Below are 55633 nucleotides of genomic sequence, written 5' to 3'. Positions count from 1 at the left end.
GCTGCGCCTGGACCCGCTGTTCGCGGCACTGGCCCCTGGCCTGGGTTCGATTCCACGGACCAAGGACCGCGTTTCTGATGACGACCGTGCCGAGCGTGGCTATATCCATGCCGGTCCTGCCGGTGCCGGGCATTTCGTCAAGATGATCCACAACGGCATCGAGTACGGGATGATGCAGGCCTTCGCCGAGGGCTTTGACATTCTCAAGACCAAGTCTTCGGACATCCTGCCGGAGGATCAGCGCTTCGACCTCAATGTGGCGGACATCGCCGAAGTCTGGCGGCGCGGCAGCGTGGTGTCCTCCTGGCTGCTGGACCTGACCGCCGATGCCCTGGCCGGCGATCCGAAGCTCGACGGTTTTTCCGGTGCCGTGGCCGACAGTGGTGAAGGGCGCTGGACCATCGAAGCGGCCATGGAGCAGGCGGTTCCGGTTCCGGTGCTGTCCAACTCGTTGTTCTCCCGCTACCGCTCCCGCGGCCAGGGCACCTACGGCGACAAGCTACTGTCGGCCATGCGCTTCGGCTTTGGCGGCCATGTGGAGACCGGTAAGAAATGACCTCTACGCGAAAGAAGTCCAAGGCGTTGCCCGCGCCGCCGACCACGCTGTTCCTGTTCGGCGCCCGCGGTGATCTGGTCAAGCGCCTGTTGACGCCGGCGCTGTACAACCTGAGCCGCGACGGTCTGCTGGATGAGGGGCTGCGGATTGTCGGCGTCGACCACAACGCGGTGAGCGACGCTGAGTTCGCCACCTTGCTGGAAGACTTCCTTCGCGATGAAGTGCTGAGCAAACAAGGCCAGGGGGCGTCCGTGGACGCCGCCGTCTGGGCCCGCCTGACCCGTGGCATCAGTTACGTCCAGGGCGACTTCCTCGACGACTCCACCTATGCCGAACTGGCGGCGCGAATTGCCGCCAGCAGCACCGGCAACGCGGTGTTCTACCTGGCCACCGCGCCGCGCTTTTTCAGTGAAGTGGTGCAGCGCCTGGGGGCTTCGGGGTTGCTGGAAGAGGGGCCGGAGGCCTTTCGCCGGGTGGTCATCGAGAAGCCCTTCGGCTCCGATCTGCAGAGCGCCGAGGCCCTCAACGCCTGCTTGCTCAAGGTCATGAGCGAAAAGCAGATCTATCGCATCGACCATTACCTGGGCAAGGAAACGGTGCAGAACATTCTGGTCAGCCGTTTTTCCAACAGCCTGTTCGAGGCGTTCTGGAACAACCATTACATCGACCACGTGCAGATCACCGCGGCGGAAACCGTCGGGGTCCAAACCCGTGGCAGCTTTTATGAACACACCGGCGCCCTGCGAGACATGGTGCCCAACCACCTGTTCCAACTCCTGGCGATGGTGGCCATGGAGCCCCCTGCGGCCTTTGGCGCCGATGCAGTGCGCGGCGAGAAGGCCAAGGTGGTGGGGGCGATCCGTCCCTGGTCCCTGGAGGAGGCGCGGGCCAACTCGGTGCGCGGCCAGTACCGCGGCGCCGAAGTGGCGGGCAAGGCCCTGGCGGGTTACCGCGAAGAGGCTAATGTCGCGCCGGACAGCAATACCGAAACCTATGTCGCGCTGAAGGTGATGATCGACAACTGGCGCTGGGTCGGGGTGCCGTTCTACCTGCGCACCGGCAAGCGCATGAGCGTGCGCGACACCGAAATCGTCATCTGCTTCAAGCCGGCACCCTACGCGCAATTTCGCGATACCGAAGTCGATCAGCTGTCGCCGACTTACCTGCGGATTCAGATCCAGCCCAACGAAGGCATGTGGTTCGACCTGCTGGCGAAAAAGCCCGGGCCGAGCCTGGACATGGCCAATATCGAACTGGGCTTCGCCTATCGGGATTTCTTCGAAATGCAGCCGTCCACCGGCTACGAGACGCTGATCTACGACTGCCTGGTCGGTGACCAGACGCTGTTTCAGCGGGCAGACAATATCGAGAACGGTTGGCGCGCCGTGCAGCCTTTCCTCGATGCCTGGAAGCAGGACGCGAGCGTGCAGACTTACCCTGCGGGTGAGGATGGTCCGGATGCCGCTGATGAGTTGCTGGCCCGGGATGGTCGCGTCTGGCACGCCCTCGGGTGAAGGGGGGCAAGGTGCGGTCCATCGCGTTCCTGCTTAGCGATATGGACGGCACCCCGTTGCACCCGGATCAGCGCCTCAATCCTTCAAACATCCTCCAGCGCTACAACCAGTAACTCACCGCATACCAGCCCAGCAGGCCCATCACCACGGTGTAGGGCAGGGCCATCCACACCATCCGTCCGTAGGACAGGCGCACCAGCGGCGCAATCGCCGAGGTCAGCAGAAACAGGAAGGCGGCCTGGCCATTGGGCGTGGCGACGCTGGGCAGGTTGGTGCCGGTGTTGATGGCGATCGCCAGGGTCTCGAAGTGTTCGCGACTCATCTGCCCGGAGACAAAGGCCTGTTTCACCTCGGTGATGTAGATGGTGGCGACGAACACGTTGTCGCTGATGGCCGACAGCAGGCCATTGGCAATGAACAGCATGCCTGGCTGCTGGTCCGCCGGTAGCGCCAGCACCCACTGGATCAGTGGCACGAACAGCTGTTGCTGGTGAATCACCGCCACCACGGCAAAAAACACCACCAGCAGGGCGGTGAAGGGCATGGCGTCCTTGAAGGCGTTGCCCAGGCGGTGCTCGTCGGTAATCCCGGTGAAGGCGGTGATCAGCACAATCACCAGCAGGCCGATCAGCCCGACTTCCGCGACGTGCAGGGCCAGGCCGACAATCAGGATCAGCGCCGCCAGCCCCTGGACCAGCAACGCCGCCCGCTGCCGCGCGGTGCGCTGGGCGTCGTCTTCGGCCGCGTAGTTGGCCAGCACCTTGCGCACGTTATCCGGCAGCAGCGTGCCGTAGCCGAACCAGCGCAGTTTTTCCAGGAGTACGCAGGTCACCAGTCCGGCGGCCAGCACCGGCAGTGAAACCGGCGCCACCTTGAGGAAGAACTCGGCGAAGTGCCAGCCCATCTCATGGCCGATCAACAGGTTCTGTGGTTCGCCCACCAGGGTGCATACGCCTCCCAGCGCCGTGCCCACGGCGCCGTGCATCAACAGGCTGCGCAGAAAGGCGCGGAACTGCTCCAGGTCGTCGTGGTGCAGGGTTGGCAGATGCTGATCGTCGCCATAGCCGCTGTCCTGGCGCGGGTCATTGCCGGAGGCCACCCGGTGGTACACCGAGTAGAAGCCCACCGCGGCGCTGATGATCACCGCGGTCACGGTCAGGGCGTCGAGAAAGGCCGAGAGGAAGGCCGACAGAAAGCAGAACAGCAGCCCCAAAAGCGCCTTGGAGCGCACCCCCAGCAGCAGCCGGGAGAACAGGAACAGCAGCAGTTCTTTCATGAAGTAGATGCCGGCCACCATGAACATCAGCAGCAGGATCACCGGGAAATTGTGCACCAGTTCGTCGTACAGCGCCTGGGGCGTGGCCATGCCCAGCAATAGCGCTTGCACCAACAGCAGACCACCGGGCATCAAGGGGTAGCACTTGAGGGCCATGGCCAGGGTGAAGATGAACTCGATCACCAGGCACCAGCCCGCTGCGGCCGGGCTGACCGCGAAGAACAGCAGCGGATTGAGCAGCAGGAACGCGACAATGCTTGCCTTGTACCAGCGGGGTGAGTGGCCGAGAAAATTGTGCGCGAACGCCTGGGCCATTGAGCCGGACATGGGCTGCTCCTAATAGTGAGAAGCGCGCAACTTGCCGCAAGCCGGATTGAGAATCAAGAACCCATGAAATCTTTTGCCACAATCTGCCCGAGCCAAGCATCCGCACAAGCGTCGGCACACTCTTGCAGGAGCCAGCTGGCTGGCGAAGGCGTTCTCAAGTGCAACAGCGTCGTGAGGGCCATTCGTCGGCAAGCCGGCTCCTACAGTGGGTAGCGTTGCGGCCAATTCTTGTAGGAGCCAACTGGCTGGCGAAGGCGGCTTCAGGGGCAATGCCATCGTGAGGGCCATTCGTCGGCAAGCCGGCTCCTACGCTCAGGAGGTGCGTTTGGCAACCAGGGTCAGGATGTCGTAGCTGGCCACCAGCTCACCCAGTTGATTGGTCACTTCCACGTCCCAGGCCACCACCCCCTGCGGCGTGCCCTGAGTGCTCTGTTTACCCTGGTCGATCTTGCGCTTGCAGGTCAGCCGCGCTTGCAGGGTGTCGCCAATGCCCACCGGGCTGATGAAGCGCAGGCTGTCCAGGCCATAGTTGGCCAGCACCGGGCCCGGTGCCGGGGACACGAACAGCCCGGCCGCCGCCGAGAGCACGAAGTAGCCGTGGGCAATACGCTTGCCGAATTGGGAGTCCTTGGCGGCAATCTCGTCGAAGTGCATATAGAAGTGGTCCCCGGACAGGCAGCCGAAGTTCACCAGATCGGTCTCGGTCACGGTGCGGCGGTGGGTCAGCAGGGACTCGCCGATCTGCAGGTCCTGGAAGTGCCGGCGGAACGGGTGGACCTCGGTTTCGATGACCTTGGCGCCGCGCACGTATTCACCGGTCACTGCCGCCAGCATGCTCGGCGAGCCCTGCACAGCGGCTCGCTGCAGGTAGTGCTTGACCGCCCGCAGGCCGCCCAGCTCTTCACCGCCACCGGCGCGACCGGGGCCACCGTGCTTGAGTTGCGGCAATGGCGAGCCGTGGCCGGTGGATTCGCCGGCGCACTCGCGGTCCAGCACCAGCAGGCGGCCGTGCCAGGCCGCGGCCCGGGGAATGACCTGGGCGGCGATGCCTGGGTCCTTGGTCACCAGGCTGGCCACCAGGCTGCCCTTGCCGCGCGCGGCCAGGTCCAGGGCCTGGTCCAGATCGTCGTAGGCCATCAAGGTACTGACCGGGCCAAAGGCCTCGATATCGTGAGCACCACCCTGGGCCAGGGGATCACGGGACAGCAGCAGGGTCGGGGCAAAGAACGCGCCCTGGCTGACGTTGTCGCCCCGGGGCTCGAAGCCGTCCCGTGCGCCGAACAACAGGTCGCTGCTGTGCAGCAGGCTTTCCAGGCGCTCGGCCACGTCCCGCTGTTGCGCGTGGGAGGCCAGGGCGCCCATGCGCACGCCTTCCAGCGACGGATCGCCGACCACCACCTTCGACAGGCGCTGGCGCAAGCCCGTGGCCACGGCATCCAGCTGTTTGGCCGGAACGATGGCGCGGCGGATGGCGGTGCATTTCTGTCCGGCCTTGACCGTCATTTCCCGCACCACTTCCTTGATGAACAGCTCGAATTCCGGGTCGTCCGGGGTCACGTCCGGGGCCAGGATCGCGCAGTTCAGCGAATCGGCCTCGGCGTTGAAGGGCACCGAGTGGCGGATCAGGTTGGGGTTGGCCCGCAGCGTGGCGGCGGTGACCGCCGAGCCGGTGAAGGTCACCAGGTCCTGGCCTTGCAGGCGATCGAGCAGATCGCCGGTGCCGCCGATCACCAGTTGCAGGCTGCCTTCGGGCAACAGGCCGGACTCGTGCATCAGGCGCACTGCCGCCTCGGTCAGGTAGCTGGTGGCACTGGCCGGTTTGACGATGCAGGGCATGCCGGCGAGGAAGCAGGGGGCGAACTTTTCCAGCATGCCCCAGATGGGAAAGTTGAAGGCGTTGATGTGCACCGCCACGCCGCCACGGGGCACCAGGATATGGGTGCCGGCAAAACTGCCAAGCTTGCTCAGGGTCTGTGCCGGGCCTTCGTGCAGCAGGTTGCCCGAAGGCAGCTCGCGGGCGCCGAGCCCGGCATAGCTGAACAGGGTGCTGTTGCCGCCCTCGATGTCGATCCAGCTGTCGGCCCGGGTCGCGCCGCTGTGGTGGGACAGGGCGTACAGCTGTTCCTTGCGCTCGCCAAGGTACAGCGCCAGGGCCTTGAGGCGCCGGGCGCGCTCCTGGAAATCCAGGGCGAGCAGGGCCCGGGCACCGTTCACGCGCCCATGTTGCAGCGCTTCGGCGAAGTCCAGGGGCTCTTCATGGGTGCGCGCCACTTCATGGCCATCGATGGCGCTGCGCAAGGCCTGGGCCGGGTGCTGGCCGATCCAGCGGCCGCCGATAAAGCTTTGCAGGGTAGGAGACTGTGGCATGGGAGAAAGGCTCCGAAGGGTCAAGTGGGGGTCGGCGCACCGTACCGGGCGCCGGGAGACAACTCAGTGATGGCTGGCGCCGCCAGCGCCGATGCCGGTCATGGACCGGATGAACTGCGCCAGGTAGCGGCCGCGCTCCAGCTCGGCCCGGGGCGAGCGGTCGCTGACGGACAAGGCCCAAGCGGCAAAGAACGCCAGGCTCATGGAGAACAGCGCCGGGTTGGCGTAGGGAAACAGCGCCTGGGGGTGGTGCAGCACATTGACCCAGACCGCCGGGCTGAGGATCAGCAGGACGATTGCCGAGATCAGCCCGGCCAGGCTGCCGCCCACCGCGCCCCGGGTGGTCAGGCCTTTCCAGAACATGGAAAGAAACAGCACCGGGAAATTCACCGACGCGGCAATCGCCAGCACCAGCCCCGAGAGAAAGGCGATGTTCTGCGACTCGAACAGCAGCCCCAGCAGCACCGCCAGGACACCGATGCACAGGGTGGCGATCTTCGAGACGCGCATTTCCTGCTGGGTGCTGGTCTGGCCTTGGCGCATCACGCAGGCATACAGGTCATGGGACACCGCCGAGGCGCCCGACAGCGCCAGCCCGGCCACCACCGCAAGGATGGTGGCGAAGGCCACGGCCGAGATGAAACCCAGGAACAGGTTGCCGCCCACCGCCTGGGCCAGGTGCACCGCGATCATGTTGGCGCCGCCGATGATCGCGCCGCTGGCGTCGCGATACTCGGGCTCGGTGCCGACCATGACGATCGCGCCGAAGCCGACCACGATCAGCAACAGATAGAAGTAGCCGATGAAGCCTGTGGCATAGAGCACGCTCTTGCGCGCTTCCCGGGCGTCGCTGACGGTGAAGAAGCGCATGAGGATATGGGGCAGCCCGGCGGTGCCGAACATCATTCCCAGGCCCAGGGAAATGGCGTCGATGGGGTTCGACAGCAGCCCGCCGGGAGCCATGATCGCGCTGCCCTTGGCGTGCACCTCGCTGGCGCGGGCGAACAGCGCCTCGCTGCTGAAACCGAAGTGCTTGAGCACCATGAAGGCCATGAAACTGGTGCCCGAGAGCAGCATCACCGCCTTGATGATCTGCACCCAGGTGGTGGCCAACATGCCGCCGAAGGTCACGTAGCAGACCATCAGCAGGCCCACCAGCATCACCGCGTGGAGGTAGCTGAGGCCGAACAGCAGTTCGATCAGCTTGCCGGCGCCGACCATCTGCGCCACCAGGTACATCAGGGCCACGGTCAGGGTGCCGAACGCCGAGGTCAGGCGCACCGGCGTCTGGGCCAGGCGATAGGAAACCACGTCGGCGAAGGTGTAGGTGCCCAGGTTGCGCAGGCGTTCGGCGATCAGGAACAGGATGATCGGCCAGCCGGCCAGCACCCCGAGGGCGTACAGCAGGCCGTCGTAGCCGTTGAGGAACATCATGGCCGAGATGCCCAGGAAGGACGCGGCGGAGATCATGTCACCGGCAATCGCCAGGCCGTTCTGCAGGCCGCTCATGCCGCCGCCGGCGGTGTAGAAGTCCTTGGCCGAGCGGGTGCGCAGGGCGGCCCAGCGGGTGATGCCCAGGGTCAGCAGGACGAACACCAGGAACATGCCGATGGCGTTCCAGTTCAGCGGGCGGGCGCTGTCGTCGGCGGCCAGGGCCAGGTCCCAGGCCAGCAGGCAGGGCAGCAGGATGACTCCTGCACCGCGCTTCATGACCGGTACTCGCGCTTGAGTTTGTCGTTCAGCGGGTCCAGCAGCCGGTTGCTGCGATACACATAAAGACCGGTGAGGGCAAAGGCCAGGAGAATCATCGCCACGCCCACCGGCATGCCGACGCTGGTGGCCCCGCCGGACAGCGAGCGGCCCAGCAGGCCGGGATTGAAGGCCACCAGCAAAACGAAGCCGTAGTAGGCCAGGAGCATGACCAGGGTCAGGGACCAGTAGAGTCGCTGCTTGCGCCGGACCAGCTGGATAAAGTCCGGGTGGCGGGTGATGCGGTCTATTTCTTGCGGGCTCATGGGCGGGTTCTCTCTTGTTGTTGTTCTGGGGCACGCATACCGACGCTGGGTTCAGGGCTGGTCGAAGTCCAGGACCACCTTGTCGCTGAGGGGATAGGACTGGCAGGACAACACATAACCGGCCGCCACTTCGTAGTCTTCCAGGGCGTGGTTGCTGTCCATTTCCACCTCGCCTTCGATGACCTTGCACTTGCAGGTGGAGCAGACCCCGGCCTTGCACGAATAGGGCAGTTCGGCGCCCTGGGCGTTGCCGGCATCCAGCAGGCTCTGGCTGTTGCGCGGCAGGTCAAAGGCCAGGGCCCGACCGTCGCTGATCACGGTGATCCGGCTGACCTGCGGGTCCCGGGCGCGGGCGGCTTCCCGGGCCTGGCGCTTCTGCCCGTCGCCGGCGGCATGGAACAGCTCGAAGTGGATGCGCTCGGCCTTCATGCCGGCGGCCTTGAGGCTGTCGCGCACGGTTTCGGTCATGGCCTGGGGGCCGCAGATGAAGGCCGCGTCCAGTTGCCTGACATCGAGCCAGCGGGAAAACAATTGCCGGCATTTGTCCTGGTTGATGCGGCCGTTGTAGAGGTCGATGTCCTGCTGTTCGCGACTGAACACGAACACCAGGTTCAGGCGCTGCAGATAGCGGTTCTTCAAGTCCTCCAGCTGTTCGCGAAACAGCGCCGAGGCGCTGGAGCGGTTGCCGTAGAGCAGGGTGATGCGACTCAGCGGCTCGCCTTCCAGGGTGCTCTTGATGATCGACAGGATCGGCGTGATGCCGCTGCCCGCGGCCACCGCCAGGTAGTGGCCGTGACGCGCCGGATCAAGCTCGACATGGAAGCGGCCCGCCGGAGGCATGACCTCCAGCGACTGCCCGGGCTTGAGCCGTTCGTTGGCGAAGGCCGAAAAGCGCCCGCCGCTGACGCGTTTCACCGCGATGCGCAGCTCGTCGTCATTCACCCCGCTGCAGATGGAGTAGGAGCGCCGGACTTCCTCGCCCTCCAGTTCGGTGCGCAGTACCAGATGCTGGCCCTGGGTGAAGTGGAACTGCCCTTGCAGGTGCCGGGGAATCTCGAAGGCGATGGACACCGCGTCGCGGGTTTCGCTGCGTACATCCTTGATGGTCAAGCGGTGGAACTGGCTCATGGTGATTCTCCTCTGAGGCGCGGGCGGCTCAGATGCACTTGAAATAGTCGAAGGGTTCCAGGCAGTCGCGGCAGCGGTACAGGGCCTTGCAGGCGGTGGAGCCGAACTCGCTGAGGCGCTCGCTGTGGGCACTGCCGCATTGCGGGCAGTGCACCTGGGGCGCGTCCCCCAGCAGGCTGCGCTTGCTGCTGCCCGAGGGTGGCGCGATGCCGTAGGCCCGCAGGCGCTGGCGACCGCGCTCGGTGATCCAGTCGGTGGTCCAGGCCGGAGTCAGTTGGCGCACCAGGCGCGGAGCCTTGAAGCCGGCCTGTTCCAGGGCCTGGCGAATGTCGTTCTCGATCACCTCGGTGGCCGGGCAGCCGGAGTAGGTGGGGGTCAGCGCCACCTGCAGATGGCCGGCCTGCCAGTCCAGGTCGCGGACGATGCCCAGGTCGAGCACGCTGACCACCGGCACTTCCGGGTCCATGACCTGATCCAGGGTGCTCCAGGCCAAGTCCAGGTCGCCCCGTTGCAGGCTCCGCGCGCCCTGGTCGCTGCCGATCAGTTCACCAGACCGCATCGGGGTAGGCCCTCGGCAGGAATTGCATCTCGGCCAGCAGTGGGCCCAGGTGCTCGGTGTGCAGGCCCCGGCGTGCATCCAGGTAGAAATGGCTCGGCGCCTCGGGCACGGGCAGGGTGGCCCGGGCGAAGTGGGTTTCGACGGTGGCGCGCCAGGCCTCGGCCACCTGGACCGGATCGGCCCACAGGCCGGCCCGGTGCAGCTCGATTTCCGTGGCGTGGTGCTCGACCAGCTCGCCGGTGAAGCGCCACAGCCGGGGGATCGCCTGCAGCATGCGCTGGTGGCTTTCTTCGGTGCCGTCGCCCAGGCGCTCGACCCATTCGCTGGAACGCCGCAGGTGATAGGTGACTTCCTTGAGGGCCTTGGCGGCGATGCCGGCCATCCGCTCGTCCGCCGACTGGCTCAGGCCCTTGAGGGTTTCCAGGTGCCAGGCGTCGTAGAAGAACTGCTTGAGCAGGGTCACCGCGAAATCGCCATTGGGCTGCTCCACCAGCAACAGGTTGCGGTAGGCCCGCTCGTCACGACGGAAGGCCAGGTGATCGGCGTCGCGGCCATCGGCCAGCCGTTCGGCGGCATAGTCCAGCCAGTTGCGGGCCTGGCCCACCAGATCGAGGCCGACGTTCATCAGCGCCAGTTCTTCTTCCAGGGCCGGCGCCCGGCCGCACCATTCGCACAGGCGCTGGCCCTGGATCAGGGCGCTGTCGCCCAGGCGCAGCAGGTGGTTGATCAGATGGTTTGCAGGGTTCATGGCCGGCCTCACATGTGTCCGACTTCAGGGGGCAGCTGGTAGAAGCTGGCGTGACGGTAGACCTTGTCGTCGGCCGGATCGAACAGCGGGTCCTTGTCATCCGGGGAGGAGGCAACGATCTGCGCCGAGGGCACCACCCACAGACTCACGCCTTCGCTGCGCCGGGTGTACAGGTCCCGGGCGTTGGTCATGGCCATGGCGGCGTCGGCGGCGTGCACGCTGCCCACATGTTTGTGATTGAGGCCGTGCTTGCTGCGCACGAAGACTTCGTAAAGGGTCCATTCAGACATGGGATTGACTCCGTATCAGGCAGGCGCGCTCAGGCGGCGTTCTTGTTGGCTTTCTTCTGGGCGTGGGCCACGGCGGCGGCCCGCACCCAGGCGCCGTCGTCGATGGCCCGGCGGCGGGTTTCCAGGCGCTCCTGGTTGCATGGGCCATTGCCCTTGAGCACCTCGTAGAATTCCTGCCACTGGATTTCGCCGAAGTCGTAGTGGCCGCGTTCGGCGTTCCACTTCAGCTCCGGGTCGGGGCAGGTGCAGCCCAGCAATTCCAGTTGCGGGATGGTCTGGTCGATGAAGCGCTGGCGCAGTTCGTCGTTGCTCTGGCGCTTGATTTTCCAGGCCATGGACTGGGCGCTGTTGGGGGAGTGTTCGTCGCTGGGGCCGAACATCATCAGTGCCGGCCACCACAGGCGGTTGATGGCGTCCTGGACCATCTCCCTCTGCGCCTGGTTGCCCTCGCGCATCATGGTCAGGAGGATTTCGTAGCCCTGGCGCTGGTGGAAGCTCTCTTCCTTGCAGATGCGCACCATGGCCCGGGCGTAGGGGCCGTAGGAGGTGCGCTGCAGCACCACCTGGTTGACGATGGCGGCACCGTCCACCAGCCAGCCCACCGCGCCCATGTCGGCCCAGTTCAGGGTCGGGTAGTTGAAGATGCTCGAATACTTGGCCCGGCCGCTGTGGAGCTTGGCGATTTCCTCGTCGCGGTCGGCGCCCAGGGTTTCCATGGCGCTGTACAGGTACAGGCCGTGACCGGCTTCGTCCTGGATCTTGGCCATCAGTTGCAGCTTGCGCTTGAAGGTCGGGGCGCGGGTGACCCAGTTGCCTTCGGGCAACATGCCGACGATTTCCGAGTGGGCGTGCTGGGAGATCTGCCGGATCAGCGTCTGGCGGTAGGCATCGGGCATCCAGTTCTTGGCCTCGATCTTGATTTCCCCGTCGATTTTTTCCTGGAAGGTGCGCTCCTGCTCGGACATTTCTGCCAGCGGCTTGATGCGCTTGATCCCCGTCTCTACCAGCTGTGCGTACATGAGTGTCTCCCGGGTTGCAGGTGTGGGTGAGGCTGTGAATGTTTATATGTGATACATAAATAAATATCAAACACAAAATAACGTGTCATGTTTGTTTCTGTATCGCTTTGCCTCACAACTTGAATGGCAGGCGAAAAAAAGCCCCGTCATGACGGGGCTCCAATGCTTGCGGCAACGCTATTTGCGGCGATCGACCACGCGGCAGGCCTTGCCTTCCGAACGCTTGATGCTGAAGGGGGGCTGTAAAACGATACGCGAGCTGATGCCGATATGAGTCTTTATGTGGCGACTGAGCTCGCTGCAGATGGCCCTTTGCTGTTCATCCCCCAGTTGCTGATGCTCGCTCTTGAGCTCGACGTGAATATCGACGCTGTCGAGGTTGCCGTGGCGATACAGATGGATCTCGTAACAGGGGGCCAGGTGCACGGCTTTGAGCACTTGCTCCTCCACCTGGGTGGGAAACACATTGACCCCGCGAATGATCAGCATGTCGTCGCTGCGCCCGGTGATCTTGTCGATGCGCCGCATGGGCCGCGCCGTTCCCGGCAGCAGGCGGGTCAGATCGCGGGTGCGGTAACGGATCATCGGCAGTGCCTCCTTGCTCAGGGAGGTGAGCACCAGCTCGCCCATTTCGCCATCGGGCAGCACCTGAGCGGTCAGCGGGTCGATGATTTCGGGGTAGAAATGATCCTCCCAGAGGGTCGGGCCGTCGCGGGTCTCGGCGCATTCCATGGCCACTCCCGGACCGATGATCTCCGACAGCCCGTAGATATCCAGGGCGCGGATGCCCAGGCGCTGCTCGATGGCGCTGCGCAGTTCGTCGGTCCAGGGTTCGGCGCCGAAGATTCCCAGGCGCAGGGCCAGTTTGTGGGGATCGAGGCCCTGGCGTTCGATCTCGTCGGCGATATTGAGCATGTAGGACGGCGTGACCATGATGATGTCCGGCTGGAAATCCTTGATCAGTTGCACCTGCTTCTCGGTCTGGCCGCCGGACATGGGAATCACGGTGCACCCCAGGCGTTCGGCACCGTAGTGCGCCCCCAGGCCGCCGGTGAACAGGCCGTAGCCATAGGAGACATGCACCTTGTCGCCGGGCCGGCCGCCGGCCGCGCGGATCGACCGGGCCACCACCTGGGCCCAGGTGTCGATGTCGTTGCGGGTATAGCCCACTACCGTGGGCTTGCCGGTGGTGCCGCTGGAGGCATGCAGGCGCACCACCTCCTGCATGGGCACCGCGAACATGCCGTAGGGGTAGTTGTCCCGCAGGTCGGACTTGGTGGTGAAGGGCAGTTGGGCAAGGTCCTCCAGGCGCTGGATGTCCTGGGGGTGCACGCCCAGGGCGTCGAAGCGCTGGCGATACAGGGGGACGTTGGCGTAGGCGTGGTTCAGGCTCCAGCGCAGGCGCTCCAGCTGATGCTGGCGCAAGTGGTCGATGCTGGCGGTTTCCATCGGGTCCAGCGGCGCTTCGGGCACGGTTCTGGCTATCGGCATTTTCATGGTGTCACTCGTATTGTTGTTGTCGTTCAACCCGTCACTGCGGGTTCTGAGTGCATGACCCGCAAGAGGCACGAAGGGCTTGCGGGGAGTTCTGCAGGCGCGGGCTGGCGCCTCTGGAGGATCAGGGTGGTGCCCATGCCCCGGCACCCACTGCGGCAGTTTCTGCGGTACGACGCAGCGGGGCCATGTCAGCGCCCCTTGAACACAGGAGGGCGCTTGTCCATGAAGGCACTGACACCTTCTCGATAGTCTTCGCTGCGTCCCGCCAGGCGTTGCAGGTCGCGCTCCAGCTCCAGTTGCTGGTCGAAGCTGTTGTGCAGGCTGGCATTCAGGCTGCGCTTGATCAGCGCCAGGCCATAGGTGGGTTGAGTCGCCAGGTGTCGGGCCAGGCTCAGGGCTTCATCGCGCAGCAAGGCGTCGTCCACGCACTGGTAGATCAGTCCCCATTGCTCGGCCTGTTCGGCGCTCAGACGGTTGCCGAGCAGGGCCAGGGCCTTGGCCCGGGCCATGCCCACCAGCCGTGGCAGCAGCCAGGTGCCGCCGGAATCGGGAATCAGCCCGAGTTTGCAGAAGGCCTGGATAAAGCTCGCGGAGCGCGCCGCCAGCACCAGGTCGCAGGCCAGGGGCAGGTTGGCGCCAGCGCCGGCGGCCACGCCATTGACCGCGCAGATCACCGGCAATGGCAGGTCGCGCAGCTCACGCACCAGCGGGTTGTAGAACTGTTCGATGGATTCCCCCAGGTCAGGCGCTGCATCGCCGGGGGCGACGTCGCGCTCGCCAAGGTCCTGCCCCGCGCAGAAGCCGCGGCCTTCGCCGGTCAGGAGCAGGACCCGCACCTCGGGGTTGTTGCGCACGTGCTTGAGGGCCGCCTGCACCTCGCCATGCATCTGTGGGTTGAAACTGTTGAGCTGTTCGGGACGGTTGAGGCTGAGGAGGGCGACGCCCTCGCTGATGGAGAACAGGATGGTGGCAAAGTTCATGGTCGGGTGTTGAGGCATGGTGGATGTCCTCGGAGTGATGCGGCCGGTTGCCGGCTCGATTGTCGGGTCGGCCCGGGAGCCGGTTTTCGCCGAGTATATCGCCAATGTGATACATAAAATCAAGATTAATGGATTGTTAATGTGTCCTATCTTTCGGCTTCAGCTGTGTTCTATTCGGGGCGGCAGGTCGACGGAATGCTGACTTGGGCCGGCAATTGAGGCCGTATCCTTTATGCTTTGCGGGTTGTGGCGCCTGTGGCGAGCCAGGCCTGTGTCTTGGAGAACGGTTGTGTACCGAGAATAACCTGATACAAAATGCCGTCCGCGTTGTATCGGTATCCTGGATTGGGTGGCGTCGTGCATTCTCGGCGTTGTATTCGCGGGCAAGTGCAGCGCCCCCCAGCCGCTCCAACAACAGCAGTTTCTGCTGATCAGAGAGGGAAGCAGCATGACGTGCTACAGCCTTGATGGCTTGATTCCGGTGGTCGATCCCAGTGCCTATGTGCACCCTTCGGCGGTGCTGATCGGCGATGTGATAGTCGGCCCCCGTTGCTATGTCGGCCCCCTGGCCAGCCTGCGGGGGGATTTTGGCCGGATTGTCCTCGAAGAGGGGGCCAATCTGCAGGACACCTGCGTGATGCATGGTTTCCCCGATAGCGACACGGTGGTGGAGCGCAATGGCCATGTCGGCCATGGCGCAGTGTTGCACGGTTGCCGAATTGGCGCCGACGCGCTGGTGGGCATGAATGCGGTGGTGATGGACAACGCCTTCATTGCACCGCGTTCCTTCGTTTCGGCGGCGGCGCTGGTCAAGGCCGGTTTCGAATGCGCGCCGCAATCGCTGGTGATGGGCGCGCCGGCGCGGGTCACGCGTCAGTTGAGCGACGAGGAAGTGGCCTGGAAGCTGGCCGGCACTCGGGAGTACCAGCACTTGACCCGTCGCTGCCTGGAGCAGATGCAAGTCTGTGAGCCGCTGTCTCGGGTCGAGGTTGATCGGCCGCGAATCGCCGACGGCGGCTTTCGTCCCAAGGCCGGCCAATGAACACCCCGGGCCGCTGCGACGGCCTGAAACCGGCTATATTCCTTCCTTTTTTTCCGGTACGCCCATGTCGTCCCTAGCGCCACTGAACCACCTGATCAAACGCTTTCAGGAGCAGACCCCGATCCGCGCCAGTTCGCTGATCATCACCCTGTACGGCGATGCCATCGAACCCCATGGCGGCACCGTCTGGCTGGGCAGCCTGATTCAACTGCTGGAGCCCATGGGGATCAACGAGCGGCTGATCCGCACTTCGATCTTTCGCCTGAGCAAGGAGGGTTGGCTGACTGCCGAAAAGGTCGGGCGCCGCAGTTACTACAGCCTGACCCTGGCCGGTCGCCGGCGATTCGACAAGGCGTTCAAGCGGGTCTATAGCGCCGGTGTGCCGGCCTGGGATGGTTCCTGGAGCCTGGTAATGCTCGGACAATTGCAACCGGAGTTGCGCAAGCAAGTGCGTGAAGAGTTGGAGTGGCAAGGGTTTGCCGCGATGTCGCCGCTGATGCTGGCGTGCCCGCGCAGCGATCGCGCCGATATCAATGCCACCTTGCTGGAGCTTGGTGCCCAGGACGACACCATTGTCTTTGCCACTGCACCCGAGGACGTGCTCGGCTCCAGAGCCCTGCGCCAGCAGGTGCGCGAGAGCTGGAACATTGACGAACTGGCAGCCCATTACAGTGAATTCATCCAACTGTTTCGCCCCCTCTGGCAGGCCCTGCGCGAGCAGGAGCAGTTGCAACCATCCGACTGTTTCCTGGCTCGCCTGCTGCTGATTCATGAGTACCGCAAGCTGTTGCTGCGCGACCCGCAGTTGCCGGACGAACTGCTTCCCGGCGATTGGGAGGGTCGTGCAGCGCGCCAGCTGTGTCGCAACATCTATCGCTTGATCCAGGCCAAGGCTGAGGAGTGGCTGGCCACGGCTCTGGAGAGCGCTGATGGACCGCTACCGGATGTGGGGGAAAGCTTCTATCGGCGCTTCGGTGGGCTGCTCTAGCTTGAATAAGGATTGACCTTGGAATTTGTCTTGTTCTAGGGTCGCCAGAGTCCGCTGGGCAACTAAGGCTGAGTGTTTCAGGCTTGTTGCAGTGAGATGAAGTTCAGGTGATTGGCAGTAGTGAGTGCACGGCCAGAGGGAGTATCCGGTCTTGCAGGGAAAGCAGGCAGATAAAGGAACTATCAATGAGATCGATACGCAAGGTGGCAGTGCAACTATGTTTGGCTGGAGTCTTAGTTGCTTTTGGGAGTCTGGCCGGTGCCTCGCAACTTGTTCCGGCACTGGGGCTGGCCAATGATCAATATGCCAAGTCTCCAGGGCCGTACAAGGTCACTACCAATGCGGTCTTGAGTGACTGTCGCGGTCTGTTGGGTGTATTGGCGAGGATCATGCTGCTGGACAACAGCGTTCAATGTAATTCGTCCTTTCCCTATGGATTTGCCAGTCCGGTCTCCACCAGTGTTTATTACCCGAGCAATATAAGGAATCTGGACAAGTTGCCGGTGGTCAACTTTGTTGGCGGCATCCTTTCCAATCAGGGGCAATACACCGATTTGATGAGGCTGTGGGCGAGTTACGGCTTTATCGTGATCATCTCCTCCGACTTCATCAATACCGCGCCCACCATGCATGTCCTGGGTGCCCTTGAGCTGAGCAAGCTCAACCAGGACCCAACCTCAGCGTTGTTCGGCAAGGTCGATCTGTCTCGCACCATAGTGGCGGGGCACTCCGCTGGCGGCGGGGCGTCGATCCTCTCGTCGAGCCTGCTGCCTGGCACCTTGCAGGACATCGATCCACAGCTGCGCTACATCGGCTCGCTGCCCATCGAACCTGGGCCCATAGGCCTGGGCTCCACCGTCAAGACCCCAACCCTGGTGCTTACCGGGGCCGCGGATGTGGTGGTGCCGGCCTGGGCCTGGCCGCGGCTCTGGCAGGGCGGGTTGATCAAGGCGGTGCCGGGATGGAGTGCCACGGCCCATAACGCCACCCATTTCAGTCCGGTGCGCAGTGTCCGGGAAAACGAGTTCGCCGGTATTACAACCGCCTGGATTCTATATCTCGGCAAGAATGATCCGGGGGCCAAGGAGTACTTTGTCGGTCCGGACTACAAACTCGCGCGGGACCCGCAGTTTATCCGGCTGGCGTTCAATCCGTTGCGGGTTCAACGCAATGAAGTGGCGGACAATCTTCAGTAAGGCAACGGGTCGATATTGTTTCTGGACCTGGCCATTGATGACAAGTTTGCAGGCTCGGGTGTTTTCTTCATGAAACATTCTTTTGCAACTTTGAAAAAATGGTCTATTTGCGAAGTCTCAGGTCTGGGCAATACCGGCTTGATGTAATTGCAATGGCAATGTCACTGCCTTGTTATTTGAAATGAATACTTTTGCTTGCAGCGTCATATATCGCGCTGCAACCACAAGGATTCAAAGACCCATGCCCAGTCTTTCACGCAGGAAGCTATTGCAAGCGGCCGCTATCGGTTCATTTTTTTCATCCTTGCCCCTGGCTATTCGCCAAGCCCTGGCCATACCGGCGAATAACCGTACGGGGACGATCAAGGATGTCGAACACGTAGTGATCCTGATGCAGGAAAATCGCTCTTTCGATCATTACTTCGGTACTTTTCCCGGGGTACGGGGCTTCAGCGACCGCTTTACCATTCCACTGCCCGGTCAGCGCACGGTCTGGGAGCAACAGGGTAAGGGCCGGCTGGTGATGCCCTATCACCTGGACAGCAGCAAAGGCAACGCCCAGCGCGTCAGTGGCACGCCTCATTCATGGGTGGATGCCCATTCGGCCTGGGACAACGGCCGCATGAGTGCCTGGCCGACCCACAAGACAGCGACGTCCATGGGTTATTACCGTGAGCAGGAGCTGCCATTCCAGTTCGCCCTGGCCAACACCTTCACCCTGTGCGACGCCTATCACTGTTCGGTACACGCCGGGACCAACCCCAACCGGTTGTTTCTCTGGACCGGCAGCAACGGCCCGAGCGCGGCAAAGGTCGCCGCGGTGGTCAACGAATGGGATGGCCCGGGTGCGGTAAACGTCGGCTACAGCTGGAAGACCTATCCCGAACGCCTGGAAGAGCAGGGTGTCAGTTGGAAGGTTTACCAGCACCTGCCGGACAATTTCGGCGACAACCCCCTGGCCGGCTTCCGTCAGTACCGCGCCGCCAGCGTACAGGTGGGCAATCCGGCCCAACCGCCCAAGGACTTCAATGCCTTTGTGCCTTACAGCGATGCCTTGAACGCCGTCGCTGCGCTGTACAAGGGCAATGGCAATACCTTGCCGGCCAGCAGCGGCAGCAATCTGGAGGCGATCATTGGTGGATTTCGCAATGACGTGCAGGCCGGCAAGTTGCCCCAGGTCAGCTGGATTGTGGCGCCGGCCGCCTATTCCGAGCATCCCGGCCCATCGAGTCCGGTCCAGGGCGGCTGGTTCACCCAGGAGATTCTCCTGGCGTTGACTGGCAATCCCGAGGTCTGGAGCAAGACCGTGCTGTTACTGACCTACGATGAAAACGATGGCTTCTTCGATCATATGCCGTCGCCGTCGGCACCTTCCCAGCGTCAGGATGGCAGCTTTGCCGGCAAGTCCACGCTGGGTTTCGACAGCGAACTGTTCAAGCATCCGGCGCCACCCGGTTCGACCCAGCAACCGCTGCCCGATGGCGGTGTGTATGGCCCCGGGCCGCGGGTACCGATGCTGGTGCTGTCTCCCTGGAGCCGGGGAGGCTGGGTCAATTCCCAGGTGTTCGATCACACCTCGGTGCTGCAATTTCTCGAAAAACGCTTTGGCGTGCGCGAGCCCAACATCAGTGCATGGCGGCGGGCGGTATGTGGCGACCTGACGTCGGCGTTGAATTTCGTCGACCCCAACCATGAGCCATTGCCGGCGCTGCAGACCACCACCCGGCAGGCCGCCGACGGTTTGCGCCAGCGCCAGGAGAAGCTGCTCCAGGTGCCGCTACCCTTGGCCAGCCAGCAGTTGCCACCGCACCAGCCGCGGCTGGCCCGACCTTCACGGGCACTGCCTTATCGTCTGCATGTCGACAGCCAGGTGGACCTCAAGGCCAAGACCCTGTCCCTGAGCCTGCAGAACACTGGCGAGCAGGGCGCGGTGTTGCATGTCTACGACGGCCTGCACCTGAGCGATATCCCGCGGCGCTACACGGTGGAGGCCGGCAAGGCGCTGCAGGACAGCTGGCCTGTGGTGGAGCGCTACCAGCTGTGGGTATTGGGACCCAATGGCTTCCACCGCAGCTTCAGCGGCCAGCTGCAACAGCTCCAGCCTGAGCTGTTGGTGACGTCCAGCAATAACCAACTGCAATTCACCCTGAGCAACCCGGGTGCGCATGGGGTATCGGTCACTATCGATCGCTGCCCTTATACCCAACAGGGGCCATGGACCCTGGTCGTGCCTGGGGGAGCAGAGGTGCGCCAGGTTTTCGCCTGTGAGTCCAGTGGTGGCTGGTATGACTTGACCCTGCGCAGTGACGCAGGCTGGTTGCGCAGGGTAGCCGGACGACTGGAAACCGGGGCACACAGTATCAGTGACCCGCTGATGGGGCGGCCCTGAGAGGGCATCGATGAAGCACAAGGGACACTAGTTGGAAATAGCGAGGAGGTGCAGCTTCTGCACTAGCGAAAACAACCACTACGCTACAGATAAAAGTTGCAGCGAGGGAAAAATAGATAGCGTGCTTAGTTGTTTTGCCTAAATAGCGGATCACCTGTTCGGGTGATCCGCTAACAGCATCACTTACTTGGGCATGGCCCAGGACTGCAAGATATAACCTTCCTGGCTCAGTTCAGCGCGGGCTTGTTTGAGCAGGTCTTCCAGTTGGGCTGGATCGGAGTAGGCACTGCTGGGAATCTGGGTGTGACCGATACGGGTACTGGTACGGTCGATGACGCTCAGGCTGAGCTCGCCGTTCCCGTCCTGTGGGGCCCAGGCCACGCATTGAAAAGGCTTGAATGCGCGGTCGGCGATCAAAAGTGCTTCGTTTCTACGGAGCGGGGCGTTCATGGGGTCTTCTCTCTATGTGCCCAATCAGATGATGTGCCGTCGGTTGGGCTTACCGTTCGGCTGGTCACTTGTACTGATGCACTGAGGTAGTGATCGGGTCACACTGAAAAACAAGTTTTTACAACTCTCGTACGTGGGCCCTGTGACAACGCCATTAGTTACGGGGTTCTTAAAAAATGACTGCGACAATCAGTCGCTCGGGACGAAGTTCTGGTAGCGCCTTAGTTCCTTTGGTAAGCAGCGCTATAAGCAATTGATACATTCAAGCGTCAAGTTCTTGCTAACGTTACAGCCAGGTTTGCCAAACCACTGTTTCTAATAACTTTTCCCTCTTTTGGCGCCAAGGACCAGTCATGCTCGAAGCTCCCGTGCAGCGCCGCTTGCTGGTGGTCGACCCCTGTGATGACTGCCATCGTCTTCTGCCCGGGCTGCGTGCTATCGGCTGGGATGTGGACAGCTGTGACCTGGAGTCTGCCCGCGAGCGCTCCTGCGATGTCGGCTTGCTGCGCCTGCAACCCTTTCACCTGGAGCGTCCGGAAGCGGTCAAGGACCTGATCAGCCACAGCGGCACCGAGTGGATCGCGGTGCTGAGTCCGGAGGTCCTGCGCCTGCAAAAGGTCGGTGACTTTGTCTGCGAATGGTTTTTCGACTTCCATACCCTGCCGTTCGACGTCTCCCGGGTCCAGGTGACCCTGGGACGGGCCTTCGGCATGGCCCGCCTCAGGGGCCAGGGCGCGGTCCATGTGGACCAGCCCGAGCACGAGTTGTTGGGGAGCAGCCGGCCCATCCGCGACCTGCGCAAGCTGCTGAGCAAGCTGGCGCCCACCGAGTCGCCGGTATTGATCCGCGGCGAGAGCGGCACCGGCAAGGAGCTGGTGGCGCGTACCCTGCATCGCCAGTCCCAGCGTCACGACAAGCCATTTGTGGCGATCAACTGCGGGGCGATTCCCGAACACCTGATCCAGTCCGAACTCTTCGGCCATGAAAAGGGCGCTTTTACCGGGGCGCACCAACGCAAGGTCGGGCGCATCGAGGCGGCCCATGGCGGCACCTTGTTCCTCGATGAGATCGGCGATCTGCCGCTGGAGCTGCAAGCCAATCTGCTGCGCTTCCTGCAGGAAAAGCACATCGAGCGTGTAGGCGGCAGCCAGCCGATACCGGTGGATGTCAGGGTCCTGGCTGCGACCCACGTGGACCTTGAGGCGGCCATCACCAGCGGTCGTTTCCGTGAGGACCTGTATTACCGGTTGAACGTGCTGCAGGTGATTACCGCGCCACTGCGTGAGCGTCATGGCGATTTGGGGATGCTGGCCAGCCACTTTGCCCACTTCTACAGCCAGGAAACTGGACGCCGGCCACGCAGTTTCAGTGAGGACGCCCTGGTGGCCATGGGCAAGCACGACTGGCCGGGCAATGTCCGCGAACTGGCCAACCGGGTGCGCCGGGGCCTGGTACTGGCCGAAGGCCGACAGATTCAGGCCAGTGATCTGGGCTTGCAAGGCCTGCAAGCCCAGGAACTGCCCATGGGCACCCTGGAGGACTACAAGCACCGCGCCGAGCGTCAGGCCCTGTGCGACGTGCTCAACCGGCACAGTGACAACCTCAGCGTTGCCGCCCGGGTACTGGGCATCTCGCGTCCGACTTTTTACCGTTTGCTGCACAAACACCAGATCCGCTAGGGCGGCAAAAACGCCAGGGCCCGCTGCGATTGGGGAATCGCCGCGGGCCTTGGCGTTTCTGCCGGTGGATCAGAAGTAGTAAGGGAATTTCAGGCTGAAGGTGAAGGCCGGGGCGTCCTCGGTCATGCCGATGGACAGGTTGGGCACAATGGTCAGGTTGTCGGTAGCCGCAATGGTCATGCCGACGTTGAAGTAACCGGCGTTGGCGTCGCTGGAAACCACCGATTGCCAATCGCCGCCATCCTGCTTGAGTTTGCTCTTGCGCTGTATCAGGTCGGACACCGAGAAGGACATGCTCATCTTCTCGTTGAGGGCGAAAGCCACACCGGCGCCGATCTGGAAGCTGTCGCCCAGGCGAACTTTGCCAGGGGTCTTGCTGCCAACCGTGGAACTGATGTCGTCAAACGACTCTTCCAGGTTGTGGGTGTAGGCCAGGGTGCCGAACAGCACCGCCGGATCGAAAGTCTTGACCAGGGAGATCCCGGGGGTGATCGACCAGACACCGTTACCGGTCGGCAGGCTTTCAGGCACGTACAGGTTGTTGTTGCCCGCGGATTGCACCAGCTTGATCCCGAACGGTTCCTTGCCGGTGGGGGCCTTGACTCGCAAGGTGGCCACGGCGTCGGGCCAGAACTCCGATTCGTCGAGGAATTTGTAAGCCACGCCGAAGTTCACGTCCCCCAATGTCGGGTCACGGGTCACCGATTCTTCGGTGGTCTGGGTGCCGGCACCGCCGCCACCACCGGACTGGAAGGTGGACTCGCGATACAGCACGGGGGCGTTGATGTCGAATTGCCAGCGGTTGTTGAGGTTATAGCGAGCGGTCAGGTCCAGGGTCCAGGTATCGGATTTGATCCGGTCCAGGTTGATGTTGCCGAGAAAGATCGAGTCCAGCGCAAGGAAGCCGTTGACCGTGAGTTGCCGAGCGTCGTAGCGGGCGTAGGTCAAGCCGGTCTCGACGCTGAACTTGCCGCCACCGAAGAAGCCACTGGCCTCGTCGTACAGGTTGCTGACGCTTTGGGCCGGAGCCGAATCATCCTTGAGCGACTGACCGTAGGAAGCGCCCCCGGCTGCTCCTCCGGACGCCGCTGCGGCGCCAGTGCCGGCAACCTGTTGATTGCCTCTGAGATCGGCTGGCGATTTGGCCAGGCGCTTGGGCGGTGGTGCCGCGGGTTGATCTTCTACCTGCCGGACCCGCTGCTCCAGTACCGCCAGGGCCTTCTGCTGCACTTCGTAACGTTGCTTGAGCTCCAGAAGTTCGCGTTTCAGGGTCTCTACATCGGCATCCGGCGCGGCTTGAACCAGCGCCGCTGGAAATAGAGTGCTTAAACAGATGACTGCGCGCAGTGAAACCGATCGATACATGAAATAAACCGTCCCTTTTGAACCCCAATGGTCGAGAATCAGCGTAGTTCAAGATCAGAATTTGCGTAGAGCGTCGAGCGTTGTCAGGTTGCAGTCCAAAACACCGTTGCTCGGCCCGTTGTTTCTGAGCACCACATTGAGTTGAGTCAGGTTGTTGACCAGGTTGCTGTTACCCATCAACTGGGTGTTCTGCAACAGATTGCCCTGGGCCACTTGCTGCAGGGCGCTGCCCTGATTGCCGTTGGCCTGTATCGCCATCTGGATACCGCCATTGAGGGCCGATACCGCCACGCTACCGGCGGCGTTGCTGCCGGTGATGGTCTGGCCGCTCATCAAGGCCTGGCCGGCCCCAGCGGCCAAGGCGGGCGCCTGGTTGGCCTCTGTGACATTGATGCTGATGTTGTTGTAGGCAGAATTGCCATCCCCGGCGGCTCTCACGCTCTGGGTCACGCCCTGGCCACTGGCCAGGCCTGCACCACCGATCACATTGCCGGTGCCTGGGGGCGGCGTGGTGCCGTCACCGGTCTGGGTGATGGTGGAGACGTAGAACTCCGGTTTGATGGTGGCTTGCTGGATCTGCAGCGAGGTGGTCGCGCCGATCAGGTCACCGCTGGCGTTGCGCCAGGTACTGCTCATGACGATGCCGAAGCTGATAATCCGCCCCGGCATCACGTAACGGCCCCGTAACTGCGATAATTCCTGATCCTGGATAAGTTCGGGCTTGAAACCAGCATGGGCTGGAAGAGCTGCTGCCAGGCAAGCGGCGGCCAGCCAGTATGAAGTCTTCATCTGCTTGCTGCTCCCGGAGCGTCCTGCCCCTTTATGATTGTTCGGGCTCCTAGAAGAAGTCGCTCTGAATGAAACCGAAGTCCATCAGGTCCGAGTCTTTGACCGGGTAGAATCCATCGAGCTTGTTTTTCGCGGTCAGCGGGGCAGGCGGGTCGAGCAAGGCGTTGGTCTTGTCGTAGCCGGGACCGATGATGGCGAACACGATTCCATTCCAGCCTTTGACGAAATCTTCATGGGTGTAACGCTTGTGACCCAACACCGGATCACCGATGTAGACCCAGCCTTTCTGGGCGCGCTGCATCACCACGAAGTGCTTGTAGCCGCGAATGTCCATCAGTACCACCACCGGAATGGTCACCGCTTCGAGCTTGTCGGGCGGAATCCGGTAGCCTCGGGCGCGCATGCCGATGCTTTCCACGTAGCGCTTCATATCGAGCATGGAGAAGCCCTGGGTGCGGACCAGATTCTGATCCGAATTGACCAGCATGCCCTTGATGACGTGCTCCTCATCGACATCAAGCCAGTAGGCCTGGCGCAGAACGGTCGCCAGCGCGGCGGCGCCGCAACTGAAGTCGGTCTTCTGCTCGACGATGTCGCTGAACTTGCGTTCACGCACGCTCTGCACCTGTTTGAAGATCAGGTTGCCACCGGGCAGGCCGGCGACGGCCATCTGCGCAGCCTCAACGGGAACACAGAGACACAGCAGGAGGGAGAGGATCGCAGTACGCATGATCGTTACGCCTGAGTCGGACTGTGGAAAAGCCCCGTTTCCGGGGCTTTCGTTACGATCGCGATTACATGCAGGCTTTGCAGCCAGCGGCGATGGACAGCGAGTTGCTTTGTTGGTTGCCCACACCGGCCGAGACGTTGGCGCCACCGTTGCCGGAGAAGCCGTTCATCGAGTTGGTCATGCTGGCGTTGTTGACCACTGGGTTTTTCCAGCCGTCTTTGGTCAGCACTTGCTGGGTCCAGTAGCCAGCCAGTTCGATGGTGCCTTGTTCCTTGAAGGTGAATTTTTGATCGTCGTTGTCGTGGCCACCACCGCGGTTGTTGTTGCCATAGCCGCCGCCGTGATGATCGTCGCCTTCGATCTTGCCGCTGCCGGTGCCTTTATAGGTGCCGTAGGCCACGAAGCCGCCCGAGAGGGTGTCTTTTTTGTAGGCCTGGACGCCTTTGTTGTCTACGACCAGATTGGTCGAGGACTGGTTGGCCGCCGCTGCTGCGGTTGCCACGCGGCCGCCGGACACGGCGATGGCCAGGTTGTTTTTCTGTTGGTTGAAGTTGCCGGCGGTGACGTTGATGCCGATGTTGCCGGAACCGTTGTTGCCGGAGTTGTTCAACACAGCGTTGTTCTGTGTCGAAGAGTTTTTCACATGGTTGTTGCTATTGATCTGGGTGGCGCTGGAAGCCGCCACGGCGCTGCCGAAGATGAAGCTTTCGTCAGCGGTTGCCAGAGCAGCGGCGTTGTCTTGTTGGTTGCCGTCACCGGCGGCGACGTTGGCGCCCATGTTGCCGTTGGAGTTGTTGAGGGAGCTGTCCATCTTGGCGTTGTTGTTGGTGCCCTGGTTTTTCACCACGTTGGAGGTGCTGGTCTGCACGTCGATCACTGCAGCACCGGCCCCGGCGGTGATTTGCAGCAGAGTGCCGAGGTCTGGACCTCTATCATGATCGTCATGGCCATTGCCATGACCGCCGTTGTGACCGTTGTTATTTCCACCTGCCTGGGCGGCCATTGCCATGACTGCGGCCAGTGCGAAAACCAGTGGTTTGAGAGCCATTGTAGGTTTCATGGTGTTTCTCCGGTGCTTATTAGTTGGTTAAGTGTTGGTACTTTCTAATTGCACTACGAGGGGTCAATCTGCGACCCGTATGCTCAGGGTGTTAGCCATTCGGTTCCCCACCCCGGCACTCTGGTTCACCTGAATCACTCCACGGCTGCCGGTGAAGGCCTGGTCGCTGGTAACGACCTGGCGGCTGCCTTGTTGAGCGCCAGTTGCTCCCGAGTTTGGTAACAGCGCCACGTTCTGTTGGGACAGGGCGCTGTCGTCAATGCTTTGCGGATTGGCGCTGATGCTGATCCGCAGGGCATTGGCCATCTGGTTGTTGGCCCCGGCCGACTGGTTCACGCCCAGTGCGCCGCTGCCGTTGCTGAAAGAGTTGCCGCCGATGGTGCTACTGGTATTGACCGAGCGGTCGGCTGGCGTGGTGATGCGTTGGTTGACGCTGGTGGTGGCCGTGGCGTTGGTGCCGATGGCAATGGCCCGCACGTTGGTCTGTTGTTGCTGGTCGCCGGCGGCCTGGTTGACGTTGAAGTTGCCTGTGTAGCCGGTGCCGGAGTTCTGGATGCTGGAGGTGGCGGCGGCTTGATTGGCGGAGTCGGCCATGGCCCCGGAGCAGGCGAGCAAGGCAAGGAACAGGACTGAGTGATTCATCTTATTGGCCCCCGATATTTTTCAAGGGAGCCATGCCGGTGTTGATGCTCCGATTGATCGAGCCGGAAATACTGGCCCCGGCACCGCCACCATGACCCACTGCCATGCCTGGCAGGCCATGGCCATTGCTATTGCTCAGGACATTCATCCCCGGTACACCGCTGTTGCCGGACAGCACGGTGCCGCGGATCAGCGCGCCAGTCCTGATGCCGGCGAAATCGCCATCGGTCATTTCATTGCCGGTCATCTGATTGACCAACGCCGAAGGGTTGGTATTGACCGAAACCGGATTGGGGTCTTTCTGCAGAGGCGCACGGCCAATGGGCTGTGCCTGTAAGGTGCGCTGGATGATGATCTCGCCATTGCCCGCCGCCAGAACCGGAAGACTGGACACCGCGCTGACGGCACAACCGATCAGCAGTAGGCGGGTGAAACTTTTGTTCAGAGTCCCCACGGCGGTATTCCTTCTTCTCAGTGCTGGCCCTAGTCAGCGTTGAGAGGGAGAGAGCAGAAGCCGTGCCGCTTTTGATTTCTTGCGAAGAATCAATGGGTTGGGAAAATGCTGGGGGGAAAGGGCGCAGCAGGTGTTTCAGGATTGAGACAGGCGCCACCGACGGCCATTGGCCATAAGCGGGACAATGCTCTGGAACAAGGGTTGCTGCGAGGGTGTATCAGTGGCGCAACAGTTTCGCCGACAGTGGGCGCCGCCCCCGAAAATGGCGGCCTGATCGCCAGGGGAGTGTTTCAGGAATGGACACTCTGCGGGGTGGCGCGCACCTGCGGCGGGATCAGTCCAGCAGCAGTTGCCGAACCAGGGCGAAGGCTTGCTGCCGGCGCTCCTGCCAATCGCCGCGAATGACCCGATAAGGCTGCGCGTGCAGGTCCAGCCACTGCTGCGTGGCGTCGAAGAAAGCCTGACGCTGCGCCAGTTGCGGCTGGCAGCGCTGACCGTCGTCGCTCCAGGCCACATCCTCCGGGGACAGCAGCAGGTGCAGGTGGTAATGCCGGGCCAGCAACTGGGTTTCCAGCCACGGCGGGCAGTCGCCGAACAGGGTCCGGCTCCACAGCAGGTTGCTCAGCAGGTGGGTGTCGAGAATCAGCAGGGCGGGTTGCCGGGCCCGGGCCTGGTCTTCCCAGGCCAACTGGCCACGGGCGATCTCGGGGATGTCCGCCAGGCAGGTATCGCGGCACTCCTGCTCGATGAAGTGGCGCACGTACTCACCCACCTGGATGCCGCCGAAGTGCGCTTGCAGCTCGGCCGCCAGCCAGCTTTTGCCACTGGACTCGGGGCCGGTCAGCACCAGTACCTTCAAGGCTGCAACGCCGGGTCGGCGCGCCAGGTGCGCCAGCCCTGGACCGCCAGCAGGGTGAACAGGGCGTAGAGGGCCGCGGTCAGGTACAGCTCCTTGTAGATGAACAGACCCACGAAGATCACATCCACGGCGATCCACAGCGGCCAGCATTGCACGCGCTTCTGCGCCATCCACCATTGGGCTACCAGGCTGAAGGCGGTCAGGGCGGCGTCGAGCCAGGGTTGCGCGGCATCGGTCCAGTGGGCCATGGCCGCTCCCAGCATCAGGCTGCCCAGTGCGCCGAGGGCCAGGCCCTGGAGCAAGCCGACGGGCTGCAACTGGCTGACCGGGCGCCCCTGATGCTGGTCGCCGCCACGGGTCCACTGCCACCAGCCATAGAGCTGCAGCACGGCGTAGACCACCTGCAACAGCATGTCGGAATAGAGCTTGACCTCGTAGAAGATCCAGCTGTAGAGCAACACCATGACCAGGCCGATGGGCCAGCACCAGGGATTCTGTTTAACCGTCAGCCAGACGGCGATGACGCCTAGCGCAGCGGCAAACAGTTCAAGCCCGGACATGGCGGTTCCTTGGGGAAGTGGAGGAGGGGGCGGATTGTACCCAGTCTGGGCCTTGGGCGTCAGCCCGGGGCCCAGACCCTGAAGTGACTCAGACGCGGAACTGACGCAGCAGGCCATTGAGCTGTTCCGACAGCTCCTTGAGGTGGCGGCTGGCGGCGCTGGAGTGCTGGGCCGCCAGAGCGGTGCCCTGGGACAGGCCTGCCGCCTGGCCGACATTGTGGTTGATGTCTTCCACCACATGGGCCTGTTGCAGGGTGGCGCTGGCAATCGAGGCGTTCAGGCCGTTGAGGGTCCGCAGTGCCTGGCCGATGGCATTGAGGCTGGTACCGGCCAGGCCTGCCTGCTCGATGGTCAACTGCGACGCGCGGCTGCTGTCGCCAATCACCTTGACCGCCGCTTCCGAGTGATTCTGCAAGCGCTCGATCATGCCCTGGATTTCTGCGGTCGATTGCTGGGTGCGCTGGGCCAGCAGGCGCACCTCGTCGGCCACCACGGCAAAACCCCGACCCTGTTCCCCGGCCCGGGCCGCCTCGATGGCGGCGTTCAGGGCCAGCAGGTTGGTCTGTTCGGCAATGGAGCGGATCACTTCCAGTACAGTGCCGATCTGGGTGCTTTCTGCCGCCAGGGTGCGAATCACTTCCACCGCCTGATCGATGGTGCTCGACAGCTGATCGATCTGCTGCAGGCTGCCGTCGATATTGACCTGGCCTTGCTGGGCCTGGGCTTCGGCCTCGCGCACTTCACTGGCGGCGTGCTCGGCATTCTTCGCAACATCCTGAACGCCACTGGTGACCTGACTGATGGCTGCGGCCACCTGTTCCATCTGCTGGGACTGTTGCTGGCTGCGCTCCTGGGCCTCGGCGGCATTGCTGCCCAGCTCGCTGGAGGACTGTTCCAGGGCCGCGGCGCTGGTCTGCAACTGCGTCACGACCCCACGCAATTTGGCGGTGAAACCGTTGAAGTGTCGGGCCAGCTCGGTGACTTCATCCTGGCCATGGGTATCCAGGCTGCGGGTCAGGTCGCTTTCGCCGCTGGCGATATTGGCCATGGCGTGAACGGTCTCGCGCAGCGGGCTGACGATGCTGCGCACGATCAGCACCACCAGGCCCGCCATCAGCAGGGCAATCACCAGGCCGACAGAGGAGGCCCGCAGTACCTGGGCATAGAACTCCTGTTGCAGGTCATCGATGTAGATCCCGGAGCCGATGATCCAGCCCCAGGGCTGGAACAGCTGGATATAGGAGGTCTTCTGCACCGGCTGCTCGGCCCCGGGCTTGGGCCAGCGGTAGTCCACCATGCCGGCGCCCTTGGACTTGGCCAGGGCCACCATTTCGTTGAACACTTCGAAGCCGTCCGGGTCCTTGACTGCCGCCAGGTTCTGTCCGTCGAGCTTGGGGTTGGCCGGGTGCATGATCATGACCGGCGCCAGATCGTTGATCCAGAAGTAGTCGTTCTGGTTGTAGCGCAGCCCGCGAATCACCTGCAGCGCCTGTTTCTGCGCCTGTTCGCGGCTCATGCTGCCGGCGGCTTCCAGGCCCTGGTAGTAAGTGAGCACGCCGGCGGCGGTCTGCACCACGTGCTGGGTCTTCTGCGCCTTGGCCTGGTACAGGTCGCCATGAATCTGCTTGAGCATCATCACGCCCAGGGTCACCAGGGTCAGCACCGCCACGATCAGGATCAGCCACAAACGCTGACTGATGGACATCTTGCGTAAGCTATTCATCATCCGGTCACTCCAGATTCTTGTTCTTGTCATAAAAGGCCGTGAGCATCCAAGCACGCCTGCCTTCGAGCGCCAACCCTACGGAAGTCCAATAACACCACAGGCGCATTTTGCGCCTGTCTGTTAGGATTTCGGCGCCTTCACGCAAAACCTGAACCTTTCTGAATTTTTCACAGAATTTTCATAGGTTTGTGTTGATCTTATGGGCGCCGAAAACTCGGCTACGCTCGTCGCAGCAATGGCTTTGAATACTTAAAAAAGAGGCATGCCTGGAGCATCGCCTTATGGGGGATTGATGGATTTTTGGACCGCCGCGCAGGCATTGATACTTGGGATTGTCGAAGGCCTGACCGAGTTTTTACCCATCAGCAGTACCGGGCACCAGATCATCGTCGCCGACTTGCTCGACTTCGGGGGCGAGCGGGCGATGGCCTTCAACATCATCATTCAACTGGGGGCGATTCTTGCGGTTGTCTGGGAATTTCGGCGCAAGATCTTCGATGTGGTGCTGGGCTTGCCCACCCAACCCAAGGCCCAGCGCTTCACCGTCAACCTGCTGATCGCTTTCCTGCCAGCGGTGGTGCTGGGGGTGATCTTCGCCGACCTGATTCACGCTTACCTGTTCAACCCCATCACCGTGGCTTCGGCCCTGGTGGTTGGCGGCATCATCATGTTGTGGGCCGAGCGCCGGCAGCATCAGGTACATGCCGAGACGGTGGACGACATTACCTGGAAGGACGCGCTCAAGGTCGGTTGCGCCCAATGCCTGGCAATGATCCCGGGGACCTCGCGTTCCGGCTCGACCATCATTGGCGGGCTGCTGTTCGGCCTGTCGCGCAAGACCGCCACCGAGTTCTCGTTCTTCCTGGCGATGCCCACCATGGTGGGGGCCGCGGTGTACTCCGGCTACAAGTACCGCGACCTGTTCCAGCCGGATGATTTTCCGGTGTTCGCCATCGGCTTCGTCACGGCCTTCATCTTTGCCATGATCGCGGTCAAGGGCCTGCTGAAGTTCATTGCCAGCCACAGCTATGCGGCGTTTGCCTGGTACCGTATTGCCTTCGGCCTGCTGATCCTGGCGACCTGGCAGTTCGGTTGGGTCGACTGGACGGCAGTTAAGCCGTGACGACGGGCCGCAGCGAACCGCGCGCCGGCAGTGGCGCGCACATCCACAATCTGAAGCTCAAGTTGCTGGTAGGGGGCCTGCTGTGCGCACTGCCGTTGTTCGGCTCGTTATCCCTGTGGTGGCGAGCAATCTCGATCATCCCCCTGGTCGCCTATGGCGCCGTCAGCCTGTTGACCTTCCTGCTGTACTGGCACGACAAGCGCCGGGCCAGGGCCCAGGGGCAGCGCACGCCGGAGAAGGTCCTGCACGCTCTGGAGCTGGCCGGTGGCTGGCCCGGTGCCTTGCTGGCTCAGCAACTGTTGCGGCACAAGACCCGCAAGGTGTCCTATCAGACGCTGTTCTGGCTGATCGTGGCCTTGCATCAGGTCTATTGGATTGATCGGTTGTTCCTGGAAAGCGGCCTGCTGAGCCTGTTCTAGAGCAGCAGGCCGACCTGGGTGCGCTTGGGCAGCTTGCTCACCACCAATTGATGGGACGCTTGCAGCAGGGCCTTGAGTTCATCGGCCCCCAGCGGGTAGGGGCTGTGCATGATGATCCAGTGAGCCCGGGCCAGGTAGGGCGCCGGGGCAATGCCCGGACGGTCGACATGGCCAAGAAACAGTTCCCGGTCGACCTTGAAGGCCAGGGACTCACCCCGCAGGTTCTGCAACGCAAACATCTTGTTGCCGGCAATCGAGAACACCCGCACGCCGCCCCATTTGTAGTCTTCCCGCGCGCCTGGCAGGCCCAGACAGAATTGCGCCACTTGCTCTTCATTCAGGGTTGCAGCTTTCACAGGGCACGTTCTCCACAACGTTCGAAGGATTCACTCAGGTGTTCGATCCAGGCCCGCACGGCCGGCAGCACACCACGGCGGTGAGGATACACCGCTTGCAGCCAGCCGCCGGGCAGTGACCATTGGGGGAGCAGTTGCACCAGCTGACCGCTGGCCAGTTCGGCCTCGCAGTACAGCATCGGCAGCACGGTGCAGCCCAGGCCGGCGAGGGCGCAGGCGCGACGGACGATGAAGTCATCGATGCCCAGGCGCGCTTCCAGGGCCAGGTCGCAGGCGTTGCCCTGTTGATCCAGCAGCCGCAGGTGTACCAGCCGGTCGGCCTCCAGGGCGCCGAGTATGGGCAGGTGCCTCAGGTCTTGCGGGTGGGTCACCGGGTTGTCCCGCAGGAAGGCCGGGGAGGCGACCATCGCCGTCTGCGCCGGGCGCAGGCGCCGGGTGACCAACAAAGGGTCTTCGTCGCCTTGCTCGCGTACTCGCAGGGCCACATCTATGCCTTCGGTCACCAGGTCGACACGGCGGTTGAGCAACAGCATCTCCAGCTGCACCTGCGGGTATTTCTCCAGAAAGCTGCTCACCAGTGGCGTCAGCAATTCATGGGCCAGGCCCACCGGGCTCGACACCCGCAGGCGTCCCCGAGGCTCGCTGGCCATGCTGGCCACGGCTTCGTCGGCCATCTCCGCTTCCAGCAACATGGCCTGGCAATGGCGCAGGTAGCGCTCGCCCACAGCGGTGAGCTTGAGCTGCCGGGTCGTGCGCTGCAGCAGCCGGGCCTTGAGGCGCTCCTCCAGTTCGGCGATGCGCCGCGACAGACGCGACTTGGGAATGCCCAATTGGCGCCCGGCGGCGGCGAAGCCACCGGCTTCCACCACTTTGGCGAAGTAATAGAGATCGTTGAGGTCTTGCATGGGGAAAGGCTCGATTGTCCTATTGGTAGGACGAACTATCGCATTTATGCCGACTAATCAGTTATTGAATTCATCTGTAGGATTGCCAGCATCCGATCGCCCAGCGGCGGTCCTCACTTGGAGATCCCACATGAAACTCTTGCATATCGATTCCAGCATCCTGGGTGACAACTCGGCGTCCCGCCAACTGAGCCACGCCGTGGTCCAGGCCTGGAAAACCGCCCAGCCTGACCTGGCAGTGACCTATCGCGACCTGGCCGGCGATGCCATCAGCCACTTCTCCGCTGCGACCCTGGTGGCCGCCGGCACCGCCGCCGAGCTGCGTGATGCGGCGCAAAAGCACGAAGCCGAACTCAGCGCCCAGGCCCTGGCCGAATTCCAGGCCGCCGACGCGTTGGTGATCGCGGCGCCCATGTACAACTTCACCATCCCGACCCAGCTCAAGGCCTGGATCGACCGCATCGCCGTGGCCGGCCAGACCTTCCGCTACACCGAAGCCGGCCCGCAAGGCCTGTGCGGCGGCAAGAAGGTCTTGGTGGTCTCCACCTCCGGCGGCTTGCACGTCGGCCAGGCCACTGGGGCGGCTCATGAGGACTACCTCAAGGTGCTGTTCGGCTTCCTCGGTATCACCGATATCGAATTCGTTCGCGCTCACGGCCTGGGGTACGGTGAAGACGTGCGCAACAAAGCCATGAGCGACGCCCAGGCGCAGATCAGCGAGCAGCTTTTCGCCGCGGCGTAAGGCTTGTGTAAAGACGCTTTCCGGCACGGCAAGCGCCACTAGACTCCGTATTCTGATGACTGCTTGAAGTGATCAGAATGCGGAGTTTTTTTGTGGGCGTTTCCAGTGTTGCTGGCCCAGGTTATGCAGGTTTTTCGAGGCCGGGAGTCGTGCTCCCTGGCGGTGCATTCGCATTGATGGGCCAATCTGGCTTCAAGGCCTTGGCAGCAAGGGATGGCAGGGGTAACGGGCTTTCTCGATCCGGCGGCAAAGGTGGGCGTGTGATGAAACGTGTTTGTGCAGTGTTACTGATGTACCTGCTCGGCAGCCCGATTTCAGTGCAGGCCGCTCCTGCGCCCCACCCGCACTGGAGCGTCGGCTTCCATGAAATGAGTTTTCTCGATCCCCTGGACCGGCAGCCGATGCGCGCCATTGCCTTTTACCCGTCCACCGGCATCGAGCACCCCAGTTTGGTCGAGGGGTATCAGATCGCCGCATCCCGGGATGCCAAGGTCGCCATCGGCCGCTTTCCGATGCTGATGCTGTCCCACGGCAATACCGGTACACCCCTGGCCCTGCACGACCTGGCGACGTCCCTGGCACGCAAGGGTTTTGTCGTGGTGGCGGTGATTCATCCCGGTGACAACTCCAAGGACCACAGCCGCCTGGGCACCTTGAGCAACCTCTACGGACGGCCGATCCAGATTTCCGAAGCCATAACCGCCACCCTTGGCGACCCCATGCTGTCGCCCTTCGTCAATGCCGATCAGGTCGGGGTCATCGGTTATTCCGCCGGCGGCGAGACCGCCTTGATCCTGTCCGGCGCCACGCCTGACCTGGACCGCCTGCGGCGTTACTGCCAGGAACGTCCCGATGATCGCGATGCCTGCAATACCCAGGGCGAACTGATTGTCGACCGCGAGGATCTGCAGCCAGTGGCCGACCCGCGGGTGCATGCACTGATGCTGATGGCGCCCCTGAGCCTGAAATTCGGTCGCCAGACCCTGGCCGGGGTGCATGTGCCCGTGCTGCTCTACAGCGGCGATGGCGACCAGCTGGTGGCCCTGGACAAGAATGCCGCGGCCCTGGCGCGCAAGCTGCCCGTGGCCCCGGACTTCAAGCTGCTGGCCGGTGCCGGGCACTTCGTGTTCATGGCGCCGTGCAGCGCCGAGCAGTTGGCGGCCATGCCGGCCCTGTGCACCGATGCCGACGGCGTCGACCGCGAGGATATCCATCGCAACCTGATTGCCGAGGCCGGCAGGTTCTTCACCCATACCCTGGGCCGGCCGAGCCGGGCAGGGATGCAGACTGCCGACCAGTAACTCAGGCACCGGCCCGACGCTTGAGCAGCAGCGTCAGTCCCAGGCCGGTGATCGAGAGCAGGGCGGCGCAGAAGAAAATCCACGAATACCCCAGGTTCAGGGCCACCGCGCCCATCAAGGGACCGGCGATGGCCAGGGCCAGATCGAAAAACACCGCATAGGCACTCAAACCGGCACCGCGGCTGCTGTTGGGCACTTGCTTGATGGCTTCCACCCCCAGCGCCGGGTACACCAGCGACAAGCCGAAGCCGGTGAGCCCGGCGCCAATCAGCGCCCAGGCCGTGGACGGCGCCAGCCAGAGCAGGGTCAGCCCCAGGGTCTCGACGCACATGCAGGCAATGGCCGAGCGAAAGCCGCCAAAGCGGCTGATGCTGGAGATGAACAGCAACCGCGAGCAGATGAAGCACACCCCGAACACCGTCAGGCAATAGGCGGCGCCGGTCCAGCCGCGGCTCAGGTAGAACAAGGTAATGAAGGTGGTCAGGGTGCCATAGCCGATGGAGGCCAGGCTGAGGCTGGCGCCGAAGGGGGCAATGCGCCCGAAGACCGCCCAGAACGGCAGGCGCTCGCCGCGAATCACCGGCACCGAGGGTTTGTTGCGAATCAGCAGCAGGGCCAGCACCGCCAGAACCGACAGGGCGATGCCCAGGCTGGTGAAACCGTATTGCTCAACCATCACCACTCCCAACGGCGCGCCGATGGCAATGGCGCCGTAGGAGGCAATGCCGTTCCAGGAAATCGAGCGGGCCGTGTGTTCCGCGCCCACCTGGCCCATGCACCAGCTGATGGTGCCGACCCCGATCAAGCCCTGGGCCACGCCCAGCAGCAGGCGTGCGCCCAACAGCACGGCAAGGCTCAGCAGTGGCCAGTGTTCCAGCCACACTGAAATCAGGGTCAAAAGCCCGCTGAGGAGAATCCCCAGCAAGCCGTAGATGATCGAGCGCTTGGTGCCCACGGTGTCCGACATGCGCCCGGCCATGGGCCGGCTGAGCAGGGTGGCCAGGTATTGCGCGCCGATGGTCAGCCCGGCAATCACCGCGCTGAAGCCCAGCTGTTCGTGGACGTAGCCCGGCAGCACGGCGATTGGCAGGCCGATGCAGAGGAAGGCGATAAAGGTATAGAAGACGATGGAGACGATCTGCAGGGTGATCGCCATGGAGCTTTGAGCGGAGGTCTGTGGCTCGGGCATGAAGGCTCGTTCGCGGGCGGCGGTTAGAGAGCCGCATCATCGCGTGCCGCGATCATAAAAGGAAGCAGGCTAACTATCTTTCCCCAACGCCTCGCAGACCGCTGATGTGCAAGGCCTGAAGGCTGCTTCGCCGATAAGCCCAGCGGCGCTGCGAGCCCTGCAAGCGCGGGCTTACCGGCGAACACGCTGATCGATAGTGCACAAGGTTCGAAGGTTTCTGCACCGGCCAGCGAGGCCCAAATGAAAAAGCCCCGTCACACTGGACGGGGCTCTTTTCTGGTCGCTTGACGCTCGCTGCCGCTTTAGAACATCACGCCCTGGCTGCGCAGGTAGTCGTCGTAGGTGCCGCTGAAGTCGGTCACGCCGCTTGGGCTCAACTCGATGATGCGGGTGGCCAGGGACGAGACGAACTCACGGTCGTGGCTGACGAAGATCAGGGTGCCCGGGTAGTTTTCCAGGGCCAGGTTCAAGGCCTCGATGGATTCCATGTCCAAGTGGTTGGTCGGTTCGTCCATCACCAGCACGTTGGGCTTTTGCAGGATCAGCTTGCCGAACAGCATGCGGCCTTGCTCACCACCGGAAATCACCTTCACCGACTTGAGGATCTCGTCGTTGGAGAACAGCATGCGGCCCAGGGTGCCACGGATCATCTGCTCGCCCTGGGTCCACTGGCCCATCCAGTCGAACAGGCTGACGTCGTCTTCGAAGTCATGGGCGTGGTCCTGGGCGTAGTAGCCGATTTCCGCGCTTTCAGTCCACTTGACGGTACCGGCGTCCGGGGTCAGCTCGCCCACCAGGGTGCGCAGCAGGGTGGTCTTGCCGATACCGTTGGGGCCGATGATCGCCACGCGCTCGCCGGCTTCGACGGTGAAGCTGAAGTTCTGGAACAGGGTCTTGCCATCGAAACCCTTGGACATGCGCTCCAGGGTCACCGCCTGGCGGTGCAGCTTCTTGGTCTGTTCGAAGCGGATGAACGGGCTGACCCGGCTCGACGGCTTGACTTCGGCCAGCTGGATCTTGTCGATCTGCTTGGCCCGGGACGTGGCCTGCTTGGCTTTCGAGGCGTTGGCCGAGAAGCGGCTGACGAAGGTCTGCAGTTCGGCGATCTGGGCTTTCTTCTTGGCGTTGTCCGACAGCAGCTGCTCGCGGGACTGGGTCGCGGCGATCATGTACTCGTCGTAGTTGCCCGGGAACAGGCGCAGCTCGCCGTAGTCCAGGTCGGCCATGTGGGTGCAGACGCTGTTGAGGAAGTGCCGGTCGTGGGAAATGATGATCATGGTGCTGTTACGCGCCGTGAGAATGTTTTCCAGCCAGCGGATGGTGTTGATGTCCAGGTGGTTGGTCGGTTCGTCCAGCAGCAGCACTTCCGGATCGGAGAACAGCGCCTGGGCCAGCAGCACCCGCAGTTTCCAGCCTGGAGCGACTTCGGTCATCGGGCCGAAATGCTGTTCCAGGGGAATGCCCAGGCCCAGCAGCAGCTCACCGGCGCGGGATTCGGCGGTGTAGCCGTCCATCTCGGCGAATTCGGTTTCCAGCTCGGCCACGGCCATGCCGTCTTCTTCGGTCATTTCCGGCAGCGAGTAGATGCGGTCGCGCTCGGCCTTGACCTTCCACAGCTCTTCGTGACCCATGATCACGGTGTCGATCACGGTGAATTCTTCGTAGGCGAACTGGTCCTGGCGCAGTTTACCCAGGCGCACGTTGGGCTCCAGCATGACCTGGCCGCCGGACGGCTCGAGGTCGCCACCGAGGATTTTCATGAAGGTCGACTTGCCGCAACCGTTGGCGCCGATCAGGCCGTAACGGTTGCCACCGTTGAACTTGACCGAAACGTTCTCGAACAGTGGCTTGGCGCCGAACTGCATGGTGATGTTAGCTGTGGAGATCAATTACTTACCTACCAATGATTTAGCGCCAGCCTTGAATCCACGAAGCGCGATCTGGAGCCTTCCAGGTCGGGCCGGTCTGGGTGTGGAACTGAGCCAGCGGGCGTACGTCGAGCGCAACATTCCGGCGACGGGGCCGGGTTGCTGAGCGAAGAGTGCGGGGTGCATGTTGGAATTTGTGCGCATTGTCGCATATGTAACCGAGCAGTTGTATGACGCTCGGGTAGGGATTTTCGCCGCAATGGCCGATGTTCAACTGCCGTTAAGTGCAACCCGGGCCTGAGCCAACGCGTGCATGAACCGCTGCAAGTGTGCGGCGGCCTCAGTGGGGGCGGCCTGAAGCAGGCAGTGAGGGCCGTCGATGTCCACCAGCCGGGCGTCGTTGCGCAGTTGCCGGATCAGGATGGATGCCGAGGCCGGCACCAGCCGGTCGTGGCGGGCCTGGAGGTACAGCAGCGGTACCTCCGTGGCCACCAGGGCCTGGCTTGCATCCACTGCAATCACTGACTGCAACCGGGCCCGCAGTACTTGGGGCGTTACCTGGGCGATGGCTGCCGCCAGGGCGCTGCGCAGGGAGGCGGTGGAAAAACCGCCGAGCAACAAGGCATCCATCGGCCAGAACGGCAGGTGTCGCAAGGGCAGCAGCTTGAGCAACGGTGACAGCGGCGCCAGTGCCGAACGCGGATTGCGCACAAAACTGCAGCACAGCACCAGCCCCAGCATGGCGCTGGGTCGTCGGGCGGCGATGCTGACGGCCACCGGCCCGGAAAACGACTCGCCCAGCAACACGAAAGCACGGTCCAGCGGCAGTTGTTGCCATACCTGCTCTACCAGGGCGGGGTAGTCCAGCACCTGATCGGTGGGATAACGCAGCACCTGCACCGCTAGGTTCGGGGGCAGGGCGTGGAGCAGGGGGGCGAACAGGCTGCCGGTGCCATCCATTCCAGGCAGCAGGACCAGGATCGGGAGCGGTGTGGGGTCGATCAATTCAGCGATCCTTGCTGGGTACAAAGAAAAAAAGCGCCCGGCAGGATACCTCGGGAGTCCGGCCAACACAGCTCGTTTGTGCTGGCCAGAGGGCTGGAGGGCATTTTATTGAGCTGAAGCAAAACCTGGCGCAATACAGGCAAATCTCGACAGAAGTCGCGCAGCTTTTCACAAATTTGAGTTAACCATTGGTTACAAACTGTGGCTAAAATGCGACCCGACGGCCGGACGCCGAGGGTCGGATCGACGACGAAGATGTTCGCCGATTGCGCTTTTTTCAACTCAGACGCTGCCATTTGCCTTTGGCCCTTCGGGCTTTCAGGGGCGCAGCATGCTCTCTTCTGAAGTGTGACAATTTCCGTGAAACTCATCATTGCCGCTGTATACGTTTTATCCATTGCGTACGTACACCTGCGGGGGCGCGTGCGCCACAAGCTGGGTCGCCAACTGAGTGATCACTCCACCTTCCTGGCCCCCATCAACTGCTTCCTTTATCTGTTCTCCAAGTTTCCCAACCGGCCCTACCTGGACCCGGCCGACTTTCCCGAGATGAACAAGCTGCAGGAACACTGGGAGGAGATTCGTGCCGAGGGCCAGAACCTGTTGCAGGCCGGTGAGATCAAGCGCTCGGATCAGTACAACGATGTGGGTTTCAACTCGTTCTTCAAGACCGGCTGGAAACGCTTCTATCTGAAGTGGTACGGCGACAGCCACCCTTCGGCGATGAAGCTGTGCCCGCGCACCACCGAGCTAGTGCAGAGCATCGGCTCGATCAAGGCAGCGATGTTTGCCGAGCTGCCTCCGGGCTCCAAGCTGGTGCGTCACCGCGATCCTTATGCCGGTTCCTATCGCTACCATCTGGGGCTGTCCACGCCGAACAACGAAGGCTGCTACATCGAGGTCGATGGCGAGCGCTATCACTGGCGCGATGGCGAAGCGGTAATGTTCGACGAGACCTACATCCACTACGCGGAAAACACCACCGATCAGAACCGCATCATTCTGTTCTGCGACGTGGAGCGGCCGATGAAGTATCGCTGGGCTGCGGCGTTCAACGGCTGGTTCAGTCGCACGGTGATGTCCGCTGCCGGTTCGCCCAACGATGCCGGGGACAAGACCGGTGGCCTGAACCGTGCCTTCAACAAGCTGTACAAGATCCGCCTGCGGGGCAAGGAACTGAAGAAGCGCAACCGCACCCGTTACTACCTGGAAAAGTGGGCGATCTTCGCCGCACTGCTGTTGCTGTTCATCTATATCTGATGGGCCATCCGCCTTCTGCACAGCGGTAACGCGGCGCCGCCAATGGCGGGCCGCGGATACCGGGTGTTACATGTTCTGCAGGAATATTTAATTAACAAAGCCGAACCCTGGGCGTAGCGTGGAATCGAATTCGATACCTTGTCGCTCTTCAGGAGGCTTGTCATGAACAGTCTGGCCCGCAGGTTTGCCACATTCATCGCGCTGAGTTGGGCCAGTGGCGCCGTTTGGGCCGCCGCTCCTGAACCGCTCCCATCCCCGCACTTGCCCAGCACTCTGCTGCTGGCGCAGAACCTGCCCAACAGTGGCAACAACGATCCCTACAGCAACCCCATTCGCCGGGCCAATCCCAACAGCATGCAGGGCACCCAGCCCATCAGTCCGCCTGTGCGCGGCCCTGGCACCGCCCCCAGCGTCCGGCGGCCCACCCTGGAGAACGGCGGTATCGGCAACGGTTATCCCCGGGGCGGCGTGCAGCGACCCAACCCCGATCCCCGAGTGCAAAGCCCCCGAGCCAACGATCCGAACAACCGGCGCTAAGATGCCGGTGTGCTGCGTTGTCGGCGCCGCCTGCCTGGGGGCGCGAGGGAATTTCTTGATCCACAGAAGGAAGCGAGCATGTTGCGTAAAACCCTTTTCGCCACCTTGTGCGCCAGCGTCCTGCTGGGCAGCGCGTTGCCGGTCTCGGCGGCGGGCGAACAGTCGTTTCCCAGCGAGCAGGGCACTCTGAGCCTGACGCCGCTGGTGCAAGGTTTGAACCACCCCTGGGCCCTGGCCTTCCTGCCGGATCGCCAAGGCATGCTGGTCACCGAGCGTCCCGGCAGCCTGCGGCTGGTGAGCCCGGACGGCAAGCTTTCGGCCCCCTTGAACGGGGTGCCCAAGGTCTGGGCCAATGGCCAGGGCGGCTTACTGGACGTAGCGCTGTCGCCGGACTTCAAGCAGGACCGCCTGGTGTATCTGTCCTACGCCGAAGGCGGTGGCGAGAACGGCACAGCCGGCACTGCGGTCGGCCGGGGCCGATTGGCCGACGACCTCAGCGGGCTCAAGGACTTCAAGGTGATCTTCCGCCAGGAGCCGAAGCTGTCCACCGGCAACCACTTCGGTTCTCGCCTGGTGTTCGACCGCGATGGCTACCTGTTCATCACCCTGGGCGAGAACAACAACCGGGCCACCGCCCAGGACCTGGACAAACTCCAGGGCAAGATCGTGCGCCTGTACGCCGATGGCCGGGTGCCGGACGACAACCCCTTTGTCGGCCAGCCCGGGGTGCGTCCGGAGATCTGGAGCTACGGCCACCGCAATCCACAGGGCGCGACGCTCAACCCCTGGAGCGGCACCTTGTGGGAGAACGAGCACGGACCCAAGGGCGGTGACGAGATCAACCTCATCGAACGGGCCAAGAACTACGGCTGGCCCCTGGCGACTCACGGGGTCAACTACTCCGGCCAGCCGATTCCCGAGGCCGGCGGCCAGACAGCACCAGGCACCGTGGGCCCTCATCATGTCTGGGAGAAGTCTCCCGGCATCAGCGGCATGGCGTTCTATGACGGTGATCGCTTCAAACCCTGGCAGCACAACCTGTTCATCGGCGCCCTGGCCAGCCGCGAACTGATCCGCCTGCAATTTGACGGTGACCGTGTCACCCATGAAGAGCGCCTGCTGGGCGAGCTCAATGCGCGCATCCGAGACGTGCGCCAGGGCCCGGACGGTTATCTCTACATCCTCACCGACGAGGATCAGGGCGGCCTGTACAAGGTTGGCCTGGAATAATCCGCGCCATCCCCATCCCCATCCCCATCCCCGAGCCAGCTCGCTGCTGTAGCGGGCTCGCCAGCCAAGGGGGCGGCGCGGACAAGTCGGCAAGTCGGCTCCTACGCTTGGGCGCGCGTGGAGAGGATGACGGCGGCCCGCAGTTTGCTGCTGCCGAAGCTGCACATTTTGTCGAACTCGCTGTGGCTGACCGGCAGGTGCTGGCAGTCCATCGGCTGGCGATGCTGGCTATGGTCGACATCCGGGTCATGCAGGTAGACAAAGTCCTCGTCGCAATCGGTGACTATCACCCAATGGGGCGCCTTGGAGCGGGTCAGGCGATAGCTGCTGATCAGCACCAGGGGCTGGCCGCCCGCACTCAATAACCTCGGCAGGTCCAGAGGGCCACCCAGTACCTGTTGCACATCGCTGGCATCCAGCTCCTTGCAGAACTCGTCGTGGACCAGGCGCATGACGTCTTTTTTATGCTCGTCGCGCACGCCGCTGAGAAACAACGGCCCGGCGCTGTTGACCTGCAGGCGCACGCCAAAGCCGCGGCGCCAGGCGGACAGCGCCAGGCCCTGGGGGCTGCAGCCGCCATGGCCGGCGGTCATGAATACGGTGGTGGCTTCACGCCAGATCTGCAGTTCCTCTCGGCGCTCCAGGGGCCGCGATGGCTGCAGGGCGGCCATGGCCATCAGCAAACAGGCCGGACCGCAGGTGAAGTCGGTGGTCTGCTGGTAGTAGGGCACGCGGATGCTGCGGGTCTCACGGTGCTGGAGAATGCGTTTCTCCAGGCGCAAAGCGTCGGCGTGGTCTTCGTAGTAGTCGTGGATGCGGGCAAAACGCCGGTAGCCATAGCGTTCATACAGGGCAATCGCGGCCGGGTTGTCGGTGCGCACTTCCAGGCGCAGATAGGCGCAGTCGTGTTCCAGGGCACAGGCCTCGATCCGTTGCAGCAGGCGCCGACCCAGGCCCAGACCCCGGGCGTCTTCGGCAATGGCGATGGAATACAGCCGCGCCAGCGAGGTGCCGCGATGAAACAGCACCACGGCATAGCCCAGCAATCGCGCCTGATGCTCGGCCACCAGCAGTTGCCCGTGGGCGCGGCTGATCATCCATTGGAAGCTGCGTGGAGTCAGCCGGTCGCTGGTGAAACATTGCTGTTCCAGGGCCACCAGCGCCGGCAGATCGTCGGGGGTTGCAGTGCGAAAGACAAGATCCATATAACCGCCGTAAAAGTTGCGTAACGAAACGAGACTTCGAAAAAAGTTCGTGCTTAATAGAAAGGGTCAGGTTCTTAAGCGAGAGCGAACTTTATGTCAGCGGTACAAGGTCATTGGCGAGAAGTATCCGAGCAAAGTTTGCCGGCGACAATCACTTCGGCAAGTTATTTTTCCCCCGGGGATAAAGCTTCAAGTCAGGTGATTATCATTGTCGAACGCAAGGAAGACTGGGCTTCCTACTTTCCCAGTGAAGATATTCTCACGGCCCAGGAGTACCTCGAGCAGAGCCGCGAACGTGCTCCGGGAAAACGGGTTCAGGTGATCAACCTGTGCCGCAGCTACAAGTACCTGGGACACGGCTACTACTGCTCGCTGCTGGCTGAAGCCCGCGGCCACCGGGTGATTCCATCGGTACGGACCATCAGTGAACTGACCCGCAAGGCCCTCTATGGATTGGCCCTGGACGACCTGGACAAGGCCCTGGAAAAAGCCCTGAGCAATCACCTCTACAGTGATACCGAAGGTTTTACCCTGACGCTGTATTTTGGCCGGACCCATATCGAGCCCTTGCAGGAACTGGCTCGTCAGTTGTTCGAGCTGTTTCCATGTCCGATCTTGTTAGTTGATTTCAAAAGAACTAACACATGGCGTATCGAAGGTGTGAAGTCCGGTGCCTTGCATAAGTTGCGAGAGGATCAGGAAGATCAATTTGCCAACTCCCTGGACAGTTTCAGTCGCAAGGTCTGGCGTATTCCACGCTCAAGGCAGTTGGCCCGTTATGACCTGGCGATACTTCACGATCCCCAAGAAGTCCTGCCGCCTTCCAATGCCCGGGCGCTGGAAAGCTTCATCCGGGTTGGCAAGGGGCTGGGCATCGATGTGGAGTTGATCGAGAAGAAGGATTACTCCCGTCTTGCCGAATACGATGCGTTGCTGATTCGCGAAACCACCAGCGTCGACAACCACACCTATCGTTTTGCCAAGAAGGCCGAGAGTGAAGGGCTGGTGGTGATGGATGACCCCACCTCGATCCTGCGCTGCACCAACAAGGTCTATCTCACTGACCTGCTCAAGGGCCATCACTTGGGGATGCCCGCCACCGAGATCCTCTACAAGGAGCGACCGGAAGACTTCGAACGGGTCGGCGAACGCCTGGGCTTTCCCCTGGTGCTGAAGATTCCTGATGGCTGTTTCTCGCGAGGCGTGATCAAGGTCGAAAGCCAGCAGGCCTTGCTGGCGGCCACCGCCGAACTGTTCGAGCACTCGGTGCTGCTGCTGGCCCAGGAGTTCTTCTACACCGAGTACGACTGGCGCATTGGCGTGCTCAACCGCAAGCCGATCTTTGCCTGCCAGTACTTCATGTCCAAGGGCCACTGGCAGATCTACAACCACAAGGCCAAGGGCCAGGACATCAACGGCGAGTGCCGCACCCTGGCGGTACACGAGGCGCCGCGGGCCGTGGTGGAGCTGGCAGTGAAGACCGCCAACCTGATCGGCGACGGTCTGTACGGGGTCGATCTCAAGCAGTCCGGCGACAAGGTGGTGGTGATCGAGGTCAACGACAACCCCAATCTCGACGCCGGTATCGAGGACGCCTACCTGCAGGACGACCTGTATTCCCTGGTACTGGAGGAGTTCGTGCGCCGCCTGGAGCTCAAGCGTCGCGGCCAGGCCTGGTGAGGCGGCGATGATCCACAGCTATCGACTGGCCCATGGCGGCCTGCAAGCCGTCCCGGAACTGGATGCCCAGGTCATGCTGTTCAGCAACCCGGACCTGGCAGAGCGTGATTTGCTGCACAGTGCCTTCAAGCTCGATGAGCACGCCCTGGCCTCGGCGCTGGACCCGGACGAGGTGTCGCGCATCGAGTTTCATCCCGATTACCTGTTCCTGATCTGGAAGCGCCCGGAAAACTATTCCGGCGGCGGCAGCCTGTCCTTCGAGGTGTCGTCCTGCGGCCTGCTGTTTTCTGCGGACCGGTTGCTGGTGATCGCTCCCGACGATACGCCGCTCCAAGGGCTGGGTGCGCGGCACAACCTGCACAGCCCGCTGGATGTGCTGCTGGACCTGCTGTTCAACAACATCCATCACTACCTGGGCCACCTCAAGGTGATCAAGCTGGTGGCCCGGGAGCTGCAGCACAAGTTCAACAGCTCGATGGAAAACCGCCACCTGATGCAGATGTTCAATCTCAGCGAGAGCCTGATCTATTACCTCAATGCCTTGCACAGCAACGGCGCGCTATTGACCCGCCTGCGCAATCACGCCGAGAAGGAGCAGTTCGGCAGCCAGGCCATCGGCCTGATCGACGACCTGATCATCGAGAACAACCAGTGTTACAAGCAGGCGGAGATCTACTCCACGGTGTTCGCCGGGCTGATGGATGCCCGGGGCAACCTGATGAACAACAGCACCAACCAGTTGCTGCGCAAACTGACCCTGATCAACGTGGTGTTCCTGCCGCTGAACCTGATTGCCAGCATCGGCGGCATGTCCGAATTCAGCATGATGACCGCAGGCACGCCGTGGTGGATCGCCTACTCGCTGTTGCTGCTGGCCATGTTGCTGGCCGCTGGGGCCATGTCCCTGGGGCTGCGCCGGCTCACCGGCCATGGCGACAAGGTCGTGTGAGCCTTATGGCGCTTGCAGGGTCAGCACTTCGAAGCCGTCGCGGGTCACCGCCACCGTGTGTTCCCACTGGGCGGAAAGGCCATGGTCGCGGGTGACCACGGTCCAGCCGTCCTTGAGCCCGCGGACCCGGGCACTGCCCTGGTTGAGCATGGGTTCGATGGTGAAGACCATGCCTTCGCGCAGTTCCAGGCCGGTGCCCGGGCGGCCGAAGTGCAGGATCTGCGGTTCTTCGTGCATCTGCCGGCCAATGCCGTGGCCGCAGTATTCGCGGACCACGCTGTAACCCCTGGCTTCGGCATGAGACTGGATGGCATGACCGATATCGCCGAGGCGAGCGCCCGGACGCACCACCTTGATTGCCGCCCACATGGCCTCGAAGGTGGTGTCGACCAGGCGTTGAGCCTTGGGGCCGACCTGGCCGATCAGGTACATCTTGCTGGCATCGGCGATGTAGCCGTGCTTCTCCAGGGTGATATCGATGTTGACGATATCCCCGTCCTTGAGCACCGCCTTGGGGTGAGGCATGCCGTGGCACACCACTTCGTTGATCGAGGTGTTGATGCAGTAGGGGTAGTTGTACTGACCCTTGCTCGCCGGGCGTGCCTTGAGCTCGTGGCGGATGAAATGTTCCACCGCGCTGTCCAGCTCCAGGGTGGACAGGCCGGCGGCGACAAAACCGTCGAGAAAGTCGAACACCTGGGCCAGCAGGCGCCCGGATTCGCGCATCAGCGCCAGTTGTTCCGGGGTCTTGATCAGGGCCTGGGTCATGGGCGCCCCCTGAGCAGGTCGGGTTTGTTCAGCAGCAGTTTGTTGATCAGGTCGTTGTAGGCCAGGTGTGGGTTGAGCTCGGCCAAGAGACCGATCTTGATCCAGAATTCGGCCTGGGCGTTGATCGAGCGGTCCATGGCGGCGCTGGCGACGCGGATCTGCTGGTGCAGTTCATCGGAGATTTTGACGATACCCATGTTGATAGGGGGCTCTCTTGAGGGAATATATGAATCGTATATGTTTCGTATAGTCAGCCGCAAGCGGGGAGCAGGTGGGGGAGATGTGTTGCTGTGCGTGAGCCTCGCAGAAATGCGTTGACCGCCAGGGGCTGGCGCGGTTAGTTTCCGGTCCATGACTTTTTCTGCCCATCGTTCCCAGCCAAGCATTATTACCGCCATTCCTGATTGGCGGGCTTGCTGACGACTGCACCCAACCCGCCCTGGAGGCGGGTTTTTTCTCTCTGTCTCCCGGGCTCCGAACACAGCCAGGAGATCCATCATGCATTGCCCCAGCCGTCTTGCCAGCACGCCCCAGCCCAGCGCCGACATGGCCCTGCTGGAACGCTATGTGAAGATGATCCTCGCCGCGCCGGTCTACGACCTGGCGATCTGCACGCCGCTGCAGGCGGCGCCCGCCTTGTCGCAGCGGCTGGGCAACCAGATCCTGCTCAAGCGCGAAGACCTGCAGCCGACCTTTTCCTTCAAGATCCGCGGCGCCTATAACCGTCTGGCCCAGCTCACCGCCGAGCAACGGCAGCGCGGGGTGGTCACCGCGTCCGCCGGCAATCATGCCCAGGGGGTGGCCCTGGCCGCGCGGGAGTTGGGGATCAAGGCCAGCATCGTCATGCCCGACAGCACTCCTGAGCTCAAGGTATTGGGCGTCAGCAGTCGTGGCGCCGAGGCGATCCTGCATGGCGAAAGCTTTCCCTCTGCCCTGGCCCACGCCCTGAGCCTGGCCCAGCGCACTGGGGGCACCTTTGTTTCGCCTTTCGATGACCCCCATGTGATTGCCGGCCAAGGCACCGTGGCCATGGAGATCCTGCGCCAGCAACAGGGGGCGCTGGACGCGATCTTCGTCCCGGTGGGCGGTGGTGGGTTGATCGCCGGGATCGCCGCCTACGTCAAATACCTGCGGCCGGAGATCCGTATCGTGGGTGTCGAATCCGAGCATTCCAATTGCCTGCAACAGGCGCTCGCCGCGGGGGAACGGGTGGTATTGCCCCGGGTCGGGACCTTTGCCGACGGCGTTGCAGTGGCGCAGATCGGCGAGCATGGCTTCCAGATCTGCCGCCATCATGTGGATCAGGTGATCAGCGTCAGCAACGACCAGTTGTGCGCCGCAATCAAGGACATCTACGACGACACCCGCTCCATCACCGAGCCGTCGGGCGCCCTGGCGGTGGCCGGGATCAAGGAATACGTAGCCCGCAGCGGCAGCAGCGGCCAGACCCTGGTGGCCATCGACTCCGGCGCCAACATCAATTTCGACAGCCTGCGCCACGTCGTCGAACGCGCCGCCTTGAGCAGCCTCCCGATGTAGGCGCGAGCTTGCCAACGAAGATGCCGGCCAGGGCGACATCCGCCTTTAAGGCCTCTTCGCCGGCAAGCGGAACGCCGCCCGGCTGGTTCTCAGGAGAGCAGCGGGCGCAGGAAGCTGCGCTCGTAACTGAGGATGAATTTTTTCTTCATCACCGACGCCACCAGGGCCACGCTGTCCGGATCGCTCAGAGCGCTCTGGCGGTAGGCTTCGTAATCGGCCAGGGACGGGAAGCTGAACAGGCAATAGGCAATGTTACTGGCCCCTTCCGAGGGCAGGAAATAGCCATGATGGGTGCCGCCCAAACGCCTGACCACAGCGATCCAGGCTTTGGAATAGGCTTCGAACTCGGCCAGTTGGTAGGGATCGATCACGTATTTGACATGGCAGGTAATCAAGGAGGGAACTCCGGGCGAGGGCAAGGATCAGCGTTGTATCAGGTGTGACTCTTCGAGCGGGCCACGCTGTTGAGCAAGGCTGGCACAACGACCCGGGCATTCTGCGGGGCGGCAAACCAACAGCGCAACCGCCTGCCATTCCCGGCGTTAAAGTCAAAACCCCTGGTACTGAGAGCGAAATCGAATTTAGCAAGATCGCCAAAGCCGCTTACTCTGTACTCTGGCTTCGTCTGTCAGGACAAAACGGACCTGAGCCAGAATCGCTAGCGAACATGGACGTCGCGGCCAGCAGGCATTCGCCCAATCATTGGTCGTGTTGAATAAAAGGAGAGCGTCAGCATGTTTTTATCTGCCCTGGAACTGCGCAACATCATTGAGAGCAGCTTTCTGCCCAAACGCTGCCAATGCACCCTGAGCCCGGACCTGTCGATGACGGTCAAGGTCTATGGCGACCATGAAACCGACCGGGTCGAGCTGGTGGTCAGCGGTATCGACGCTGCGCAGCTCAATGGCTGCCGGGAAATCAACGAACTGATCGCCGAATTGCGCTACGACCTGGCCAATGCCCCGGGCGGGCTGTCTGGCCTCAAGCGCAGGGCCCATTGAGCGCGGTCCCCTGACAACGCTCACCAGCGCGTGCCGCTCTGGCCAGGGCACGGCGCATCAGTTTTCGTACATGCAGGCGTGGGCGTGCTTCTGGTAGGAGATTTCCGCCAGTTCTCCAGCCTTGTTGATGTAGCGCATATTGGCGGTCACGACCTCACAGCGGCTGGTCGGCGGCTCGGTCATGGAGATGACCTTGGCGACGTCCAGGCGCATGCCGTACTCATAGGGCACCACCTCGACATTGACATCCGAGGCCTGGGCCAGGCCGCTGAATCCGCACAGGGCCAGGGCGGCCAGGGCAAAGCGCTTGGGTGTGTTCATACTGGTTCTCCATTACAGGCAATGACGGTTCAGTCTGGGGACTGAACCCGCTGCACGAAGCCCTAAAAGCGTTGCGGGCCAGTGCGCTCCGGAACAGAGTGCTGATTTAGGATTAATCTATCATTAAGAGGTAATTGATAGATTTTGAAATATTTAGTTCCCGTCCCATATACGATCCAGCGAGCGACTGCTCCCGGGTCACGCCCGGTCCGGTTTCACAGTTCGCTGTAGGCAATCCGCTGATGACTGGGCAAGGCGCGGTTCAACAGTTGCTCCAGGGATTGTTCCGGGGGCAGGTAATCGTCGCCAAAATCGCCGTCGGCCAACTGCGTCGGGTGGGCTACCACTTCGACCACCCCCGCGGGGATGAAGCCGTCCAGCAGATCCTTCGGCGTACACACCGTGTTCACCCAGCGTCCCGCAAGCCAGCCAATACGCCGGTTCAACGCACTTTTGAACAGGCGCTTGAGGGGGCCGATATTGCCGCCGACATTGCGCGCCAGGCGCACCGGCACCCCTTGGCGGGCGGCGAAGCGGGCAACGATGGTCGCCACCGGCCACAGATTGTGCACGTGCTGGTGGGAGTCGATATGACTGGGTCGCAGCCCCTGGTCGACACAGCGCTGCCATTGCGCCGCCAGTTCCTGCCACACGGCCTCGGCAGCTGCCGGCGGCAGGCGCAGGACGGAGCGCGACAGGTTCAGGTCGAACTGCCCCTGGGCATTGCAGAACAGAGCCTGGCTGCGGATGCCCTGGCTCAGGGGCGCGCCGTAGGTCAGGTTGAAATGCAGGCCTATGCGTCCCAGCAGGGCGTGCTCGTGGCTGAGGCGACAGGCATCCTCGAAGGCCGGCATGTTGGCCATCAGGGTGGCGGAGCTGATCACCCCGCGCTGGAAGGCACGCAGGGTCAGTTGGTTGTAGTCCGGGTCGAGGCCGAAGTCGTCGGCGTTGACGATGACCCGCTGCGCTCGGGTGACGGTCAGGGTGTGTTTCATGGGCGAGCCCCTTGTGCGGTGGTGGTCTGGCGGCGCTCGCGCCAGGCCTTGAGATGAGGTTTGAGCTGTTGCCAGAGGCGCTCGGCGACACCGGCCAGCAGGCCCCGGGGACGCCAGGAGTAGAAGCTCCAGCGCTGGTGCTCCACCAGGCCGCTCATGCGTTCATGCAACTGATGGCTGGAGCGGCTGAGGCTGACCCGGGAGGCGTCCACCCACTGCCAGCCTTCCTCCAGGCCCCAGCGAATCCATTCGTCCAGCAGCAGGCGGCCACTGCCCAGGTTGGCGTAGTCGGCGAGGAAGGCGATGTTGTAGTCATACAGGCGACCGCGCTCCAGCAGGCCCAGGCGATAGCTGATGCAGCGGCCCTGGTGTTCCAGCATCACCACCCGCACGCAACCCTCGGCCGCCAGGCCATGCAACGCCGTGTGCATCCACTGTTGGCGCTGTGCTCCGGAGAAGATCCCCAGGCCGTCGGCGCCTTTCCAGCTGGCCTGTTCCACCTCGCGGAGCATCTCCAGTACTGCATCGATACCGTCGGCCTGGGGCGTCACGCGGATCACCCGGGCGTCAATCTCCGCACAGCGCTTTTTGGCCCGGCGCAGCTCGTAACGCAGGGTGCCGCTGGCTTCCTCCTGGTCGCTGGGGACGATCAGGTGTTCTGGCGCGCGGCAGCTCAGGGACTGTTCGCTGTACCCGCTTGCCCGGCGCCAGGGCGCCAGCAGGGGGGCGGCATCCACCAGTTCATGGAATTGCAGCAGGTCATGGGGCAGTTGCCGGCGGATTTCCCGCAGGGCCGCGGGCATGGCGTCTTGTGCTGGAGCGGCCACCAGCAGCGCCAGGCGGTCGCTCAAGGGATGGCCCAGGTGGCGGACCACCTGCAGGGTCAGCCCGGCCCTGGATTCGCGGCCGCGGATCAGCGGCAGGCACAGCAGCAGGCGCTGGTCCTGCCAGCCCAGCAGAATCTGCAGCTGCTGATCCTGCAGTGCCTGTTCGGCGCCTCGCAACCAGCTCAAACGATTGAACGGCGTGGCCTGCTCGACGGTTTGTCGCAGCTGTTCATAGGCCTTTACGGGGAAATCCTGGGCACTCAGGCTGGTGCACCATTGCCAACGCAGGTTCACGTTCGCTCCTTGTCTATTTCAGTGGCTGGGGCCGGTGACTCGGCCAGGCGACCCCGGCGCAGGTGATGCAGGCGCGTCTGGTGATAAGGGCGACGCCGGTGGAAATGCAGGCAGCGCAGCAGGCAGTAGACGTGCAGGGATTCGCCGACTTCCTGGAAACCCAGGCGCATGTGCATCTTCAGCGCCGGCTCGTTGCGCACATTGACCAGGGCCCGGGTGGCTTTGAAGCCTCGCTCGCGGTACTCGTCCCAGAGCATCTTCTGCGCCAGGATCACCACCCCCGAGCCGCGAAACGGCGGCGCGCATTCACCGGCGAACTGATACAGGCAGCCCGGCGGCATGCGCATCCAGCAGCGGTACAGCTGATCGTCGTAGTAATCGCGCTCGCTGACCCAGACCATCATCATCACGTTGCCGTCCGGGTCCAGGTGCGCGCTGCCCCGGTTGCCCTTGTCCAGCAGGCCGCGAATGGCCGGCAACTGGGCCTTGAAGTACTTGTCGAAGGCCGGCAGCAACTCCCGGGTAATGGGCACCTGGGGCCAGCGGCTGGGGTTGATGGGGCAGGGCACCGGCAAGGCCAGGGAGCGCTCCAGAGTCAGCAGCTCCCAGTGGTAATAGAAGAAGCGTTCAGAAAAAACCCGCAGGCTGCCCCGCAGGCCCTTGCGGCGGATTTTGGCCAACAGGCCGGTCAAGCGACTCATAGGGTTGTCCAGGTCAAGGCAAACAGGGTTTCACCGGGCACTTGGAAGCTGGCCCGGCCATCGCTGCAGTGCAGCTCGGTGTGACGGCTGCGGCCATCGGCGCCCAGCAGTTCGAGGGTGGGGCTCGCTTGGCAGATGGTGGCGTCGCCCAGTTCGACGTTTTGCGTGCGCGGCGTCTTGGCCACCCCCAGCAGGCTGTGGCGCTGACCGTCGCGCAGGGCCAGGGCATCCACCTCAAAGGAGGGGTTGTCCAGGGCCTGGACCTGGCCCAGCCAATGCTGCCGGATGAACTGCTGGGCCACGGCCACCGGCTTCAGGCTGAAGCGCTGTGCATCCTGCTGCGACAGCATGCCCTTGGGGTAGTCGGGTTCGTCGGCGGCCTGGAACCAGTTGAGCATGTCGAGCAGGCCGTCCTGGGAGGCGTTGATCACCACCGAGGTCCACCACAGGGCGGCGTAGTGGGTGTCCTGCTGATAAGGGCTCAGGTCCGGGCCACTGGAGATGTTGGTCTGGCTCAGCAACAGCGCCTTGCGTGGCCGGCCCTGCTCATCGAGCCCCACCAGATCGGCGGCGGCGCGCACGCTGGTGCGATAGCGACGGGTGGCCAGCAGGTCGCGGACCATCCATTCGTGCCAGGCCAGGGCATCGATGTCGGCACCGTGTTCGGCCAGCAATTGCCGGGCCCAGTCGATGCCCCGGCGTTGCCCGGCGCCAATGCGAAAGGGACCGTCCAGCAGTCGTGAACTCACCGGCATGGCAATGCGCACTCCGGCGGCGCGGGCGTCGGAGTTGGCCTTGGTGTGTTCCAGCATCTGCGCAAAATAGGCGGCAAACGCTGCGTAGCTGGGGAAGTTGAGGTTGGGTTCGTCGGCAAAGGCCAGGTAATGCAGGCCCTGGTTGCCCAGGCGCACGCTGTCCGCCAGCCAGGCGTCGAGCCCGGCCAGGGTGGCGCTGTCGGCGTCCAGCACGGCCCGGCGGCCGGTGCCGGCCAGCAAGGTGATGTCGCGCTCGATCTTGAAGTCTTCGCGGTACAGCCGGCGAAAGGTGATTTCCCGCTGGGGTTCTTGCTGGATCACATCGACGAAGCTGTAGAAGTTGGCAGCCTGCGGGCCCAGGGCGCGCAGCAGTTCGAAGGTCGACGACGGCGGCTCGGCATAGGGCAGGGCGATCCCCAGGTGCGGGCTGGGACCGCGCACCTGGGGTTTGAGGCGCAGCTCGACCCGCGCCGGGGTCCATTGCAGCGGGTGCAGCTGACGCAGGTCCTGGGCGAACAGGTTGGCAGTGCCGTCGAGCCAGAACGCCACCTTGCCGGAGCCGCCCAGGGACAGGCGCCAGACTTCGTCCTGCTGGGCCACCGGCAAGGCGCTCTGGTCGAATTGCCCATATTGCGGGTGCTCCACCAACGGCAGGCGGACCTGCTGGCCGTCGCTCAGGCGCGTGGCCTGAAGCACGCTGACCCCGCCGTAGTACTTGCCCGCCAGCAGCGCCTGCTCGCCAGCGGCCACGCGAAAGTACAGCTCGACGCCGCTGGGCACATCGGCACTGAAATGCACCTTGGCCGGCTCGAACTGGGCCAGGGTCGAACGGTCGTGGCCGACCTTGAAGTTGCGAAAGCTGTAGCCCGGCACTTGCAGGCGATAGTCGCCGCGGGCGGCGGGCAGCTGGATCTCTCGCTGGCCGTAAGGTTGGTCGGCGCGGATGTCCAGCTGTTGCAGCAACTGGCCGTCCGGTTGCAGCAGGTACAGCTGTTCCTGGTTGGCGTCGCTTTGCCAGGCCGGGCTCCAGCGCAGTTGCAGGGTGTCGGCGCGGTCGGCTTGCAGATACAGGCTGCCGTCGCGGATATCCCCCCATTGCATGGGCTCCGCGTGCAGGGATGAGGCCGCCGCGATCAGCATCAGGGCGAGCAGGGAACAGGGTTTCATCAGGCCGTTTCCTTAGGGCGCAGTAGATGGCGCACGTAGACAATGTCTCCAGGTAGCAGGATCAGGGTGCGGTACCAGGCCACGCCGCTGAGGTGGCAGTACAGGCCGAGCATCACCAGGCTCACCGCCAGGTAGGCCATCGACGAGGCCAGGCCGGCGCCGACGATGCCCAGTGGCGCAATCAATACCGCGTTGAGGATCAGGTTCAGCAGCGCGCCCCCGGCCAGCAGCAGCGACAGGCTGCCGGGGCGCTGTTTGCCCAGCAGGTCCAGGCGCAGGATGCTGGCGTAGCACAGGCCGAACAGCCCCGGCAGCAGGGCCAGCAGCGCGTCGTAGGCTGGGGCGTAGGCGGCGCCGAACAGGGTGACGATCAGCCACTGGCCGATCAGCGCCATGCCCAGGCAGGCGCCAAGCATCACCGTGGCCGTCAGGCGCAGGGCCAGGGCCGTCAGTTCTTCGATACCGGAACCTTGCTGCAGCAGGCGTTTCATCAGCGGCGTGGTCACCGCCTCGGGAATGATCAGCAGCAGTTCGGCGGCGGCGCTGGCCATGGCGTACCAGCCCAGGGCGACGGGGTCCAGCAGGGCGCCGATGAACAGGTAGTCCGAGCGCAGCATCAACTGTTGCGACAACACCCCCGGGTGGCTCTGGGCGCTGTAGCGCAGCAGCTTGCCCTGCTCACCGGCCTGCCAGCGCAAGCGCAGGTCATGCCAGCGGCGCAGCCAGCACCAGCCGACCACCACCACCAGCACGGTGCCGCCCAGCCAACTGACCAGGGCCGCCGACAGCGGCTGGTCGCGCCAGACCCACCACAGCCCGACGAACAGCAGCAGCGGCACCAGGGATTCCAGCAGGCGCAGGGCATTGAAGGCCTCGACCCGGCCGTCCGCGTTGTGCAGGGTCAACAGACCGCTCTTGAGCACGGTGATCGGCACCGCCAGCAGCAACAGCCAGGCCAGGTCGCCCAGTTGCAGGCTCAGTTCCCAGTGGCTGCCCCAAGTGTTCATCAGGGCCAGCCCGGCCAGAGTCAGCAGGCTGGCCAGCAGGCAGCCGTAGACCAGCACCTGAGTCAGCAACAGTCCCATGGGGCGTTGGCGGGCGGCTTCATAGCCGACGGCGGTATTGAGGCCGCCGCTGGTCAGGGCCGCGATCAGGTCCGGCAGGGTGCTGAGCAGGGCGAACAGGCCGCGATCCGCCGGGCCCAGCAGGCGCGCCAGCAACACGTTGCGCAGCAGCCGCAGGCCGATCATCGCCAGTCGGGTGCCCATGCTCAGGGCCAGGTGCCAGAGGT

The 55633-nt window shown here is 63.0% G+C and carries 54 protein-coding genes and 1 pseudogene (2 of these 55 running past the window's edge); 18 read left to right on the top strand and 37 right to left on the bottom strand.

Features of this window, described 5'->3' with window-relative positions; genetic code table 11:
* Positions 1-556, top strand: partial view of a phosphogluconate dehydrogenase (NAD(+)-dependent, decarboxylating) gene (gene gnd, locus ACMGF8_RS21175; protein ID WP_102863487.1) — the 3' portion only. 425 nt of this gene lie to the left of the window's left edge; the window shows 556 of its 981 coding nt (coding positions 426-981); the start codon falls outside the window, past its left edge; it ends in the stop codon at positions 554-556.
* Positions 553-2070 (top strand): glucose-6-phosphate dehydrogenase, encoded by a 1518-nt coding sequence (zwf, locus tag ACMGF8_RS21170; RefSeq protein WP_102863488.1) that lies wholly within the window; start codon positions 553-555, stop codon positions 2068-2070. Before gnd ends, zwf begins: the two co-directional genes overlap by 4 nt.
* A gap of 100 nt (positions 2071-2170) precedes the next feature.
* Here the strand turns inward: zwf and nhaB are convergent, their stop codons facing one another.
* From nhaB to paaG, 11 genes are all read right to left on the bottom strand, one after another.
* Positions 2171-3673 (bottom strand): sodium/proton antiporter NhaB, encoded by a 1503-nt coding sequence (gene nhaB / locus ACMGF8_RS21165; RefSeq protein WP_102863489.1) that lies wholly within the window; start codon positions 3671-3673, stop codon positions 2171-2173.
* A 312-nt stretch (positions 3674-3985) separates the two neighbouring features.
* A complete protein-coding gene (gene paaZ / locus ACMGF8_RS21160) occupies positions 3986-6040 on the bottom strand; it encodes a phenylacetic acid degradation bifunctional protein PaaZ (RefSeq protein ID WP_416757049.1) in 2055 nt (684 codons plus the stop codon).
* Positions 6041-6103: 63 nt separating this feature from the next.
* On the bottom strand, positions 6104-7750 hold the full coding sequence (locus tag ACMGF8_RS21155) for a cation acetate symporter (RefSeq protein WP_416757048.1): 1647 nt from the start codon (positions 7748-7750) through the stop codon (positions 6104-6106).
* Entirely contained in the window at positions 7747-8055 is a 309-nt protein-coding gene (locus tag ACMGF8_RS21150) for a DUF485 domain-containing protein (RefSeq protein WP_102863492.1), read from the bottom strand. The genes ACMGF8_RS21155 and ACMGF8_RS21150 overlap by 4 nt, the downstream gene beginning before the upstream one ends.
* Before the next feature lie 51 nt (positions 8056-8106).
* Positions 8107-9183 (bottom strand): 1,2-phenylacetyl-CoA epoxidase subunit PaaE, encoded by a 1077-nt coding sequence (gene paaE / locus ACMGF8_RS21145; protein WP_416757047.1) that lies wholly within the window; start codon positions 9181-9183, stop codon positions 8107-8109.
* Positions 9184-9211: 28 nt separating this feature from the next.
* Positions 9212-9742, bottom strand: coding sequence for a 1,2-phenylacetyl-CoA epoxidase subunit PaaD (gene paaD / locus ACMGF8_RS21140; RefSeq protein ID WP_416757046.1), 531 nt, complete (start codon positions 9740-9742; stop codon positions 9212-9214).
* Positions 9729-10490 carry a 1,2-phenylacetyl-CoA epoxidase subunit PaaC gene (gene paaC / locus ACMGF8_RS21135; protein WP_416757045.1) on the bottom strand — a complete coding sequence of 254 codons (762 nt, stop codon included), beginning with the start codon at positions 10488-10490 and terminating at the stop codon, positions 9729-9731. The genes paaD and paaC overlap by 14 nt, the downstream gene beginning before the upstream one ends.
* A gap of 8 nt (positions 10491-10498) precedes the next feature.
* Positions 10499-10780, bottom strand: a complete 282-nt coding sequence (gene paaB, locus ACMGF8_RS21130) for a 1,2-phenylacetyl-CoA epoxidase subunit PaaB (RefSeq protein WP_060843646.1) — start codon at positions 10778-10780, stop codon at positions 10499-10501.
* A 29-nt stretch (positions 10781-10809) separates the two neighbouring features.
* Positions 10810-11799: a 1,2-phenylacetyl-CoA epoxidase subunit PaaA gene (paaA, locus tag ACMGF8_RS21125; protein WP_416757044.1), complete on the bottom strand. Its 990-nt coding sequence runs from the start codon at positions 11797-11799 to the stop codon at positions 10810-10812.
* A 177-nt stretch (positions 11800-11976) separates the two neighbouring features.
* Positions 11977-13296, bottom strand: coding sequence for a phenylacetate--CoA ligase PaaK (gene paaK, locus ACMGF8_RS21120; RefSeq protein ID WP_416757043.1), 1320 nt, complete (start codon positions 13294-13296; stop codon positions 11977-11979).
* A 188-nt stretch (positions 13297-13484) separates the two neighbouring features.
* The gene (paaG, locus tag ACMGF8_RS21115) at positions 13485-14276 is read right to left on the bottom strand and encodes a 2-(1,2-epoxy-1,2-dihydrophenyl)acetyl-CoA isomerase PaaG (protein WP_102863586.1); all 792 of its coding nucleotides are present in this window, start codon (positions 14274-14276) and stop codon (positions 13485-13487) included.
* 448 nt (positions 14277-14724) lie between these two features.
* Between paaG and paaY the strand changes: the two genes are divergently transcribed.
* The 4 genes from paaY to ACMGF8_RS21095 all read left to right on the top strand — a co-directional run bounded on the left by paaY (position 14725) and on the right by ACMGF8_RS21095 (position 19891).
* The gene (paaY, locus tag ACMGF8_RS21110) at positions 14725-15318 is read left to right on the top strand and encodes a phenylacetic acid degradation protein PaaY (RefSeq protein ID WP_115580099.1); all 594 of its coding nucleotides are present in this window, start codon (positions 14725-14727) and stop codon (positions 15316-15318) included.
* Positions 15319-15382: 64 nt separating this feature from the next.
* Positions 15383-16306: a phenylacetic acid degradation operon negative regulatory protein PaaX gene (gene paaX, locus ACMGF8_RS21105; RefSeq protein ID WP_102863499.1), complete on the top strand. Its 924-nt coding sequence runs from the start codon at positions 15383-15385 to the stop codon at positions 16304-16306.
* A 185-nt stretch (positions 16307-16491) separates the two neighbouring features.
* The gene (locus tag ACMGF8_RS21100; protein ID WP_416757042.1) at positions 16492-17502 is read left to right on the top strand and encodes an adenylate cyclase; all 1011 of its coding nucleotides are present in this window, start codon (positions 16492-16494) and stop codon (positions 17500-17502) included.
* Positions 17503-17743: 241 nt separating this feature from the next.
* The gene (locus ACMGF8_RS21095; protein ID WP_250330560.1) at positions 17744-19891 is read left to right on the top strand and encodes a phosphocholine-specific phospholipase C; all 2148 of its coding nucleotides are present in this window, start codon (positions 17744-17746) and stop codon (positions 19889-19891) included.
* A gap of 183 nt (positions 19892-20074) precedes the next feature.
* Here the strand turns inward: ACMGF8_RS21095 and ACMGF8_RS21090 are convergent, their stop codons facing one another.
* On the bottom strand, positions 20075-20341 hold the full coding sequence (locus ACMGF8_RS21090; RefSeq protein ID WP_102863502.1) for a hypothetical protein: 267 nt from the start codon (positions 20339-20341) through the stop codon (positions 20075-20077).
* Between the two features lie 353 nt (positions 20342-20694).
* Here ACMGF8_RS21090 and ACMGF8_RS21085 point away from each other — a divergent pair, with 353 nt between their 5' ends.
* Positions 20695-22020 carry a sigma-54 dependent transcriptional regulator gene (locus tag ACMGF8_RS21085; RefSeq protein WP_102863503.1) on the top strand — a complete coding sequence of 442 codons (1326 nt, stop codon included), beginning with the start codon at positions 20695-20697 and terminating at the stop codon, positions 22018-22020.
* 69 nt (positions 22021-22089) lie between these two features.
* Here ACMGF8_RS21085 and ACMGF8_RS21080 read toward each other — a convergent pair whose 3' ends face one another.
* From ACMGF8_RS21080 to ACMGF8_RS21040, 9 genes are all read right to left on the bottom strand, one after another.
* Positions 22090-23385: a hypothetical protein gene (locus tag ACMGF8_RS21080; RefSeq protein WP_102863504.1), complete on the bottom strand. Its 1296-nt coding sequence runs from the start codon at positions 23383-23385 to the stop codon at positions 22090-22092.
* A 54-nt stretch (positions 23386-23439) separates the two neighbouring features.
* Entirely contained in the window at positions 23440-24174 is a 735-nt protein-coding gene (locus ACMGF8_RS21075; protein WP_102863505.1) for a hypothetical protein, read from the bottom strand.
* 49 nt (positions 24175-24223) lie between these two features.
* On the bottom strand, positions 24224-24904 hold the full coding sequence (locus ACMGF8_RS21070; protein WP_102863506.1) for a C39 family peptidase: 681 nt from the start codon (positions 24902-24904) through the stop codon (positions 24224-24226).
* A gap of 64 nt (positions 24905-24968) precedes the next feature.
* The gene (locus ACMGF8_RS21065) at positions 24969-25964 is read right to left on the bottom strand and encodes a heme utilization protein (protein ID WP_305949763.1); all 996 of its coding nucleotides are present in this window, start codon (positions 25962-25964) and stop codon (positions 24969-24971) included.
* Between the two features lie 63 nt (positions 25965-26027).
* Positions 26028-26606 carry an adhesin gene (locus tag ACMGF8_RS21060; protein ID WP_102863508.1) on the bottom strand — a complete coding sequence of 193 codons (579 nt, stop codon included), beginning with the start codon at positions 26604-26606 and terminating at the stop codon, positions 26028-26030.
* A gap of 1 nt (position 26607) precedes the next feature.
* Positions 26608-27060 carry a hypothetical protein gene (locus ACMGF8_RS21055; protein ID WP_250330558.1) on the bottom strand — a complete coding sequence of 151 codons (453 nt, stop codon included), beginning with the start codon at positions 27058-27060 and terminating at the stop codon, positions 26608-26610.
* A 334-nt stretch (positions 27061-27394) separates the two neighbouring features.
* Positions 27395-27919, bottom strand: a complete 525-nt coding sequence (locus ACMGF8_RS21050; protein WP_102863510.1) for an AAA family ATPase — start codon at positions 27917-27919, stop codon at positions 27395-27397.
* Positions 27916-28479: a nicotinamide riboside transporter PnuC gene (pnuC, locus tag ACMGF8_RS21045; protein ID WP_207165895.1), complete on the bottom strand. Its 564-nt coding sequence runs from the start codon at positions 28477-28479 to the stop codon at positions 27916-27918. The genes ACMGF8_RS21050 and pnuC overlap by 4 nt, the downstream gene beginning before the upstream one ends.
* Before the next feature lie 88 nt (positions 28480-28567).
* Positions 28568-30202 (bottom strand): methyl-accepting chemotaxis protein, encoded by a 1635-nt coding sequence (locus ACMGF8_RS21040; RefSeq protein WP_102863587.1) that lies wholly within the window; start codon positions 30200-30202, stop codon positions 28568-28570.
* Between the two features lie 295 nt (positions 30203-30497).
* Here ACMGF8_RS21040 and ACMGF8_RS21035 point away from each other — a divergent pair, with 295 nt between their 5' ends.
* Positions 30498-31328 (top strand): undecaprenyl-diphosphate phosphatase, encoded by an 831-nt coding sequence (locus tag ACMGF8_RS21035; RefSeq protein WP_115580093.1) that lies wholly within the window; start codon positions 30498-30500, stop codon positions 31326-31328.
* Positions 31325-31747: a DUF1294 domain-containing protein gene (locus ACMGF8_RS21030; RefSeq protein WP_115580092.1), complete on the top strand. Its 423-nt coding sequence runs from the start codon at positions 31325-31327 to the stop codon at positions 31745-31747. Before ACMGF8_RS21035 ends, ACMGF8_RS21030 begins: the two co-directional genes overlap by 4 nt.
* Here the strand turns inward: ACMGF8_RS21030 and ACMGF8_RS21025 are convergent.
* Together ACMGF8_RS21025 and ACMGF8_RS21020 are read right to left on the bottom strand one after the other, a co-directional pair.
* A complete protein-coding gene (locus ACMGF8_RS21025) occupies positions 31744-32088 on the bottom strand; it encodes an MmcQ/YjbR family DNA-binding protein (protein WP_181433961.1) in 345 nt (114 codons plus the stop codon). The genes ACMGF8_RS21030 and ACMGF8_RS21025 overlap by 4 nt on opposite strands.
* An 11-nt stretch (positions 32089-32099) precedes the next feature.
* A complete protein-coding gene (locus ACMGF8_RS21020; RefSeq protein WP_102863515.1) occupies positions 32100-33008 on the bottom strand; it encodes a LysR substrate-binding domain-containing protein in 909 nt (302 codons plus the stop codon).
* Positions 33009-33138: 130 nt separating this feature from the next.
* Here ACMGF8_RS21020 and ACMGF8_RS21015 point away from each other — a divergent pair, with 130 nt between their 5' ends.
* Together ACMGF8_RS21015 and ACMGF8_RS21010 are read left to right on the top strand one after the other, a co-directional pair.
* Complete coding sequence (locus ACMGF8_RS21015) at positions 33139-33750, top strand: FMN-dependent NADH-azoreductase (RefSeq protein WP_102863516.1); 612 nt, start codon at positions 33139-33141, stop codon at positions 33748-33750.
* Between the two features lie 263 nt (positions 33751-34013).
* A complete protein-coding gene (locus ACMGF8_RS21010; protein ID WP_102863517.1) occupies positions 34014-35051 on the top strand; it encodes an alpha/beta hydrolase family protein in 1038 nt (345 codons plus the stop codon).
* Position 35052: 1 nt separating this feature from the next.
* Here ACMGF8_RS21010 and ACMGF8_RS21005 read toward each other — a convergent pair whose 3' ends face one another.
* The 4 genes from ACMGF8_RS21005 to ACMGF8_RS20990 all read right to left on the bottom strand — a co-directional run bounded on the left by ACMGF8_RS21005 (position 35053) and on the right by ACMGF8_RS20990 (position 39511).
* On the bottom strand, positions 35053-36240 hold the full coding sequence (locus ACMGF8_RS21005; RefSeq protein WP_060839364.1) for an MFS transporter: 1188 nt from the start codon (positions 36238-36240) through the stop codon (positions 35053-35055).
* A gap of 302 nt (positions 36241-36542) precedes the next feature.
* The gene (locus ACMGF8_RS21000; RefSeq protein ID WP_102863518.1) at positions 36543-38129 is read right to left on the bottom strand and encodes an ABC-F family ATPase; all 1587 of its coding nucleotides are present in this window, start codon (positions 38127-38129) and stop codon (positions 36543-36545) included.
* A gap of 249 nt (positions 38130-38378) precedes the next feature.
* Entirely contained in the window at positions 38379-39113 is a 735-nt protein-coding gene (locus ACMGF8_RS20995; protein WP_416757041.1) for an alpha/beta fold hydrolase, read from the bottom strand.
* Positions 39110-39511, bottom strand: coding sequence for a hypothetical protein (locus tag ACMGF8_RS20990; RefSeq protein WP_207168127.1), 402 nt, complete (start codon positions 39509-39511; stop codon positions 39110-39112). Before ACMGF8_RS20990 ends, ACMGF8_RS20995 begins: the two co-directional genes overlap by 4 nt.
* On the opposite strand from ACMGF8_RS20990, the gene lpxO reads away from it, so the two are divergent.
* The 3 genes from lpxO to ACMGF8_RS20975 all read left to right on the top strand — a co-directional run bounded on the left by lpxO (position 39474) and on the right by ACMGF8_RS20975 (position 42140).
* The gene (gene lpxO / locus ACMGF8_RS20985) at positions 39474-40373 is read left to right on the top strand and encodes a lipid A hydroxylase LpxO (RefSeq protein WP_102863520.1); all 900 of its coding nucleotides are present in this window, start codon (positions 39474-39476) and stop codon (positions 40371-40373) included. The two genes, ACMGF8_RS20990 and lpxO, sit on opposite strands and share 38 nt — an antisense overlap.
* Positions 40374-40535: 162 nt before the next feature.
* Positions 40536-40910, top strand: coding sequence for a hypothetical protein (locus ACMGF8_RS20980; protein ID WP_207165864.1), 375 nt, complete (start codon positions 40536-40538; stop codon positions 40908-40910).
* 78 nt (positions 40911-40988) lie between these two features.
* Positions 40989-42140: a PQQ-dependent sugar dehydrogenase gene (locus ACMGF8_RS20975; protein ID WP_207165863.1), complete on the top strand. Its 1152-nt coding sequence runs from the start codon at positions 40989-40991 to the stop codon at positions 42138-42140.
* A gap of 101 nt (positions 42141-42241) precedes the next feature.
* Here ACMGF8_RS20975 and rimI read toward each other — a convergent pair whose 3' ends face one another.
* Positions 42242-43345: a ribosomal protein S18-alanine N-acetyltransferase gene (gene rimI / locus ACMGF8_RS20970; protein WP_207165862.1), complete on the bottom strand. Its 1104-nt coding sequence runs from the start codon at positions 43343-43345 to the stop codon at positions 42242-42244.
* Between the two features lie 93 nt (positions 43346-43438).
* Here rimI and ACMGF8_RS20965 point away from each other — a divergent pair, with 93 nt between their 5' ends.
* On the top strand, positions 43439-45025 hold the full coding sequence (locus ACMGF8_RS20965) for a RimK family protein (RefSeq protein ID WP_102863524.1): 1587 nt from the start codon (positions 43439-43441) through the stop codon (positions 45023-45025).
* 7 nt (positions 45026-45032) lie between these two features.
* Positions 45033-45974: a magnesium transporter CorA family protein gene (locus tag ACMGF8_RS20960; protein WP_102863525.1), complete on the top strand. Its 942-nt coding sequence runs from the start codon at positions 45033-45035 to the stop codon at positions 45972-45974.
* A 3-nt stretch (positions 45975-45977) separates the two neighbouring features.
* Here ACMGF8_RS20960 and map read toward each other — a convergent pair whose 3' ends face one another.
* Positions 45978-46742: a type I methionyl aminopeptidase gene (map, locus tag ACMGF8_RS20955; RefSeq protein ID WP_102863526.1), complete on the bottom strand. Its 765-nt coding sequence runs from the start codon at positions 46740-46742 to the stop codon at positions 45978-45980.
* On the bottom strand, positions 46739-46939 hold the full coding sequence (locus ACMGF8_RS20950) for a ParD-like family protein (protein ID WP_102863527.1): 201 nt from the start codon (positions 46937-46939) through the stop codon (positions 46739-46741). The genes map and ACMGF8_RS20950 overlap by 4 nt, the downstream gene beginning before the upstream one ends.
* 301 nt (positions 46940-47240) lie before the next feature.
* Here ACMGF8_RS20950 and ilvA point away from each other — a divergent pair.
* Positions 47241-48263: pseudogene (ilvA, locus tag ACMGF8_RS20945) on the top strand (threonine ammonia-lyase, biosynthetic); the annotation flags it as partial.
* Positions 48264-48370: 107 nt separating this feature from the next.
* Here the strand turns inward: ilvA and ACMGF8_RS20940 are convergent.
* Positions 48371-48676, bottom strand: coding sequence for an NIPSNAP family protein (locus tag ACMGF8_RS20940; protein ID WP_102863529.1), 306 nt, complete (start codon positions 48674-48676; stop codon positions 48371-48373).
* A 339-nt stretch (positions 48677-49015) separates the two neighbouring features.
* On the opposite strand from ACMGF8_RS20940, the gene ACMGF8_RS20935 reads away from it, so the two are divergent.
* On the top strand, positions 49016-49282 hold the full coding sequence (locus tag ACMGF8_RS20935; RefSeq protein WP_102863530.1) for a DUF1652 domain-containing protein: 267 nt from the start codon (positions 49016-49018) through the stop codon (positions 49280-49282).
* 57 nt (positions 49283-49339) lie between these two features.
* Here ACMGF8_RS20935 and ACMGF8_RS20930 read toward each other — a convergent pair whose 3' ends face one another.
* The 6 genes from ACMGF8_RS20930 to ACMGF8_RS20905 all read right to left on the bottom strand — a co-directional run.
* Complete coding sequence (locus ACMGF8_RS20930) at positions 49340-49603, bottom strand: DUF2790 domain-containing protein (protein ID WP_102863531.1); 264 nt, start codon at positions 49601-49603, stop codon at positions 49340-49342.
* A gap of 215 nt (positions 49604-49818) precedes the next feature.
* Entirely contained in the window at positions 49819-50598 is a 780-nt protein-coding gene (locus ACMGF8_RS20925; RefSeq protein WP_207165861.1) for a carbohydrate deacetylase, read from the bottom strand.
* The gene (locus ACMGF8_RS20920) at positions 50595-51719 is read right to left on the bottom strand and encodes a GNAT family N-acetyltransferase (RefSeq protein WP_115580088.1); all 1125 of its coding nucleotides are present in this window, start codon (positions 51717-51719) and stop codon (positions 50595-50597) included. The genes ACMGF8_RS20925 and ACMGF8_RS20920 overlap by 4 nt, the downstream gene beginning before the upstream one ends.
* The gene (locus ACMGF8_RS20915; RefSeq protein ID WP_102863534.1) at positions 51716-52420 is read right to left on the bottom strand and encodes a GNAT family N-acetyltransferase; all 705 of its coding nucleotides are present in this window, start codon (positions 52418-52420) and stop codon (positions 51716-51718) included. Before ACMGF8_RS20915 ends, ACMGF8_RS20920 begins: the two co-directional genes overlap by 4 nt.
* Entirely contained in the window at positions 52417-54342 is a 1926-nt protein-coding gene (locus ACMGF8_RS20910) for a hypothetical protein (RefSeq protein ID WP_102863535.1), read from the bottom strand. The genes ACMGF8_RS20915 and ACMGF8_RS20910 overlap by 4 nt, the downstream gene beginning before the upstream one ends.
* Positions 54342-55633, bottom strand: the 3' portion of a protein-coding gene (locus ACMGF8_RS20905) for a lipopolysaccharide biosynthesis protein (RefSeq protein WP_102863536.1). Its footprint extends 16 nt past the window's final position; only the last 1292 of its 1308 coding nucleotides appear in the window; the start codon falls outside the window, past its right edge; the stop codon is at positions 54342-54344. The genes ACMGF8_RS20910 and ACMGF8_RS20905 overlap by 1 nt, the downstream gene beginning before the upstream one ends.

This window comes from Pseudomonas sp. BNK-7 (genome assembly GCF_048072025.1).
GTDB classification, from domain to species: Bacteria; Pseudomonadota; Gammaproteobacteria; order Pseudomonadales; family Pseudomonadaceae; genus Aquipseudomonas; species Aquipseudomonas danubii.
This window is presented reverse-complemented; position numbering and strand designations above follow the sequence as displayed.

Excerpts from the sequence above, each read along its gene's own strand:
- zwf (WP_102863488.1), top strand. The coding sequence starts at position 553 with ATGACCTCTACGCGAAAGAAGTCCAAGGCGTTGCCCGCGCCGCCGACC.
- nhaB (WP_102863489.1), bottom strand. The coding sequence starts at position 3,673 with ATGTCCGGCTCAATGGCCCAGGCGTTCGCGCACAATTTTCTCGGCCAC.
- paaZ (WP_416757049.1), bottom strand. The coding sequence starts at position 6,040 with ATGCCACAGTCTCCTACCCTGCAAAGCTTTATCGGCGGCCGCTGGATC.
- ACMGF8_RS21155 (WP_416757048.1), bottom strand. The coding sequence starts at position 7,750 with ATGAAGCGCGGTGCAGGAGTCATCCTGCTGCCCTGCCTGCTGGCCTGG.
- ACMGF8_RS21150 (WP_102863492.1), bottom strand. The coding sequence starts at position 8,055 with ATGAGCCCGCAAGAAATAGACCGCATCACCCGCCACCCGGACTTTATC.
- paaE (WP_416757047.1), bottom strand. The coding sequence starts at position 9,183 with ATGAGCCAGTTCCACCGCTTGACCATCAAGGATGTACGCAGCGAAACC.
- paaD (WP_416757046.1), bottom strand. The coding sequence starts at position 9,742 with ATGCGGTCTGGTGAACTGATCGGCAGCGACCAGGGCGCGCGGAGCCTG.
- paaC (WP_416757045.1), bottom strand. The coding sequence starts at position 10,490 with ATGAACCCTGCAAACCATCTGATCAACCACCTGCTGCGCCTGGGCGAC.
- paaB (WP_060843646.1), bottom strand. The coding sequence starts at position 10,780 with ATGTCTGAATGGACCCTTTACGAAGTCTTCGTGCGCAGCAAGCACGGC.
- paaA (WP_416757044.1), bottom strand. The coding sequence starts at position 11,799 with ATGTACGCACAGCTGGTAGAGACGGGGATCAAGCGCATCAAGCCGCTG.
- paaK (WP_416757043.1), bottom strand. The coding sequence starts at position 13,296 with ATGAAAATGCCGATAGCCAGAACCGTGCCCGAAGCGCCGCTGGACCCG.
- paaG (WP_102863586.1), bottom strand. The coding sequence starts at position 14,276 with ATGAACTTTGCCACCATCCTGTTCTCCATCAGCGAGGGCGTCGCCCTC.
- paaY (WP_115580099.1), top strand. The coding sequence starts at position 14,725 with ATGACGTGCTACAGCCTTGATGGCTTGATTCCGGTGGTCGATCCCAGT.
- paaX (WP_102863499.1), top strand. The coding sequence starts at position 15,383 with ATGTCGTCCCTAGCGCCACTGAACCACCTGATCAAACGCTTTCAGGAG.
- ACMGF8_RS21100 (WP_416757042.1), top strand. The coding sequence starts at position 16,492 with ATGAGATCGATACGCAAGGTGGCAGTGCAACTATGTTTGGCTGGAGTC.
- ACMGF8_RS21095 (WP_250330560.1), top strand. The coding sequence starts at position 17,744 with ATGCCCAGTCTTTCACGCAGGAAGCTATTGCAAGCGGCCGCTATCGGT.
- ACMGF8_RS21090 (WP_102863502.1), bottom strand. The coding sequence starts at position 20,341 with ATGAACGCCCCGCTCCGTAGAAACGAAGCACTTTTGATCGCCGACCGC.
- ACMGF8_RS21085 (WP_102863503.1), top strand. The coding sequence starts at position 20,695 with ATGCTCGAAGCTCCCGTGCAGCGCCGCTTGCTGGTGGTCGACCCCTGT.
- ACMGF8_RS21080 (WP_102863504.1), bottom strand. The coding sequence starts at position 23,385 with ATGTATCGATCGGTTTCACTGCGCGCAGTCATCTGTTTAAGCACTCTA.
- ACMGF8_RS21075 (WP_102863505.1), bottom strand. The coding sequence starts at position 24,174 with ATGAAGACTTCATACTGGCTGGCCGCCGCTTGCCTGGCAGCAGCTCTT.
- ACMGF8_RS21070 (WP_102863506.1), bottom strand. The coding sequence starts at position 24,904 with ATGCGTACTGCGATCCTCTCCCTCCTGCTGTGTCTCTGTGTTCCCGTT.
- ACMGF8_RS21065 (WP_305949763.1), bottom strand. The coding sequence starts at position 25,964 with ATGAAACCTACAATGGCTCTCAAACCACTGGTTTTCGCACTGGCCGCA.
- ACMGF8_RS21060 (WP_102863508.1), bottom strand. The coding sequence starts at position 26,606 with ATGAATCACTCAGTCCTGTTCCTTGCCTTGCTCGCCTGCTCCGGGGCC.
- pnuC (WP_207165895.1), bottom strand. The coding sequence starts at position 28,479 with ATGTCCGGGCTTGAACTGTTTGCCGCTGCGCTAGGCGTCATCGCCGTC.
- ACMGF8_RS21040 (WP_102863587.1), bottom strand. The coding sequence starts at position 30,202 with ATGAATAGCTTACGCAAGATGTCCATCAGTCAGCGTTTGTGGCTGATC.
- ACMGF8_RS21035 (WP_115580093.1), top strand. The coding sequence starts at position 30,498 with ATGGATTTTTGGACCGCCGCGCAGGCATTGATACTTGGGATTGTCGAA.
- ACMGF8_RS21020 (WP_102863515.1), bottom strand. The coding sequence starts at position 33,008 with ATGCAAGACCTCAACGATCTCTATTACTTCGCCAAAGTGGTGGAAGCC.
- ACMGF8_RS21015 (WP_102863516.1), top strand. The coding sequence starts at position 33,139 with ATGAAACTCTTGCATATCGATTCCAGCATCCTGGGTGACAACTCGGCG.
- ACMGF8_RS21010 (WP_102863517.1), top strand. The coding sequence starts at position 34,014 with ATGAAACGTGTTTGTGCAGTGTTACTGATGTACCTGCTCGGCAGCCCG.
- ACMGF8_RS21005 (WP_060839364.1), bottom strand. The coding sequence starts at position 36,240 with ATGCCCGAGCCACAGACCTCCGCTCAAAGCTCCATGGCGATCACCCTG.
- ACMGF8_RS20990 (WP_207168127.1), bottom strand. The coding sequence starts at position 39,511 with ATGGATAAAACGTATACAGCGGCAATGATGAGTTTCACGGAAATTGTC.
- ACMGF8_RS20980 (WP_207165864.1), top strand. The coding sequence starts at position 40,536 with ATGAACAGTCTGGCCCGCAGGTTTGCCACATTCATCGCGCTGAGTTGG.
- ACMGF8_RS20975 (WP_207165863.1), top strand. The coding sequence starts at position 40,989 with ATGTTGCGTAAAACCCTTTTCGCCACCTTGTGCGCCAGCGTCCTGCTG.
- rimI (WP_207165862.1), bottom strand. The coding sequence starts at position 43,345 with ATGGATCTTGTCTTTCGCACTGCAACCCCCGACGATCTGCCGGCGCTG.
- ACMGF8_RS20965 (WP_102863524.1), top strand. The coding sequence starts at position 43,439 with ATGTCAGCGGTACAAGGTCATTGGCGAGAAGTATCCGAGCAAAGTTTG.
- ACMGF8_RS20960 (WP_102863525.1), top strand. The coding sequence starts at position 45,033 with ATGATCCACAGCTATCGACTGGCCCATGGCGGCCTGCAAGCCGTCCCG.
- map (WP_102863526.1), bottom strand. The coding sequence starts at position 46,742 with ATGACCCAGGCCCTGATCAAGACCCCGGAACAACTGGCGCTGATGCGC.
- ACMGF8_RS20950 (WP_102863527.1), bottom strand. The coding sequence starts at position 46,939 with ATGGGTATCGTCAAAATCTCCGATGAACTGCACCAGCAGATCCGCGTC.
- ACMGF8_RS20935 (WP_102863530.1), top strand. The coding sequence starts at position 49,016 with ATGTTTTTATCTGCCCTGGAACTGCGCAACATCATTGAGAGCAGCTTT.
- ACMGF8_RS20930 (WP_102863531.1), bottom strand. The coding sequence starts at position 49,603 with ATGAACACACCCAAGCGCTTTGCCCTGGCCGCCCTGGCCCTGTGCGGA.
- ACMGF8_RS20925 (WP_207165861.1), bottom strand. The coding sequence starts at position 50,598 with ATGAAACACACCCTGACCGTCACCCGAGCGCAGCGGGTCATCGTCAAC.
- ACMGF8_RS20915 (WP_102863534.1), bottom strand. The coding sequence starts at position 52,420 with ATGAGTCGCTTGACCGGCCTGTTGGCCAAAATCCGCCGCAAGGGCCTG.
- ACMGF8_RS20910 (WP_102863535.1), bottom strand. The coding sequence starts at position 54,342 with ATGAAACCCTGTTCCCTGCTCGCCCTGATGCTGATCGCGGCGGCCTCA.